Raw genomic sequence first — 57097 nt, forward strand, 5'->3', positions numbered from 1 at the left:
AAGACGGCGGGCGTTATTCGCTGTGACCAGCCCAGAACCATTGATATGGCAGCCCGAAGCGGTAAGCGGCTGGAACGTATACCCGACGCTGTTGTGAATGAAGTGCTGGCCCGACTGGAAGCTATTCTGAGCTGATGATTTTTATCTGGCCTGAATGTGGGCGCTGTTACATATAGCGCTCTCATGTTGTATATCGACGGAGGTTCGGGATTCTTTTCGATTGAAGCGATAGTTGAGGTAGCAAAGGCATAACCACCCTGATTGACAGGCAGATATATAGCTTCGGAAGCGGTTAGTTTACAGGGGTCATACAAGGCTGGTTGCTGTGGAATTCTGCGTTAGAGAGGGGTGGGGTGGTCACTCTGTTATCGAACAGAAATGATTGTAAATCAGACCACCCATGATGCGCAGAGAAAATCAGATACGCGTCGGTAGAGAGTTTCAGGCTGTCTTATTAAATCCGACTGAACAGGGAGATATAAGGACGCATGAAAACAAGAATATGGCTCCTCTGACTGGACTCGAACCAGTGACATACGGATTAACAGTCCGCCGTTCTACCGACTGAACTACAGAGGAATTGTTTCAACGGGGCGCATAGTAACGGCGGCATGACGGGCTGTCAACATTAAAAAAAAGCCTTCACTTTCAGTTGGCTGTGTTTAAATCAATCCGGTCGGATAGTAAACAAATGGTGGCGTCAGCTCAGCTATCGCATTACTTTTTTAGCAATACATACTGAATACCCTGTGTCGGGCTGCGGCAAAATCTTAATAAAACGGTGTTACTGAAAATGACAGCTTATGGCGTTGGGTGTGTAACAGAGAGCCAGATATAAGGGAACAGGTTGGTTTCATCCTTTGCTGCCACAGCAACAAAGGATAAAGTGGCCATCCGCGGGAATGCCACGGTCGGCGACGCGTTTTCTCAAGCCTGAACGATGTTAGCGGCAGTTGATTCCGGGTTCTGCAATTACACGCGGATAAATTCTATTACCCACACCCAGGGGTTCACTTCCCAACTGGTGCCGCCATATTGCTCTGCCCAGTGCTTACGATAAGCATCTCGGGAGGAGAGAACTTCATTGTGAATGGTGAAAAAATTATTCAGGAAGTGCGAGTCAGCCTGAATACCTTCCGCCATAACATCTTCACTGCTGATGTCCTGAATTTTCTCCACGCGAACATGGCTGATTTGCAGATTAATGCGGCTCGCCCAGCGAGGCATATGAATACCCGCCTGCCAGCCAACGTGTTCATTTTCATCCTCGTAAGATGAAAACTGGCTGGTGTCTGCGCGATACTGGCAATAGCTGGAGGATTTGAAGCGGGAGGGCGTAAGCTCATAGTCAGGCATATCATGCTGACTGATTACCGGGCCGCGCCAGGTTTCCCGCACCCATAAACGATCGCCTGGCTGGCCGTAAGGACAGTGATAACTGATGTTATCCATGCCCATTACGCGCTTACCCTGTAACTGATTGTTCAGCACGTCAATACCATAGCACCCCTCGTGATTATCCTGCCCTGGACCGAGTAGCTGTGACTTCATGATGCGCCGGGTTTGGCTCTGTTGCCCTGAGAGCAGCGCTTGCACCCGTTGACTGTTAAATAAAATCGGGCGTTCTTTCATGTTCAGACCTCTGTTACTTACTGATAAAAATGCTGATTACAGCCTCGCCAAAAAACAATATAAGTGACCGGAGAGTTCGCACCTGTAAAGAGCTTCAAAAAATATGATAAAAATTAATCATATTTATGTATGTTTTTACACTCTTCGCCCGGCACGCGGCTACGCAACGTCAGGGACTAAGCCAGCCCGATTATTACTTATAAAACTGGTAATACCCAACAGAAACGCGAGGCAACAGATTTGATTTATGTTGCATTTACAATACATTACATTAATTTCAAACAACTTTTCTGTACTGATATATCGATAAGTAACGTCATGATGACGTCTGAGCCATCGTTAATTCTATCTTATGGTGTAACAAAATGCCGACAACTTGTTGTGATAGGTTGTTTATTACTTTTTAAGGATTATCGGGCGGTTTAATCAAAAAATTTTTTGATAGTAAAATGCTGAAAGAAAGAAATATGTTGTGAGTTCGTTAAAATTAACGCTATAAGTTTGATGTGGATCTCGTTTTGACCAGTTGGTCAATCTTTTCCCGCATGGTGGACAGGTCTGTTACCCACTGACATCTCTGGCCGTTCTGATAATAAGGAGAAGTCTATGACACTCATTCACTGGCAAACCCGTTTTGAAAACTGGCTACACGAGACCTGGCCTCAGGATGATAAAGCCCATGATGTGGCACATCTGCGGCGTGTCTGGCAGACCGCCCGGAACATCCTGCAAACCACCCCGGCAGATGAGCTGGTGGTGCTGACGGGCTGTTATTTCCATGACATTGTCAATCTGCCAAAAAACCATCCTGAGCGGCATCTGGCTTCGGCCAAAGCGGCAGTAGAAACGCGCCCCATTCTGTCAGAGGTATTCCCTGATTTCCCAAAGCAAAAGGTTGAGGCGGTGGCCCATGCCGTTCATGTACACAGTTTCAGCGCGGGAGTTCCCGCTGAAACGACGGAGGCCAGAATTGTCCAGGATGCTGACAGACTCGAGTCGCTGGGGGCTATTGGCCTTGCACGGGTGTTTTATGTTTCGGGTGCCCTTGGGCGTTCACTGTTTGACACCAACGACCCGCTGGGCAAGCAGCGTACGCTGAATGATGCAGAGTGGGCGTTGGACCATTTCCAGAAAAAATTGCTGAAATTGCCAAAAACCATGCAGACCGCAGAAGGGCGCAGGCTGGCGGAATATAATGCCCACTTTCTGGTGACCTATATGGCCAAGCTGTGCGCCGAGTTAAAGGGCGATCACTGTGCGCTGGATGAGGGTGTATTAACGGAGTTCGCCTCTGCTACGGGGAAATATTAAATTTTTGTGAACATATAGTTAAGCAAGGGCGTTTGGGCTACGGTGTTGGCAATAACACTCAGGAGAACGTGGTATGACCGACACCGTCAGCTTAACAATAAAAATCGATCCCGCCTTGAAAGAAACACTGAAGACATTTGCTCTTGAAAATCAGATATCACTCAGCCAGGAAGTGACTCAACGTTTACAGGCCAGCCTCGATCAGGATTCGGCACAGCCCGTGGATAATCTTAACCTTACTGAAGAAGCGGCCGATGACCAGCTTACTGCCAGCGAACTGAAACAGATCCGCGTATTACTGAAAAAGTCTAAAAAGAAAAAATAGTCCTGCGAGACCGCCCCCCTTTCGCCCGGCGTAGGGGGACGGTCTGTCACAGGACGAACTGACTGACGCTGTGTGACAGACGTTGCGCATGTTCCACCAGTGTGGCTGAGGCCTGGGCATTTTCACCGGTCAGCGCCTCACTGATTTTTACCTGTTGATTAAGATCGTCAATTTCAGTTGCAATCGTATTAACCCGCCGACTTTGTGCGTCGGCATTTTGCAGCAACTCCTGCAATAATGTGACCACGCTGGTGACGGCTACGGTAATGTCACCGTACAGGCTTTCCAGCGCCACAACGCTACTGAAACCCTTGTCAATGTGCTGGTGTGTACGGCTAATCAGTCGATCAATATTGCGGGTAGAAGTCCCGCTCTGCTCCGCCAGCATGCCAATCTCCTTCGCCACAATCGAGAAGCTACGGCCATAGATCCCAGCATGGGCAGATTCGATAGACGCGTTCAGCGACAGGAGTCGGGTCTGGAGTGACATTCCATCAAGCAGAGAAACGATGCCGGAAATTTCGCTGGCGGCATCCACGATCTGCCGCATTCGCGCGTCCACTTCCGCGACCACATCGCCACATCGCCGGGTCAGCGTATCGGCTTCCTGTACCTGTTGGTTAGCATGGCTGGCGAATCCAACACTGTTTTCCACTTCTTCGGCCACGCGGTTCAGCCGTCCACTGAGATGTTCAAAAACGCTGCTCTGCTGCTGATTATGGTGGCTGAACTCACTGTTTTGCTGTGCTATCTGTCTGGCGCTGTCCATGACCGCCTGCGACACCGCGTTAATCTCCCTGACGATGTGCTGCAATCCCTGTCGCATTTCTTCAGTTGCCTGAATCAGCTGGCGAATTTCACGTGCCTGCGGGCCAGACGTCAGCACCGGCTGTGAAAGTTCACCTAGAGCGTATCGGCTCAGTTGCCGGGAGAGTCTGTCCAGTGGCAGGATCACGCCGCGTAGCAGCAGCATCCCGCTGGTCAGTAACAGCAGCAACAGCAGAGCAAAGATCGCCAGCGAGAGATTACGATTATCGGTCAGCGCACTGAGGCTGGACTGGTTGAGCTGCGCGGCGCGGGCGTTGGCGCTGTTAATTGACTGGTAATAAGCATCATTAAACTGCTGCTGGTAAGCCTGCATCGGCACCATAAAAACAGCATCGATATCCCTGGCATTTAGCCCTTTTAACTGTTCATCAAGTCCATCGGCCAGCAAATCGAAATTCTGTTTGAGCGGGCTGCCACTGTCCGCCTGCCAGGCGGTAAACAGGGTTCGCGCTTTATCCAGCGAGGCCCGGGCTGTTTCTGCCAGGCTTTTCCAGCTGTCCACTGAGCCGGTCTGATTGTCCTGCATCAACCAGATGACGGCACGATTGCTGTTGTCGCTGGCCGTCAGCAGCTCCATCCTGGCTTCATCCAGCAGAGCCTGCCGCTGGTTCAACTGGTGTGACAGCTGCACATTATGTTGCGTGCTGCCTACCAGGCGGGTGAGCAGCAGAGCGCTGCTACACTGCAACAGGCAGAACAACACCAGCAACAGCACGAAAGCCCCACGCAGGCTTTGCAGCCAGGCGGGACAGTGCAGAGTAAAACGGCGTGGGCGAAACCGCCAACGGAGGGGCAGGGTGGTGAGCAATGACATGGCGAACTCCGGAAAAATAAAATGGAGTATTCATGGCATTGATGTCAGTTATTTTACAGGCGGCGGGCAGCTGCCATAAACAGCGGTCAATCTGTTAATAAGCCAAATTACCTGTGGAAATTCTGCCGGTTATGGCTGCTCATCACCATAATAAAGCTTACCCAGCTTGATTAACGGACGGCCCTGACTTTTACGATGCAGGTTGGTATCTCGCAGGGAATAGACGCAACCACAATACTCCTGCTGATAGAACCGTTCGCGTTTGCTGATCTCCACCATGCGTGCCGATCCGCCACCTTTACGCCAGTTATAATCCCAGTAGGTCAGTTGCGGATAGGGGGCGGTAGCGCGCATACCACAGTCATTAATCTGCTGCATGTTTTTCCAGCGAGAGATGCCAAGGCAGCTGGTCATCACCGGAAAACCATGTTCATGAGCATAAAGTGCGGTGCGCTCAAAGCGCATGTCGAAACACATGGTGCAACGCACGCCGCGTTCGGGCTCCCACTCCATGCCTTTGGCGCGTTCAAACCAGTTATCGGTATCGTAATCCGCATCAACAAAAGGCACCCCGTGCTTCTCAGCAAAGCGGATGTTTTCTTCTTTACGCAGCAGATACTCTTTCTGCGGATGAATATTCGGATTGTAGAAAAAGATGGTGTAGTCGATACCGGCAGCCTGAATAGCTTCCATCACTTCGCCGGAACAGGGCGCACAGCAGGAGTGCAGCAGTAATTTATCCGCGCCGCCGGGCAGGGTCAGCTGGGGACGTGAGATCTCGCTCATGGCGTCAGACTCCATTAATCAGTAAAAAAACTGCGACAGTTTAGGTGGGCGGCGGGCAGATGTCACGGCAAGCCTTAGCGGAACCTTATAGATGTCTGATAGCAAAGCCTGCTGGCGGCCAGGCGTTCGGCCCCGTATAGCGGAACGCCTGGCACAGCGAGGATGACATGGTAGACTGTGCGCTCTGTTACTTTTAACCGGATGAATATGAGCGAGTTTAACCGTCCTGATGCGCCGTCTGCGGGACAGACAGATCAACAGCAGTCATGCCCTGACTCTCAGCGAAAGTTGATGGCTCAGGTTCTGGATATCTATGATGCTAAAACGGTTATCGCCAGTCTGGATGCAGTCAGCCCGAAAAGATGGACGCGTGACACACTGAAGCGCTGGCTTAAGGATCATCCGACGGCGAGACGCCTGAATGAGGACGAGGTTGGCGTACTGGCGGGTTTGCTTCCTTCTCCCCCGGCACATCATCCGCACTATGGCTTTCGTTTTATCGACCTGTTTGCCGGAATTGGCGGTATTCGCAGCGGCTTTGAGGCAATCGGCGGGCAGTGCGTGTTTACCAGCGAATGGAATAAATATTCAGTCAAAACCTACCGGGCTAACTGGTATTGCTGTCCGCAGTCGCACACCTTTAATCAGGATATCCGTGACGTGACGCTCAGTGGCGATCCCGCAGCGACAGAGCAGCAGGCCTGTCAGCATATTGCGCAGTCGGTACCCGATCATGACGTACTGTTGGCCGGTTTTCCCTGCCAGCCATTTTCCCTTGCGGGGGTCTCGAAGAAGAATGCCCTTGGCCGCGCCCACGGTTTCGCATGTGAAGCGCAGGGAACGCTGTTTTTCGACGTGGCACGGATTATTGCAGCTAAAAAGCCGGCCATTTTTGTGCTGGAAAATGTCAAGAATCTCAAGAGCCACGATAAAGGCAAAACGTTTCGCATCATTATGGATACGCTCGATGAACTGGGGTATGACGTGGCAGATGCTGATGTGACCGGCACGCCCGATCCCAAAATCGTTGATGGTAAACACTTTCTGCCCCAGCACCGGGAGCGTATTGTGCTGGTGGGCTTTCGCCGATACCTGCGGCTGCCGACCTTCAGCCTGCGTGCGCTGTCGACGCTCTATCCACCGCAACGCACGCCACTGAGGGCGCTACTTGAGCAGAATGTGGCGGAGAAATATATCCTCACGCCAACGTTGTGGAAGTATCTCTATCACTATGCAAAGAAGCATCAGGCCAAAGGCAACGGCTTTGGTTACGGTCTGGTCGATCCGCAGAGGGAAAATGGTGTGGTGCGCACCCTGTCGGCGCGTTACTACAAGGACGGTTCCGAAATCCTGATTGACCGGGGATGGGATCACGCACAGGGTGAGCGCGACTTTGATAACGCGCAGAACCAACAGCGACGTCCCCGGCGGCTGACGCCCGGGGAATGCGCAAGGTTGATGGGGTTCGAGACACCGGATGGCGAACGCTTTCGCATCCCGGTTTCTGATACTCAGGCGTACCGGCAGTTTGGTAATTCGGTGGTGGTTCCTGCCTTTGCGGCGGTGGCGAAACTGCTGCTACCCTGGATTGAACTGGCGGTGCAGGCGCGCGCAGCGGGCACTACTTCCGGATGATGGCGGGGTAATCAGAAAAAGGATAACGCGATGGCTGACGTTCACTCTTCTGCAATCCGGAGTAAAAATATGCGGGCGATCCGTACCCGTGATACGGCCATTGAAAATCGCCTGGCGGAACTGTTAGCAGAGCTGGGCTTCAGCTATAGCGTACAGGAGAAATCGTTGCCAGGACGGCCAGATTTTGTGCTGACGCAGCACCAGGCCATCATCTTTGTTCACGGTTGCTTCTGGCATCATCATCACTGTCACCTGTTCAAAGTGCCTGCTACCCGTACCGCTTTCTGGATGGGGAAAATTGACAGCAATGTGCTGCGCGACCAGCGTGATATAGCCGCATTGTCCGCCGCTGGCTGGAGGGTGCTGGTGGTATGGGAATGTGCCCTGCGCGGAAAAATGCGTCTGGAGCCGTCGGCAGTCGCTGCCAGGCTGGAAGAGTGGCTATGTGCCGGAGAGGGAAATGCCGAAATTGACTTTGCGGGCATTCGCCAGCGAACGGTGTAACTGAAATCCCCTCGCATTCTTATTCCCATCCGCTCTGTTGCCTTCCGCCAGCGCCCCCCTCTCTGTCAGCAATATATCTGGCGCTGTTTTTCACATAATTTGCATATTCAGTACATAATTGCTTAGATCACTTTTTCTTACATCTCTCCCCCGGTGAACGATGGCCAGTATCAAACTGACGGTAAAGCGACTGTACAAAATCAGCGGAGAACGCATGGTGAGCACTGACGCCACCGCGCGGATTTATGTTGGCGATAAGCTGGTGGCAACCGAGGAGATTTCGGGCATGACCGAAAGCCCGGTCAGTAAGTATCTGCATCATCATGAAGCCGAAGGGCAGCCGGTAAGGGTGGAGTGGCAGTGCGAAGGCATTGCCGATATGGCGGTGACAGAAATGCAGATTTGTCCCTGCTGTCAGCATGACTAATTAAAAGGAAGACGATTTTGGCAGGAAGTAGTTTACTGACGTTACTGGATGATATTGCCACGCTACTGGATGATATTTCAGTAATGGGAAAAGTGGCCGCGAAGAAAACCGCCGGTGTACTGGGCGATGATCTTTCACTGAATGCGCAGCAGGTCAGCGGCGTAAAAGCCAACCGCGAACTGCCCGTTGTCTGGGCGGTGGCGAAAGGATCTTTTATTAACAAGCTGATTCTGGTGCCACTGGCGCTGGTGATCAGCGCGTTTGCTGACTGGGCCATCACGCCACTGCTGATGGTTGGCGGCGCTTATCTCTGCTATGAAGGCGTGGAGAAAGTGGCAGAGAGTCTGCATAAAGATAAGAGCGAAAAAAGCGACAGGGCCAGAGAGCAGCGTCTGCGCAATCTCGGCAGTGAGCAGGCGGCGGAGTATGAAAAGAAGAAAGTGAAGGGCGCGGTACGTACCGATTTTATTCTTTCGGCGGAAATCGTGGCGATAACCCTTGGCATTGTTTCTGAAGCGCCGTTGCTTAATCAGGTGCTGATCCTTTCCGGCATTGCCATTCTGGTGACGGCAGGCGTTTACGGCATTGTTGCCTGCATCGTGAAAATTGACGATCTTGGCCTGTGGTTGCAGCAGAAATCGTCTGCTTTGGCTCAATCAGTCGGGGGGTTTTTGCTGGCTGCGGCACCGGTGCTGATGAAAATTTTATCGGTAGTCGGCACGCTGGCAATGTTTCTGGTGGGTGGGGGGATTATCGTTCACGGTATTGCCCCGCTGCATCATGCTGTCACTCATTTCACCGCTGATTACAACGGACTGCTGGCCTCACTGCTGAGTAATCTGGCCAGCCTGGTACTTGGTCTGATTGTGGGGTCGATTGTGCTGTTGCTGGTAAATGTGATTGCCAGGGCACGCGGAAAATCAGTATAAAGGCGGCTCAAGTCAGCTATGGAGCAATTAATGAAAGACGATATTTTTGAATTCGACATCGATGCCGAACTGGAACAGGCTGAAGCTAACGCAGAGAAAAAAGCCAGCGAAGTGCCGGATGATTTGGGCGATGAAGCCGACTGCGAAGGCTGTAAAATCTGACCTGGCTGGTTTCAGCTGAACGACGAAACACTTGCCTCTGAGCCTGAGCGTCGTGAGGGGACCTCCAGACCGTTATTACCCTCTCAGCTGTCAACCTGTTCATTTAAAAGCCGCTGCCCGATGCTGAATGGGCAGCGGCTTTTAATTTTCTTAATTTTGCGAATGGAGTCGGCTGACTAAAAGCTTACCCAGCGCCATCGCAGAGGCAGGATTCTGTCCGGTAATCAGTTCACGATCGGTTATTACATGGCTCTGCCATTTTTCATCTGCCGCACTGAATTCAGCACCTGCCGCCGTCAGCGCGGTTTGCGGTGTGAATTTCATTTTGCCGCCATTAAAAATACCCTCACTGGCAACTTCTTCCGGGTTAGTGAATGAGGTCATTTTATAACCTGCATAAATCCAGTTATGCGCAGTCGTTTGCGGATTTTTCTCAAGTTGATGGATGAACGTTGCCACGTCCGGCAACGCGGAAATTAAGGCAATCGGGCCATGGCAGACCAGCGCGGTGGTTTTACCTGCCTGATGAAATGCCCTCAGCAGACTGCCCATTTGCGGGCTGACCACCAAATCCTGCATCGGGGCGTGGCCGCCAGGCACAAAGACGGCATCGAAATGGTCATAGCCAATTTGTTCTACTCTGGAGAGGCTGATGACCGGGGAGTGTTGTTTATCAGTGATTTTCAACTGATTAAGCAGCTCAAGATGCGTATCCAGCGCGTGCTGATCGCCGCCAAAATCTTTCTTATTCACCGAAGCCTGGTCCAGCGTGGGGACTTTACCCAGCGGCGTGGCAAATGTCACCGTGTCGCCGTTATCAATCAGCAGTTTAACGGGCTGCATTAATTCATTGAGATAAAAACCCGTAGGATGATTTTTGCCATCCTGAAGAGTCAGCTGGTTGCTGTCTGACAGCACCACCAGAACGTTGGCAGCGTACGATAGCTGGCTGGTGGCAATTAATGCCACGGCGAGCATAGTCTTTTTCATTAATTACTTCTCCCTCTTCAGATAATGATTTTTAAATGGTACTTCCGCTGTTTATTCAGCGGGTTGTGATCTGTTGCGCAGCGATTAATTTACCGCAGGCGACTGCGTTGAGATATTTTCATTACTGATGAGAGTTATAAATAATTTCAATAACATAAGCTGAATGGATGCTTGAAATTAAGTGACAGAAAGACCGCGTTTTCCTTATATTCAACCCGTTGAACAAAAACCGATTAATGCGAAATGGCGAGAAATGCCCAGTGCTATTTTCCTGATACGTCGACTATCACGGACTGAAATCAGCTTTGATTTAACGTTTCTTTATTAGCAATTGCTTATTACGCAATAACAAATATTTTACTTATTGTTAAAGGAATAATTCGACAAGCGCTGCTATACCTAAAATTCACCGATTTAATTGTCTGGTCAATCCGTAACGGGAGAGAAGGTATGATTGTGGTCAGTGAAGAAGTACAGCTCAGAGAGGGCGGTCCGGCAATGATTGTTACCGGAACCGCCAGTGGTATGGTCGAATGTCGTTGGTATGATGGTTACAGTGTCAGACGGGAAGCTTTCAGAGAAGATGAGCTCTACCCGTTAAACAGCCCGGCGGAGCGGGTTAGTCGGTCTGCCTGAAAGGCGCTCGGCTTCAGTCCATTCATGCTGATAATTGCCGGATAAGCGTTAAATCTTACCGGCATTATCTTCTTCCACCGCCTGATAAATACGTTGCAGAATATCCGGAAATGCTGACTGCACCCGGCTCCAGCTGGGAATAAACGGTTTATCATTGGGGCGCTCGGTAAACGCCTGACCTGCTTCCAGAATGGATTGCGTGAACATTTCTACCGCCGCTTCTTCCGCATGTTGGTCAAATTTAAGACCATTCATGGTGGCTTCATGATTGTAAATTTCCATCATATCTAATGCATTGCGGTAGTAAGTCGCCTTCAGTACCCGAAATGAATCGCTGGTGATATTCACCCCCATGGTGGCCATCTTACGCAACAGCGACTGCACAATATCATTACTCATCCGACGCAGGCCGCCAGTGCCGTCTTCTTCAGACAGCGGTTGGTGTTTGTGGTCGTAATTGTCAGCGATTTCCACCTGGCAACTCTGACGGGTGGTGTAGTTGCGATAAATTTCTGAAAGTACGCCAATTTCCAGCCCCCAGTCGCCGGGAATTTTGATGCCGTTCAGCACATGGGTGCGCATGGCAAATTCACCTGACAACGGATAGCGAAAGCTACTGAGATAATCAAGGTACTCCGAATGGCCATAAACCTTCTGCAATGAACGCAACAGCGGGCCAACCAGCAGACGCCCGACACGGCCGTTAAGTTTATTGTCGGCTACCCTGGCATAAAATCCTTTACAGAACTCATACTGAAACGCGGGGTTGGCAAGTGGATAGAGCAGCCGGGCCAGCATTCCACGTTCATAGGTCACAATGTCGCAGTCATGAAGCGCCACGCAGGCTGAGCGGTCCGACGCCAGGGTATAACCGGTACAAAACCAGACGTTGCGACCTTTACCCGGTTGAGAAGGAGAGAGTCCTTCTTTATCAAGCTCTGCATCAATGCTCTTCAGCCTTGGGCCATCGTTCCATAAAATGCGGTGGCGCTGCGGCAGGCGGGAAAAAAACTCCCGCGCGTAGAGAAACTGATCGCGGTCGGCACGATCCAGTCCGATGACAATCTCCTCAAGGTAGGGAACCTTTGCCAGTTCATCGACAATATGACTGAGTGCCGGACCTTCCAGCTCGGAAAAAAGCGACGGCAGGATCAGCCCCATTTTGCGTTTGTCAGAAAACTGCACCAGATCCTTTTCCAGGTTTTCAACGCTGCGATCGGTCAGATTATGAAAATTAGTGATCACGCCATTTTGAAAAAAATCACTCATCGTTTTTCCCTCAAAAATTGCACCCTCAGGGCAGATTCAGTTAACCACTGATAAAATGTGTCAGGCCTTCACTCCAGCCCTCCGGGCCATAGCTGCTGCTGTAATAAATGTTATCCCGATCCTCGCGCGTCAGCTCCACGCGGTTCTTACTGTAACCTTTAATCACCACGGCGTAATCGACCCCATCAAGCATCGGAGCATCGTTTGGGCCATCGCCCAGGCCAATTGTCTGGCGGGTCAGCCCCTGCGGGTGTGGAAATTGGCGCAGTAATGCACTCAGCGCGGTGCCTTTACCCCGTCCCTGCTCCATGACATGCCAGAAACGTCCACCCTGAACCAGCGTCAGCTCTGCCGCGCTGAGTAACTGCTGAAAAGTAGTAAAATTTTCGCTGCTGTCGCGCCAGATAATGCTTTCTGAACCTTCGCGCATCCGGGCCAGGGTGGCATCGGCGGGGGTGAGACCGGTCCATTCCGCCACTTCGTGTGCGGTGACATCGGCAAATCCGGTAAATTTAAACCCATGCTGCTGACGCAATTTGTGCAACGCCTGGCAAAGCTGTGCATAGCTCCGATTTGCTTCTGGCGTCCGGTCGGCGAAGGGGAATTTCACCACTGCGCCGTTTTCAGCGATAAAAGGCGCGCCCTCGATACCCAGTGATTGTTGTAGTGGCAGGATCTCCGCTGACGTTTTACTTGAGCAGATAACAATTGGAATATTTGCGGCAGTAAGCCGTTCAACCCAGGGGCTGGCGGCTTCCCAGCTGTAGGTGTGATGATCCAGAAGTGAGCCATCAAGGTCAGTGACAATCATTAACGGGTCTGCAAGCGTCGGCATCCTCGTTCTCCTGTTTATGGGGCAAAAAAGTCTGGATAGTCTTCAGTATAGCGCTGCTGACAGGATCTGGATGATTGCTGAAAGCAGCGCCAGTGGTAGAAAATGAGGCTCCGGTTTCCAGGAATAGTCTTAAAGTTGTAGTGCCTGCAAATAAAGAATAACGGGTGATAAAAGACGCATTGCGCGGCGTAAAAGGCTTCGGGAGCCATCAGGCTGTAAAAAAACGCATTTTTGTGTAAATCCGCACAATTTCTCAAATTTGCCTCTGGCGGAAAACAGAGTACTCTCATCTGGCAAGCGAATTTCCTGTGTAACGAATTTTTTTGAACGTTTTCAACCCGGCCAGTGGTCGGGTTTTTTTATTGCTGTCTGAGAGGGCTTTCTGGCTCTGCCGCAATCTTTCCATTTAATCCGGGCGCCTGGCTCACTGCGGTATTTTAGTTCTGCTAATCCACTCAACCCCTTCTGTAATAAATGCTGAATTCCGACCTGTCCGCTGAGCCGCCGGTTTCTTTCTGGGGCAGTTATGGCAAAACAGTCAGGTGAGTCTGACAGACTTTCAACGATTGCTGTGGGGCAGATAAATGTATATGACCAGGTTGTCAGGGGAAAAGGGCAGGTAGTGCGGCAGAAAACTGATGGCAAAAAAAAAGCCCGCGCTGCGCGGGCAAAAATCCTTGTTACTTTTTAGGTTGACTGCGCCTTTGGGGTTGGTGCAGTGGAGACAGTGTATGTTGCAACCCTGTCAGAAGTCTTTCCGGGAAGTGTTAAAAAATTGAAAAGAATGTAGTGCGGAACCTCTTACGCATTTTTACACGCCAGCAGAAGCGACTTTTTCGGGTTACAGCTATACTAATCAATCGATTACAAATCGGTTTTGCAATCATATCCTGGAGGAAACATGGATTTTATTCGCATCATTATTGCGATTATATTGCCACCACTTGGCGTTTTTATGCAGGTGGGTTTTGGCGGCGCTTTCTGGCTTAATATCTTATTAACCCTTTGTGGTTATATTCCGGGTATTGTGCATGCGGTATGGGTGATTGCGAGACGCTGATCCTGACAAAAAACTTACCGTAACTACACAGAGGAGCTGAGAGGATGCAAGTGAACGACAGGGTCACGGTCAAAACTGACGGTGGACCCCGCAGACAGGGAACGGTACTGGCGGCAGAAGATTTCAGTGAGGGCACCATGTTTCTGGTGTCGCTGGATGATTATCCGTCCGGGATCTGGTTCTTTAATGAGACGGGCAATGAAGATGGCCTGTTCGTCGAGCCACTTTCAGAAGCCTGATTGCTGCTGTGATTAGCGGTCAGCAGTACATATACCACTGCTGACCGCCACTCCTCGCCAGCCTCAGCCGGTGAACTTATTATCTCAGGATATATTCAGAGGCCCACCCCTGACACCGCTTCAGGACGCGTTTGTCCCTGTTGAGGCCAACGCGTTCCTAAAACGTTTCCCAGTTATCACTGTTGGCCAGAGCGGGCCGTGGCGGCGCAGCCAGTACCGCGACTTTTGGCGGAGCAGTCTCCTGGCGGGCCAGGGGGCGCGACACGCTGTCGCTCAGGTGGAAGGCGGCAACCGCCTGAGTCAGTCGCGAAGCCTGCTCTTCCAGCGATGCCGCAGCGGCGGTCGCCTGCTCTACCAGCGCGGCATTCTGCTGAGTCACGTTATCCATTTCAGTGACGGCAAGGCTGACCTGCGAAATGCCCCGGCTCTGCTCGTCTGAGGCAGCGGCGATTTCAGCCATGATATCGGTTACCCGACGCACCGCCTCAACAATATCGGTCATGGTTTCACCTGCATGGCCCACCTCCGATGAGCCCTGGCCAATCAGGCTCACCGACTCAGCAATCAGTCCTTCAATCTCTTTTGCCGCTCCGGCGCTGCGCTGCGCAAGATTACGTACCTCGCTGGCGACAACGGCGAAGCCACGGCCCTGTTCTCCGGCGCGGGCGGCTTCAACTGCGGCATTTAACGCGAGAATATTGGTCTGAAAAGCAATGCTGTTGATTACCGTCGTTATCTCAGCAATCTTCTTCGAACTACTGGAAATATTATTCATGGTGTTAATCACCCCGTTGACAATATCTCCACCTTCGCGTGCTTTACCGGATGCATCCGCAGCCAGCTGGCTGGCGTGATGGGCATTTTCGGCGTTCTGTTTTACCGTGGCGGTCAGCTGTTCCATGCTGGCTGCGGTCTGTTCCAGCGCCGAAGCCTGCTGCTCTGTACGGGAAGAGAGATCGGTATTACCGGCGGAAATTTCACCGGATCCCTGATAAATTGCGACGGCCCCTTCACGTACCGCACTGACGGTTTTTATCAGCGACTGTTGCATCGTCTGAAGGTTACTGCCGAGTGTGCCGATTTCACCTCGTCCCCAGGGCTGTTCCGCAGCGGTCAGATCTCCACGCGCAATATGCCCGATGCGATCCACGGCCCGGTGCAGCGGGGCAATCACCACCCGGCGGAGAAAAATGAAGGTTGCTCCGGTCAGTAGCAGCGCGGCAGCAAAGGCACTGGCCATCATGATAAAACTGTGGCGGTTCTGCTGCCGGGCGGCGTCGTTAATGGCATCTGCCCGTTGTACGCGGATAGCAATGGCTTTCAGCAGGATATCGTTATAGGCATCATCCAGTTTTCGCGTAACGTCAGTTTCCTGAGAAATCACCCCTTCAAAGCTGCCGTCTTTGGCGCTTTTCACCATCGGCAACAAACCCTGCGTGATACAGGCTTCAAAGCGGGTTTTCAGTTCACCATCCAGTGCTTCATCGTCCGCAGTTTTAACCCGTCGATTCAGGTAAGCATTAAAGTTGTCTCTGGCAGACTGAATACGTTCCCCGGTCTGCTTCAGATTGTCATCAAAGGTGTCCATCTCACCGATGCGCGCCGCAGCGGCGGCATGAATGATGTTAAGGCGGGCGGTGCGCAGGTGGTTAGAACTGTTTGAGATAGCCATGCGAACCTGAATTTCTTCAGTAACATCTTTCAGGGACTGGTTACTCTGGACAAGAAAATAGCTGGCGAGGGCAATACTCAGGGCAAACAGCAATAAAATCGTCCCCAGGATCGTACCGAACAGCGGTACCAGCCGCAGGTTTTGCCAGAAACTTATCCGGGATGAACCGGCATTGGGGTGTGATGGTTTCATGTCCTTTTGCTCTCAGTCAGGGTAAATGATGCGAAGTCAGGTCTGATAAGAGAGCATCGGCACACTACGGGAAAGAATTAACATGAAATTGCGATCTGGTTAACAAAACCAGTAAAGAAAAACGCAGATGGAAAGGGCAGGTTGGGGGCAAAAGATAACAGCCGGAGAGAACCGGCTGCTATCGTGGTTAAAAACGTTATCTCACATTGACATAAATACCGCTGGTAACGTTATCCGTAAGACGAACGACATGATAAATAACCTGTTTGTTGTGTGTTTTAATTTTACGTTTAATATTTCCCTTGTGGGAAGAAACGGTTTTGGCCTTAATTTTCATTTTATCCGATATCTGAATGGTATCGTGGCCTGACATCCACATTTTCAGCATGTTAGATTCAGTCTGGCTCAAGGTCAGTGGATTAACATCGAACCCGGTGGAAAAACGTGGAGATATATTGACTCTCTTCTGAAAATAACTATAAAGCAGATTATCGAGCGTGGCCGGCTTTATTGATTTTGAGGTTATAATCAGGTTCTTACGAACATAAAGATACTCCTCAAAATGAATATTTGATATTGCCATAAAAATAAAAAACAGCGTGTCAGGATTGTGCATAATGATGGATCTTATGCGTTGACTGGCATCTGCTTCGTGGATAAAACAATTCTCGTTAATAAAAACCACGCCAGGCTGGACCTGCTGGCATCTGGTTTGTAGCTGATCGATATCAGTAACGGAGGTGATATTTTTCTTCTTTACCCCCTTCATGCTTAAATAATCTGTCAGCCCCAGTCGTGTATAGCTACATGTGTCCATTATAATTGTTGGCATTATTACGACCCTCACCAAATTGTTATCCGTTTGAATTAACGATGAATTACGCGATTGTTGTGTGACTAAAGTAAACATTCTTATTTCATATAGTTATAGGCATTGCAGCATTAAGCAAAACTGAAGCTTAACGCCTCACCATCCTGATCGTGCACAACAAGGCATTGGAATATACGCAGGATGACAAACAAACAACGCGCTGAAAAATAAAATTTTCCTCGCAAGATTGTCGGATTATTTGCCTTACAACAGCATTCGGCACTTTTTGTGAGTCATGCCACTATCCCGCAAAATACAGAGAAATCTGATAGGACGATTCCTAAAAAACATTCAGCGGATGAATGTTTAGTGCGACATGAATGTTGACAATGCCGGAAAAATTGTTCTGGCACAAGAAAAACCATGTGAAATAAAATTCCCATTGAAAACATACTGTTGTAATTCATGCCGCTGTTAACCTTCCTGCAACATTCCGAGCCTTTCCATAATCAAAATACGCTAATCAGCTTTTAATAAGAATGATTTTCATAGTGAAGAATCATTTATCAGATTTTCCTTAAGATGATTCTGATAAAAGTGGTTCGATAAATGCTAACAAACATTTTATTTGCTTAACTATGGTTATTTTCACGTAGGGCGATTCATTAATTTATCTGGCAGGAAGTTCACTAAGAATACTGGCGAGTAAATCAAATACTTCGCTAAAGAGATGCTCACAGAAAGGAGCCAACAGCGGCATCATCAGGCTCATAAATACCAGGCCTAAGGATAAGGTGACAGGGAAGCCAATAGCAAAAACCGAAAGCTGTGGTGTAACACGGTTTAACAAACCCAGGGCCAGGTTCAGCGTGAGGAGCAGAGTTATCAGTGGTAACGCTAATCGCAGTCCGTTAAGGAAAATCATGCCTGCCGCTTTAGTTAGCGCCAGATAAGCATTGCCATTAACCGGATCGCCACCAATCGGCAGCGTATGAAAACTGTCCGCCACCATTGAGATTAGCCACAGGTGCCCGTTAAAAGTCAGGAACAGCAGCATGGCGAGAATATCAAGGAATCTCGCCAGCACCGGCATGTTCAGACGACTGGCAGGATCAAAGAAGGTGGCAAACGACAGGCCCATCTGTAAACCAATCACTTCCCCGGCGGTGCGCACCGCCGCGAAGGCAAATTGCATGGTAAAACCTATCGCCACGCCGATAAGAATCTGCTGAAGCAGCAGCCAGAAGCCACTGACGGAGAACAGCGTCACATTGACCGGTGGCAGTGACGGAAGCAGGACATAGGTGATCATCAGCCCCAGCCCGACTTTAACCTTTCTGCTAATCGATTTCTCGCTGAGCAGCGGAGCGGTCATAATCAGCGCCAGAATGCGGGCGAGGGGCCAGAATAACTGTCCCACCCACATCAGCAGTTGATTGCTGTCGAAATGTAACATCAGCCAATCATATTCGGCAGGTTACTGAACAGCGTACGCATATAGTCCAGCACCAGATTGAGCATCCATGGACCGGCGACCACAATGGTTGCCACCACAGCAAGAATCTTCGGAATAAATGACAGCGTCTGCTCATTAATCTGCGTAGCTGCCTGCAACAGACTGATCAGCAGACCGCTTATCAATGCGGCCAGCAGCAATGGTGCCGCCAGCGCAAGCGCAACCTGCATCGCATCGTGACCAATAACCATAACCGATTCGGGTGTCATAAGAGACTCCGGATAAAATATTAACGTTTGCGACGGGGCGAAATGCGCCGTTGCCGCAATACTGCCGTTTTCCCGCCAGCGCGCTGAGCCGACAGCGGCCAGCGCTTAGTGCGGCACGCTTTTATGAATAAAAACTTTGAGCCAGCGATCCTATCAGCAACTGCCAGCCGTCAACCAAAACGAACAGCATCAGTTTGAAAGGTAAAGAGATGGTGGCGGGTGGCACCATCATCATTCCGAGCGCCATCAATACGCTGGCGACCACCAGGTCAATAATCAGAAAAGGAATAAATACGGTGAAACCGATCTGAAATGCGGTTTTCAGTTCGCTGGTGACATAAGCCGGCAACAAAATGCGCATCGGTACGGCTTCCGGCCCCTGAAGCGGTGGGGTATTTGCCAGCCGGGCAAACAGCGCCAGATCGGCTTCGCGTGTCTGGCGCAGCATAAATTCCCGCAGAGGCTGCGCGCCTTTATCAATCGCGACTTCCATACTGATCTTATCTTCACTGAACGGCAGATAAGCATCCTGATAAATTTTGTCGAACACCGGACCCATGATGAAAAAAGTCAGGAACAGGGCGAGGCCAAGCAGCACCTGGTTCGGCGGCGCGGAGGGCGTGCCAAGGGCATTGCGTAACAAGCCAAACACGATGATGATGCGGGTAAAGCTGGTCATCATCAGCAGAATCGCCGGCAGGAAGGTCAGCGAAGTGATAAACACCAGCGTCTGCACCGGCAGTGACCAGCTCTGACCGCCATTGGCCATCGGATGACTGACCAGGCCCGGCAGCTGGGCCTGCACGGCGGGCGTCAGGAGTAACAGCAGCGCTGGCAGGATAAAGGCGCGTTTCATTCTGACTTTCCGGGACGTTTAAGTAACTGCTGAAAAGCCTGGCGGAAATCTGCCGGGCTTTTCGGCGCAGAGACATTATCTTCTGGCGGCCTGGGCGGCAGGACATGCAGTAGTGAGATATTCTGTGCGGTAACGCCCAGCACCAGCCGGGCATCTTCCACATCAACGATCACCACGCGTTCACGCTGACCAACCTGGCAGCTGGCGCTGACGGACAGACTCTGTCCGGCGACGCCGCGTTTGGGAGCAAAGCCCAGTCGTCTGGCGAGCCAGGCGCAGGCCAGAATTAACAAAATAATAACCGCCAGTACGCTGCTGACCTGGGTCAGCGTGGATGCGGTGGAGATGGCGGGCTGACCGACCGTTGCGGGTTGTTGTGTCTGGCTGCTGCTGTTGTTCATATTAACGGCTCAGGCGACGCATACGTTCTGAAGGCGTAATAATGTCGGTAATACGCACACCATATTTATCGGCGACCACCACCACTTCACCCTGCGCAATCAGATAGCCGTTGATCAGAATATCCAGCGGTTCACCGGCCAGACCGTCAAGCGCCACCACTGAACCCTGCGTCAGACGCAGCAGCTCTTTGATGGTCATTTTGGTGCGGCCCAGCTCGACGGTCAGCTTGACCGGAATATCCATAATCAGGTCAATATCCTGCAACGATCCGGCAATATCATTGCTTTCGAGAGATTTAAACACCCCTTCGGTTGGTGCGCTGTTCGACTGCTCATTCAGCGCGTCAGCCCACAGGTCGTCCGCGGAGATGTCGTCTTCGGACGGCTTCTTGGTGTCACTCATCGGGCTGTTCCTCATTCATCGAATTCAAAATCGGGTTAATCAGATGTTCCACCCGCAATGCATACTGATTGTTCAGCGTGCCGTACTGGCTGGTTAATACCGGTACGCCATCAACATGGGCGATAATGCGATCCGGCTTATCAATCGGTAATATATCCCCTGGCTTCAGGGCCAGCAGGCGTGAAATACGCATCGACACATCGGCAAAATTAGCAATCAACTCCAGCTCAGAGTGCTGAACCTGTTTCACCAGCGTCTCGCGCCAGAAATGATCTTCCTGACGCGAGTTTTCCAGCGGTGGATTGACCAGCGTTTCACGCAGCGGCTCAATCATGCTGAAAGGAATACAGATATTGAATTCACCAATCAGGTTACCAATCTCCACCTGGAATGGCGTGGTGATGACGATATCGTTCGGTGAGGTGGTGATATTGGTAAATTTAACCTGCATTTCAGAGCGAACATATTCCACGTCCAGTGGATAAATCGGCTTCCAGGCTTCGCTGTAGCCTTCCAGCGCCAGCTTCAGCATTCTGCGGATCACTCGCTGTTCGGTGGCGGTGAATTCGCGTCCTTCCACCTTGGTCGGAAAACGGCCATCTCCGCCAAACAGGTTATCGACGGCAATAAACACCAGGCTCGGTGAAAAGACCACCAGCGCCGTGCCGCGCAGCGGCTTCAGATGGATCAGGTTCAGGTTGGTGGGCACCGGCAGGTTGCGGGCAAATTCATGGTAAGGCTGAATTTTGATCGCGCCGACGGTGATATCCGGGCTGCGGCGCAGCAGGTTAAACAGCGCCATCCGGTATGAGCGTGCAAAACGTTCGTTAATGATCTCCAGCGCCTGCAGGCGTTCACGCACCATACGACGCTGCGTATTGGGATCATAAGGACGAATGTTGTCGTCGCCCGCTTTGCTGGTGTTATCTTCAGCCGCGCTGTCGCTGTCACCGTTAAGCAGTGCGTCAATTTCTGCCTGAGAAAGAATACTGTCGCCCATTTTTCTTACCTCAGGATAAAAGCAGTGAACAGCACATCATTCACCTTCTGCTGAGGTTCACCTGGGACCAGCGGCGGTGCCAGAACGGCTTTAATCTGATTGATCAGGTCCTGCTTGCCCTGCTCATTACCCAGCGTAGCGGCATTCTGCCTGGACAGCAGCAGTAACAGGCGGCTGCGCACTTCCGGCAGATAATCGCTCATCCGGCGACGGGTATCTTCGTCGGGCAGACGCAGGGTAAAACCGACATACAATACGCGATCTGGATCGTTATCCGGATTGATCAGGTTAACGGTAAAGGTGTCCAGAGCGAAAAAGACCGGCGCTGGCGGTGGCTCAGGCTTGGCAGCCTGCGCCGTATCAGCGGGAGCCTTCATCATGCGCCAGACGAAATAGCCTCCCACGCTGCCTGCTATCACTAATACCAGCAGTATCAACGGGATCAGAAGCTTACGTTTGCCGCTTTTGGCTTTCTTATCGGTCATATGAGCTATAACTTCCTGTGAGTATTTTGGGGAGGGCGGCACCACGTAATCCGCTCCCCCGCAGCGTTATGGGCAGATTATCCCGCGTCCTGCATGAAACAATTGGCAGAAAAAGCGCGGGTTTTGCCGTCAGCTTTTGCGTTTGTAGTCATCAGGCGAAAATATCTACAGCACCGGTTCCGCTTGCCCGCGCCTGTAAGCTGGCGGGTACGGCAATCGCCGTGACGTCACTGTCATTCTCTGCACTAAGGCTGAAAGTGTTGCCGCCGCTGTTATTACGCTGCTGCTCCTGCTGACCACTGAAGCTTTGTCCCTGCTGGAAGGCATCGCTGCTGACGTTACTTTGTCCCAGGTTGATACCACTTTCCGCCAGTGCGCTACGTAATTGCGGCAGAGCGGCTTCCAGTGCGGCACGCACCTCACTGTGACCTGACACCATATTCAGCTGTGCCTGGTCGTTATCCAGTTTCAGGCTGATCTGAATACTGCCCAGATCCTGCGGATGAAGATGCAGCTCTGCGGTCTGTTGACCGTTGCGACTGAACATTACAATCTGCTGTCCCAGCGCCTGTTGCCATTCCGGACTGCCTAACTGCGAACTCAGTTGCGACGTCGCGGGTGCCGTTACCGTGGTGGTTGTGGCTGGCGTCAGTGCGGCAGAGGCGGCGCTGACGACATTACTGGTTATCGTCGTGGACGTGGAGGAACTTGAATTTTCTTTGTCAGTCTCTTTAGTTACGTGGCTCAGTACCTGCTGAAACGCGGTATTCAGCTGGCTGCTGTCAGCACTGTTTTTAGCCGCGCTGTTGCCGTTATTAGCGTTCAGTGACAGCGCAGCAGAAGACCTGTCGCTGGCTTTGGTGTTGGTGTTGCTCTCATCTTCGGTGCTGACGCCGTTATTGCCGGAGAGCAGTGACGCCAGCGTGGACTGTTTATCACCTTTAATGCTGTCATTCTCACTCTGAGCGTCAGTGCTGCCCGCCTTCAGGGCGGCCTGCGGCTGTTGCGCCGGTGGTAACATCGCAAACAGGGCCTGCATCGCCTGCATATCACTGTTGCTCAGCGTGGTGCTGGCGGCAGTGGTGTCCGTATTGCTGTCGGTGCTGGTCTGTTCGGTTTTACTGTCGGCGGCGGCTTTTACTGAGCTTAACAGCGAAGTCGTGGTTTCTGGCTGGTTGAGTGACGCCAGCAGTTTATTCAGCTTCGTTCTGGCCGACTGGCTGCCTTCAGCCACATCGGTGGTGCTGGTTTCGCTGGCCGGCGTGGTTACCGTGCCTTTCGCCACCGTTTGTCCCTGTAGTGCCTGCTTCAGTAATTTATTGCCCAGCAGGCTGAGAAATCCCTGGCTACCGGTATCCTGGGGATTATCACCCAGGCTTACGTCGGTGGTGGCGTCGCCCGTCGTCGCGGCGGAGCCGGACGAGGCCGTGGTGGTGCTGACTTTGGTGGCATTGACAACAATGGGCAACGTGTTCATTCGCCTTTCCTCAATGATGCCCGTTGGGCAAATTCATCCATCCGTTTCTGATCGAGACGGTTTTCCTGTAGTAATTCGTTCGCCAGCGCACGAGCCTGAAGGGTTTCGTAGGCGTGCAGCCGTTTCTGTTTATCGCGCCAGTAGCTGAGTGCTTTCTCCAGGCGACTGTCCCAGTGCGCCAGCTGCTGGCGATGCTGTTCAATGGCACTTTCCAGCGTGGCGATAAACTGATGATAGTTGTACCAGCGGGTGCTGTTGATGCCCTCTGACATATTATTGTTGAGCGTTTTACGGTACTCATCCTGGTAGTTAAGCAGCATCGACAGCTGTTCGTCAGCCTGCTTCTGCGCCCGCCGCACTTCGCCCAGCTGAATCGCGGCTTTATCGAGGTCTTTCTGCGCCAGATCGCACAGTGTGTCTATCGGTGAGGCTTGCTTGCTCATGCTCATCTCCACCCGTTAGCCAAAAATTGCCTGTAAATGCAGGCAGGCATCGTCATAAGTACTGCGTTCAAACATTCCCTGTTGCAGAAAAGTTTCCAGCTCAGGATAAAGTTTAATCGCTTTGTCCAGCATTGGATCGCTGCCTGCGGCATAGGCACCCACGCTGACCAGGTCGCGGTTACGCTGATAGCTCGACAGCAGCTGTTTGAACTGGCGTACCCGTGCGTAATGATTTTCATCGATCAGATGCGCCATTACGCGGCTGATCGAGGCCTCAATATCGATGGCCGGATAATGCCCCGATTCCGCCAGACGACGTGAAAGCACAATGTGACCATCGAGGATGGCACGCGCCGAGTCGGCAATCGGGTCCTGCTGGTCATCCCCTTCGGTCAGCACGGTATAAAAAGCGGTAATTGAGCCGCCACCATCAATACCGTTACCGGCGCGTTCGACCAGTGCGGGCAGTTTGGCAAAGACCGACGGCGGATAACCTTTGGTGGCCGGTGGCTCGCCGATAGCCAGCGCAATCTCACGCTGGGCCATGGCATAGCGGGTCAGGGAATCCATAATCAGCAGCACATGCTGACCACGGTCACGGAAATCTTCGGCGATACGGGTGGCGTAAGCGGCACCCTGCATCCGCAGCAACGGCGACACGTCCGCCGGGGCGGCGATAACCACGGCACGGGCGCGGCCCTCGCTGCCAAGAATGTTTTCAATAAAGTCTTTTACTTCACGACCACGTTCGCCGATTAATCCCACCACAATCACATCGGCTTTGGTGTAACGGGCCATCATGCCCAGCAACACGCTTTTGCCGACGCCGGAACCGGCAAACAGCCCCATACGCTGGCCGCGTCCGACGGTGAGCAGGGCGTTGATCGCCCGCACACCGGTATCCAGCACGTCGGTAATCGGCGTACGTTGCAGCGGGTTAAAGGGTGGGGTGATCAACGGTGCGCGATAACCGGTTTCCGGTGAAGGCAGGCCGTCCAGCGGCCGACCGCTTCCATCCAGCACCCGGCCTAACAGTTCCGGGCCCAGCATCAGCTGCTTACCGCTTTGCTGATTGTCCCCGGCCACGCGGGCATAAACCCGCGCGCCGGGCAAAATGCCTTCCACTTCTTCCAGCGGCATCAGAAACAGTTTCTGCCCGTTAAAGCCCACCACTTCGCTTTCCACCTCAGCGATACCGTTGGCGTCGGCACGTTCGATAACGCAGGTGGCACCCAGCGGCAGTTGCAGACCGGTGGCTTCAAGCACCAGACCGGTGGCGCGGGTCAGGCGGCCATAGCGGCGCACGTCGGGTAACTGCGTCAGACGGTGTTCGAAGGCGTCAAGTGCGCCCAGCCAGCGTGACAGGCGGGTACTCATCAGAGTTCCCCCGGTGCGGCAAGGCGGCAAAGTTCATGCCAGCGGGTGGCGATACTGGCATCCAGATCGCCATCTTCAGCGCTGACTTTACAGCCACCCGGATGGATAGTGCTGTCGGCAACCAGCCGCCAGTTATGCAGGCTGAGCGTCGCCCCCAGATTCTGCTCAATACGCGGCAGATCGTCCGGATGCACGCGCAGGGTGGGTTTGCCACTGAACATCGGTTCCTGCTGAATCATGCCCTGGATTTGCCGCAGCAGGGCGGTGCCGTCAACGTGCGGTGCCTGGCCGATCACCTGGCGGGCTGCTTCAAGCGCCATCTGCATCAGGCGGGCGGCAATCACGCTGTCAAGGGCCTCCAGCGTCTGGTGGAATTCTGAAACCAGCTGCTGCATCCGCGCCTGCAAAGGGGCCTGCTGCTGCTGCGCATCCATCAGCCCCTGCTGAAAACCGGCTTCGTAACCGGCTCGTTGCCCTTCGCTGTAGCCTTTCTGCTGGCCTTCGGCGTAACCCAGACCCTGTGCTTCATTGCGCACCTGCGTCTGCAACTGTTCCAGCTCAAACTGCTGCTGGTTGAAGGACTCTTCCGGTTGCGGGACCGGCTCGTCCAGCGGTTCGCTTAGCGGCTTGTTCAGCTGGCCCAGGTCGTTGGGCTGCCAGCGTTGCCAGGGCAGGGATGCGTTATCAGACATACTGTTCCTCGCCACCGCCGATTACCATCTCGCCGCTCTCTGCCAGACGACGAACAATAAGCAGGATCGCTTTCTGTTCGTTCTCGACCGCAGACATACGCATCGGTCCCCGGTTTGCCAGGTCGTCGCGCAGGATATCGGCGGCGCGCTGGGACATGTTGCGCAGGAATTTCTCGCGCAGTGGTTGGTCGGAGCCTTTCAGCGCGATCAGCAGCGATTCGGATTCCACTTCCTGCAACAGACGCTGGATACTGCGGTCGTCGACTTCCACCAGGTTTTCGAACAGGAACATCTCGTCGATGATTTTCTGTGCCAGTTCGCCATCGAATTCGCGCACCGCTTCGATAACGGCTTCTTCCTGCTGCGTCTTCATCAGGTTGATGATTTCCGCTGCGGTTCTCACGCCGCCCATCTTCGCACGTTTGAGGTTCTGACCGTCGAGCAGGCCATTGAGCACTTCGGTCAGCTCGGCCAGCGCGGCAGGCTGCACCCCACCAAAGGTGGCAATACGCAGCATCACATCGTGACGCAGACGCTCGTCGAACTGCGCCAGAATATCGGCCGCCTGCGCGCGTTTCAGATGGACCAGAATGGTGGCGATGATCTGCGGATGTTCGTCGCGGATCAGATCGGCAGCCGCCTGTGGTTCCATAAAGTTAAGCGTTTCCATACCGCTGGTGGTTTCGCGGGTTTCCAGAATGTCTTCCAGCAGGCTGGAAGCACGCTCTTCGCCCAGCGCTTTCACCAGCACGGTACGCAGATAGTCATTGGAGTTGACGCTCAGCGCGGCGAACTGTTCCGCATCCACTTCAAATTCACGCAGCACTTCGGTCAGCTGCTTATGCGACACCTGACGCATATTAGAGATAGCGGCACTCAGGTGCTGCACTTCGCGGGTGCCGAGGTGTTTGAACACCTCCGCCGCGCGGTCTTCGCCAATGGTCATCATCAGGATGGCGCTTTTTTCGGTACCGTTAAGACTCATAGTTCGTCCTTCATCCACTGGCGAATGACCAGAGCCACCACGCGTGGGTCATTTTCTGACATTTCACGAATGCGTTGGCTCATTACCTCAGCGCTCATGCGGTGCTGAGACTTACGTTCCTGGTCAAGTTCATCTTTCGACAGCTTGACGGAGACAGCATCTTCATCCTGAGAGCGATTCTGCTGGGCGATAGCCACGGCTTCGGCGGCGACTCTGTCCTGTTCCGCTTTACGACGCAGCTGTGGGCGAACCAGCTTGCGATACAGGATCCAGGCCACAATCAGCACCAGCAACCAGCGACCGGCTTCCATAATCTGGTCGATAAACGACTGCTGCTGCCAGAATGGCAGGTCGCCACCGGTTTCTGCGGTTTCATTAAACTGCGAGTTGACCACGTTGAGGCTGTCGCCGCGTTTATCTGAATAGCCCATCGCTTCGCGGGTCAGATTTTCAATCTGCTTAATCTGTGCATCGCTCAGTGCAATCGGTTTACCCGCCGCGTCGGCCTTGTAATTGACCACTACTGCTACTGACAGACGCTGTACTTCACCCACATTCATTTTGGTGTGAAGAATGGTGCGATCCACCTCATAGTTGGTGGTATTCGCGTTGCTGGTATTAGATGGAACGGTACTCTTACTGCTGTTGTTCTGATTCGCGTTGTTATTCGCCGTATTGCCATTCGCATTGTTGCCATTTGCGTTGTTGCCATTCGCCTGATTGTTATTGTTGTTGGGCGTGGTAACAGGGGCACTGTTGGCAGGAGCAGGCTGATTGGACAGGGCACCGGGGACACCACCCGGATACTGGCCACCAATCTGCTCGCTACTGTTGGTCTGACGTGAACGAATAGCCTGGTTAGCCGTGTCGCTGTTCGGCTGGTATTTTTCGTCAGTCTGTTCACGGCTGTTAAAGTCAATTTGCGCGGTGACCTGCGCGTGGACGTTACCGTTGCCCACAATGGGGTTAAGGATAGCTTCGATACGCTGCTGGTAACGGTTCTCCACATCGGTGGCATATTTCAGTTGCGCATCATTCAGGTCGCGACCGGCATTGTCAGACTGGGTCAGCAAATGGCCTGCCTGGTCAACAACGGTCACGTTGCCCGGTGGCAGCCCGGCTACGCTGCTGGAAACCATGTGCACGATGGCGCTGACCTGGCCCGGATCGAGTGCGCGGCCAGGTTGCAGGTTGAGGGTGACGGAGGCGGTCGGCGATTTCTGCTCACGGACAAACAGGGTCGGTTTTGGCATGGCGAGATGGACACGAACATTTTTCACCGGGCCTAAGGTTTCAATCGTGCGTGACAGTTCACCTTCCAGCGCACGCTGGTAATTGACCTGTTCGCTGAACTGGCTGATACCGAATTTTTCCTGGTCCAGCAGCTCAAAGCCTACCGCGCCGCCTTTCGGCAGCCCCTGCTGGGCAAGACGCAGGCGCAGTTCGTAAACTTTTTCAGCGGGTACGGTGATCGCGCCGCTTTTGTCATCGAACTGATAGGGGATGTTCATCTGGGTCAGCTGAGTGATGATCGCGCCACCGTCCTCATCGCTGAGGTTGTTATAAAGCACACGGTAGTCGGGCTGTCTGGCCCACAATACCATGGCGATAACAATGGCGATGGCCGCCGCCGCTGCAATGATCATCGGGATGCGAGGATTAGCGCGTAGGCGAGCGAAAAGGTCGTTCAGGCCTTTCTTCTCTGGTTGATCCTGCGTGACAGTTGCATTCATGACTCTTTCCTGCCTGACAGTTGACCGGACTGATTCGTGTAGTGTCGTAACAAAACTGACTCCCTGAGCGACTTACAAAAAATTTTCACTTCTGATACCTGCCATTATTTTCTTAAACCGGAAATTCGATGGGTGGATAAGCCATCTTTTTTGCTCTCATTTAGCGGCTTTGTCCGTTTGACACTGTGTTAAGTTTTGCAGCAGTGAAATTACCGCTGTGCAACAACCGGAGATCAGAATGGCAATTCAGGGTATTGAGAGTGTGATTCAACAGCTGCAAACCGCAGCGGTGAAAGCGAGTGGCGGCACGACCGAAGCAACGAACCAGGCTGATTTTGCCGGTGAGCTGAAGGCGGCGCTGGATAAAATCAGTGACACACAGAATACGGCGCGCACGCAGGCGCAGGATTTCGAGCTGGGCAAGCCGGGTGTCAATCTGAACGATGTGATGGTGGATATGCAGAAGTCATCGGTATCGATGCAGATGGGCATTCAGGTACGTAACAAGCTGGTCAGTGCTTATACCGATATTATGAATATGCAGGTGTAGTGGGCTGATTGACGGCCATAAATTCGTCAGGTTCTTTTAACCGGGGCACCATACGGCGCTGTGGCATTCGACGTGAGTTATGCAACCCGCGAAGGTGGGATGTCGGTTCCGGCATCCTGCTGTCATTTGTGCTGCCCGTCATTTACCCGCAGGGCAGCAGCGGTGCACCTGTTTACCGGCCGAAGAGGTTGCGTTTAAAAATGGTGATGAGTTGTCTGGCGAACAATGGGGTGATTCAGGCGGCTAAAGCAGGATGCGTCCTGCGTTAGCCGTTTGTCGGTTAAATATAGCCGTGTTTGAACGCCAGCTTTTTGAAACCAAAGTGGAAATTTTTTCCGGCGAGACGGGCAGCGATCATTTTTTTGAATTCTTCTGCTTCCTGCGGATCGGTAATCGATTCGGTGATCCTGATAATGTCATACATGCTGTAGGCGCAGCGGTACAGCAAATCAAGTTTGATTATCGGTAACCCAAGTTTCTTGAAAATCAGGCCATTGAGGTGGATCTGTGAACCCTGAGTTAACAGCTCGATACAGACGCTTTTTAACGCATTCAACAGCTCTTTTGTTGGCTCTGAGCCTGGCATTTTCAGGTAGTCGAGCCACTGCATAAAGCTGAGAAAATGGGCTCCGGTTTCTATCTCATCCTGATAATATTCTTCGTTGTGGTAGTAATCCTTGTTCTTCAGGATCAATATACCTTTCATATATTTCCTGAAGTAAGAGTCAATGACAACATTCTGGCAAAAGCGTTTATTCAGGCTGACAGCCGAGCCTGAAAAATCGTCACCGTCTCGCATCGACCTGATTAACTCGACCAGTCGGGGGGTGTCTGATGCCCATTTATCAATATACTGTGCGTTATATAAAGCAACACAGTCGTCATCGCCCAGACTGATTGACTTAAGTACTTTCGACAGACCCAACTCACCGGTTTTTATTATTTTCGGGCGAATATTGGTTTTCTTATAATCAGACCAGTACTGGATGAATTTTTTATTATTGATTATCGCACTGGAAAGACTGATGAAGAATGAGCCGAGATGTCTCTCGATGTCGTGATTCTCCGTAGCACCCAGCACATTTTTTTTTGTGGAAACCATTTCATCAATAAATTCATCCAGCCCATCGGTGCAGTAATAGACGCTGTCATTGCACATAATCAGGCGCTGGCACTGCTGGTGGAGATTTTCTTTATACAGGTAATTAAAACAGTCTTTATAACTGCCAAAATCGCGGCCAAGGTTATCTCTTTCGATATAAACATCAATAAGCTGGGATATTCTTTCTGCTTCTTCACGCACCAGCGATGAGGTGTTGGCAGCAATCACCATCGCCCCTTTTTTCTTCAGTGCGGAGAGAAATCTTTCAACGTCTTTTCTTAACAGTCCCTTTTCATACAGCGCCATAACCACGATCAGCTCTGAGGGGTGACTGTTTTCATTTACCACCACTAACTTGCTTTTAGTTCGGTAAGTTTCAGAAAGCGATCTGACGGTGAAGTGCGTATCCAGATAAAGTTTTACAGCCAGGTTTTTGGAAAGTGTTCTGACTCTTGGCATGTCCATGAATCCTTTTTAAGCAATGGCGCTTTATAGCATTTTTTTTATGTACCAGGCAAACGTTAACAGAGGAACAAATGCATATTGTAGCAAGCTTGTGAGAATTTCATCTAAAATTCGTTGTGCTTTTTTTTACCAGTGGATACAGACCTCTGCGGAAATTAAGAATTGCGATAAATAACTGGCACTGAACGCTCAGGGTGAGCATTGTGGATAATGATGACGACCCGCTGTTATTACTGCCCAGGAAATTCCAGCTTAGTACCGGATATTTCCATGAAGCCGTTGAGCTTTTTCTGATTAGCAGAAGAACTAACATGTTCACTAATGCCGACAGAGGATACAGAATAAAATCGGCCGGTCGATTTTATTCTGTAGTTCTGGTTGAAAAATGAACAAAATGTATGCGATGTCAGCGAGGCCCGCCGGGCACAGAACTTAACCGCACACTTAAAACTACTGCCCTACTAATTCTGCCACGAGGTATCATTTTACTCCTCAACGCTGTACCGGCTCACATTGTATTTCCCTTGTGTAATAATCACATTCAGTCAATGTAATCAACAGGACTATCCTGCGGGGCTGTTAGTCGTGGGGTAAGGCAGGGTGATTGCGGAAAGAATGAGTACATGTTGTCTTACCGCGGAAAAAAGTAGCAGACTACTATGGATGCGGGTGACCAGAGTAACCCTGCAACAAACCGTAGCTGCAGTTAGCGCTGAAAAAAATAAAATTATCAGTACCGGAGCAGATTTCACCTTGCAGCGTGATATCTCACAACAGCAAAGTCGGTAAGAAAATATATTCAGTTATTATATTGCTATAGCCAGCTGCCATTACAGGCTGCTGAAAAGTGATAAAAATATAATAGTATTAAATTACGCTGAGCCTGAGCTCAGTTCATACTTATCATCCCGAATGCCGTTTTCCTGTCAGGTGTAATTTTTTACAGAAACATCTGTAGCTAATTATTTGCAGGATGTCTTTCTCCGGGCAATTTTTTAAGGGAATGCTTCTGACTAAAATGTTATTAATGAAAAGCTCAGGGCTGACCAGAAAAACCCTGAAAACAAAAACACCGCCAGCCATGCACGGCGTTTGATATTAACCCGACATATTTTTTTAAAAAAATGAGAGTGAGTCTGATGGGCAGATAAGTTGATATTCATATTTATTTCGCCTCTTAACAGCTGAGAACAGGGAACAGGTGTTTTGCCGCTAAGGATAAATATAATCAGCCTCAGATAAATGAAGAATAAACGCGCTTTTTATTCGGGAAATTATCTGGTTATTTTTGACTCAAAACAAATATAGCGGCTGAATGTTTCTCATCAGTGTCTGATTGCTTTCTCTGCTGGCGTGAACCAGGCCGGGCGACCTGAGCGCTGACCGGCCATGCAGACGAAGCTGCCCCCCGCATTCCGGGGCTGAATCTGTAAGCGAGGGGTGATTTACAGCACAAACTGTGGGCTGACGCGATTTCTGCCGCTGCTTTTAGCAATGTAAAGCTGTTCATCTGCGGCGTTGATCGACTCATCCAGACTGCTGGCGTTGACGTTGTTCAGCATACTGATGCCGATACTGACCGTCACGCTCAGATCCTCACCGTTAAGTGTCAGTGAATGCTGGGCGATACTTTGCCGCAGGCGCTCCGCCAGCAGACAGGCGCGCGGTTGAGAAATCCCCTCGACCAGCACCAGAAACTCTTCACCGCCCATCCTGCTGATAATCGCGCTCTGTTGCAGGGACTGACGGATGCGTTCCACCGTTTTTGCCAACACATAATCCCCGGCGGCGTGACCCCAGCTGTCGTTGATTTTTTTAAAGTGGTCAATATCGATGATAAATATCGCGCCGTAAAATACGTCCGGACGGTCCCGACGAGCCATCATGGTGTCAAGCCGCGATGACAACCCGCTGCGGGTCAGCGCGCCGGTCAGAAAGTCATAATCAGCCCGCCGGGTAATGCGGGCGACCAGCTTCTTATTCGCCGTGGTGCTCAGCGCGACAATGAGCGGACTGATCGCCATCGCAGCCACCCCCAGACGAGCAGAGGCAATGCTGTCGAGACGGAATAGGTGGTCAGGGCCCTGAATCTCCAGCACATTGCCCGCCACCATCGCAATTTCGGTAATACCGGTCAGCATGGTCAACAGACAGGTCAGAAAGATGGGATAGCTGATAGCACACCACATTAATGCCGGGAGCGGAAACATCAGGCTGCCACCGCCGCCGATATGGATACCGGTCACGGTGGAGAGCGTCAGCATGACCACCGGCAGCAGCGGAGACGCTTTCAGTTCTGAGAGCAGCGGCCTGAGTTCATTGCGACGCGGCAGGGTAATGATCAGCGGCAGCAGCAGGATAGCCGTGGAAAACTGTTCGCAGAACCAGGCCAGCCACACGCTGAAAAAATCGTCATGAAAAGCAGGCTGGCGGGTATTACTGCTCAGACCGGCACAGACGGCGGCAGCAATCACGGTGGCCGGGAAAATGCGAATCAGCGCCCGCAGGCGGCGCGGATAGTGCTGCGTGAGATGCTTTGACAGCAGCAGCATCCATGCCGTGATAATAAACGCCATACTGGCGATATCAGATTGCAAAGCGGTCATTAAAGGTGAACCGCCCAGCACATCGCCCAGTACCAGACCAGGATAAATCGCTGGCAGAACAAAGCGGTAATTAAGCTGCGGAAAACGTACCAGTAATCCGGTGAGAATGGCATTGGCTGGCCAGAAAAGCGTGGGGGCAATATAAGCCTTGCTGTAATGACTGAAAGCAGTTAACGCGCAGGAGAGAAAAAAGAATAACAGGACCTGATCAAATTTATATTTATTTGGTTGCATGTTTTGCTCAAGGCTATTTTCGGGCAATAAGACACAGGCAGTCAGCGACAGGGCAGCGTTCTGAAGTGGTCCGACTGAACGCACAAATTTTGAGCGTTAAATAGTGATGGCATAACATACGTGAGCCGCACGAATAAAGCAATCGCCTGACTTTTTATCTTAAGTTGGCGGGGTCCGTCATTCAGGCTGTTGTTTTTTATCAAAAAAATCGCAGGGATTAATGATGGCCGCTGAACGGAAGAGCGCAGGTTCAGAGCGTCATCATCGACGAGGCAAAAAGTTTTTATTAGTACACGATAATCTGCTGCCGTTTTGTTGCAAAAGCGGGGTAGCGTTAACCATCGTGGCACGTCAGCATCAGGTATCCGGCGCTGATACCAGGCCTTTGCTCCTTACCGGGCGCAAGCTGGCCGTGTGGTTTTACAGATCGTTTTTAATACAAAACTCTTCCCAGCTCATGCCCAGTGCGGCTGCATGCTGATGCAGATAGGTTTCAATTGCCTCGGCAGCCACCGCTTTATCCGGCTCGGCCAGCTGGATGGCGAACAACATCCCGTCCAGTTTTTTCTCACGAACCCAGGCCGCCCAGGCGCGATCCTTCTGGAGCGCCTGCAACTGCGGCAGGCTCATACCCATCTGCTCCGCATCTGCCTCGCTGAGGCTGGCGATAGCTGCTTTAATCTCCGGACAGGCTTCAAGAAACAGGTCGGTGGCGATGGCGTAATACTCTTCGATGGTTTTCATAACAGGTCCGGCGATAAAAAAGAGGTGTCAGTTTACACGTAGCCCGATTGCGGTGAAATCACTTTGGCACACGGTGCAGCTTGCGATGGTGCAAAAGACATTATAAGTTAGCGCCTGGTCGATGAGTCAGGAACGGAATATGAAAAAGTGGATGTTAGCCGCTGCCGTAGCGGTGGTGCTGTCTGGCTGTGCCCGGATACCCAACTATCAGAGTGCAGTAAAGACCCCACCGCCGGTTGATCTGGTAGGTAACTGGCAAAGCATGGGGCCACAAAAGGGGTTGGTGAGTAAGGAAGCGACGGCCAGTTTGTTTATCAGTGCGTCGGGGGATACGCTGGATTGCCGCCAGTGGCAGCGCGTCATCGCCAAGCCCGGTAAGGTGACTCAGTTCAGCGGCGACTGGGTAAACGTAAACAATGAGGGAAGGGTGATGACGCTGGCGCTGAGCGGCCGTGAGCTGCACTACGACAAGCTGGTGCTGCAAAGGGTCAGTCAGCTTACGCCGGCGTGTCAGGATGCGCTGAAACAGCTGAGCAGCGAACCTGCGGCCCAGCCCGCAAAAAAAGCCGCCAGCAGTGGAAAATCACATCACAAATCCTCATACCGGGGCGGCAAGTTCTGACTTCCGCGTGAACTCCGTGCAGGGCAGTGACCTGCACGGGTGAATGCTTAATCCTCCAGTACCCAGACGCTGACGCTACCGGCATTACAGCGGAACAGCGCATTTCCCTCGTCATCAGAACTGACGCTCTCCTCGCGGTGTTGCAGATAATCGCGCCACTGCTTACCTGCAAAGTCCGCCCCCAGCGCCAGGGTCTTTTCCCCCTCATCGCCGTTGGACATGATAACCACACAGCCGGGATGCTCCTGCGTACCGCTGCGGGCAAAGGCAACGCAGTTAGCATGATCAAACCACTCTGTCTGCACGCCGTGAGCATAAAGCTGGCGGGCGCGAATCAGCGCTTCCAGTTCCGGAATCACGGGCATCTCAATACTGTATTTCTCGCCGTCGCCGCCTTCATCTTCGTAGCTGGCACCAAACAGATCCGGATAAAATATCGCCGGCACACCCTGTTCACGCAGCAGGATCAGCGCATAGGCCAGCGGTTTGAACCAGGGTTCGACCGGGGCTTCCAGCGACTGTAACGGCTGAGTGTCATGATTCGCCACGATAGTCACTGCATGCCAGGGGTCGTGCCCGACCAGCGTATCGTTGAAAATGGTGCTGAGGTCATAATCCGCACCCTCGCGGGAGGCGTTATGAAATTTCATCTGCAGGGGGGCATCAAACAGCATGGTTTTACCGTCCACCTGGTCAATATACTGTTGCAGTTTGTCAACTTCATGGGACCAGTACTCAGCAACAATAAACAATGGCTGTTCTGCTACCTGCTGAACATGGTCTATCCACTCTTTATAAAACCAGGCGGGAATGTGTTTTACCGCATCAAGGCGAAAGCCGGTGCAGGGGAGTTGCTCCATCATCCAGCGCGCCCAGTATTTCAGCTCTTCGGTTACCGCGTGATTGCGGAAGTCGATATTGGCACCCATCAGATAATCGAAGTTGCCCAGCTCATCGTCCACCTGGTCGTTCCATCCTTCGCCCGTGTAGTCATTGACGATTTTGAATACGCCGTTTTCATCAGGGTTTTCGATATGATCGACGCCGCTGAAGCATTTGAAGTCCCAGACAAACTGTGAATACTTGCCTTCACGCACCGGAAAGGTAAAACGGGTCCAGGCTTCGGCCTCCATCACCTCCGGGTCAATCTCCTCACGGTTGTCAGGATTAACCCGGTTCACCTGCACCGGCTCTTTTTCGTCTGCGCCCATTTTATGGTTCAGCACCACATCCATCACCACGCCCACCCCCGCTTCGCGCAGGGCATTGGCCGCAGCCAGCAACTGCTCTTTATCACCATATTTGGTGGCGCGGGAGCCTTTCTGATCGAACTCACCCAGATCAAACAGATCGTAGGTGTCATAACCCACCGAATAGCCGCCGGACTCGCCTTTATACGCCGGTGGCAGCCAGACATCGGTTATGCCGATTTCCGCCAGCCAGGCGGCACGTTCTGCGGCTTCCGGCCACAGTTTACTGCCATCGGGGTAATACCAGTGGAAGAATTGCAACAGCGTGGGGTTTTGCATCTCCGTGCTCCAGTTTTCAGCGGGTGAATCTGAAGTATGGAGCAGGCCGGGGAAAAAGCGCGGGCCGGCACAGATATTTTATACCGTGTGGGCCCGCCGGTGTTGATGGGTAACATTCATTCCACAGTGTCTGTCAGATACCGCCCGGTTCTTGTGGAAACAGCACCACTCCCTGTCCCCGGGTATAGGCTTTGTTAACGGACTTTTGCCGACTCGCCTGACCGATCAGTGATGAAAGTTCGGTCATCCTTGCTTGCAGCAGGCTTTTCACTTCAGCTTCATTATCCAGAATATGGCGCAGAACAGGACGTAACTGATCCTGAACGTGTGCCGGAACGGGGGTTTGCTTTGTGCTTTCCGCCAGTTTCTCTACCGCACTGACATAAACGACTTCCATTTCAATCAACTCTTCCCAGCTTCCCTCACTGGCAAGACGCAGCATCGTCTGACTGAGCACTAACAATTGTTGGTAAATGGTGAGCATGTGCGGCGCAATATTCATTTAAACGGCATCCTGAAGTGCAGTGGTTCCGGAAACTTCTTTCCAGGCGTCGGCAATGTTGCGCAGCAACGTTTCGACTTCCTGAATCGCTTCGCTGTCGTTGTGCAGATTAGCCTGTAACAGGCGATGCACCATATAGCGATATAAAGAGGCAAGATTATCAGCCAGTGCATCACCGCTGTTTTCATCCAGGCCTTTTCTCAGTCCATTTTCAATAATATTGATGGCTTTGGAGAGCGACTCTCCTTTACCGGCGATGTTGCCATCGAGCAAAAATAACCGGGCACGAACCAGGGCGCTGAGCGCCCCGTCAAACAGCAGTGTGACCAGTTGATCGGGGCTGGCGCTCATCACTGCGCTCTCCACCCCAATTTTTGCATAGGCTTTGGTCCCGCTTGCGCTATACATGTTGTCTCCTTATGACGATGATGAACTGCTTGATGAACTGGATGTACTGAACTGGGTGGTCAGATAGCTGCTGGTAGTATTAAGTTTGTTCATCAGCACATCTAACTGAGTAAACTGAGTTTTATAACGTGCCACCATGTCATCAATGCGCGTACTCTGCTTGTTATACTGCTCGGTCAGATTGTTTAGTGTCTTACTGACGCCATCAGTCGCAGCTTGCACAATGCCGGTCTTCGAAAGCCAGCTGGTGAGGTTGCTGGCAACAGTGGTGGCCACACCGGTTGTTTTACCATCACCGATGATCATCGCTTTCACACCATCCGCATCCTTACTCAGCGCACTGTCCAGCGTGGTGGAATCCACGGAAAGTTCGCCGCTGGTCGGGTCGGTTGTGATACCAATCTGCGACAGTGATTTGTAAGTGGAAGAGCTGGCGGCATTAGTCAGCAGGCCTTTCAGCTGTGACTGAATAGCACGCAGCGTACCATCACCGACCAGCGCACCATTGCTGGAGTCCTGAGCATCAGAACCTGCATCCACCGAGGTGTATTTGGTCAGGCTGGCAAACTGATCCTGTAAGGTATTGTAGGCTTTCACCCAGTCAGTGATAGCTGAAGAGGCACCGGAGGTATCTTTGGTAATGGTCAGTGTCTGATTACCTGAAGTCACGTCACTCAGGTTCAGGGTGATTCCTTCCAGCGCATCGCTGATGGTATTACTGCTGTTCTCGATGGCAACGTTATTCACCGTGAGCTTGGCGTTTTGTGCCGCGACGCTCTGGGTCATATTGCTGCTGGAGCTGCCATCGTAGGCCATGAAACTTTGCAGCGTGCTGTCACCGGTGACCGCAATGGTCATCGCATTATCCGAACCCGTGTCGTTGGAGGTCATTGACAGGCGATAGCTGCCGTCACCAGCTTTAATAATACTGGCGGTGATACCGGCATCGGCTTTGTTAATAGCATCGCGAATGCCGGTTAGCGAAGAGTTTGCCGCAGTCAGCGAAATATTGACCGCCGCTGAGCCATCCGCTTTCTTAATACTGATGGTGCTGTCAGAACTGGCGATGGCGGTGGAGTTAGTGGTCTGAACGCCAGAGGTCAGCGTTTGCGCGGTCGCCAGCTGAGTCACGCTGATGCTGTATTTACCGGCAATGGCACCGCTGGTAGTAGTGGCAGTAACTGAGCTGGTACTGCTGGTAGCTTTAGTAGAGGAAAACAGGTCAGCATTATTCAGCGTAGTGTTAGCCGTCTGAAAAGTAGTCAGTGCACTTTTCAGCGTTCCGTAAGCACTCAGCTTGGCAGTATAAGAAGACTGCTGGGTGGTAATCGGTTTTAAAGTGAGTTTCTCAGACGACTCGAGGTTGTCCAGGATAGTACTTAAATCAAGGCCCGAGCCGATTCCCAAGGTAGATATAGTCGTCATAAAGTTTCCTTCTGTAGTCAACACGGAGAGTGAACTACGTGGTTATCGGCCAGACACAGGGAAAGTTTACGAGTATTTGCGTAAGGGCAATGGCAAGAATAGCGATAAAGGAAAGGCGTATTTCGACGGGTAGGGGATGAAGAAAAAAAATTCGTCTGGCGCTAAAAAAATTCTAAAGGTTCCCAGGGGGCAGACGATAACTACATTGACGGCGATGAAGCCGGGGGGCAAACAAGCCCGACCAACTTAAACCCGATTCGATTTAACAGGAAACTTTATCATGGCACAAGTTATTAATACCAACAGCCTCTCGCTGATCACACAGAACAACATCAACAAAAACCAGTCTGCTCTGTCTACTTCTATTGAGCGTCTGTCATCTGGTCTGCGTATCAACAGCGCTAAAGATGACGCGGCTGGCGAAGCGATTGTTAACCGCTTCACTTCTAACATCAACGGCTTGACTCAGGCATCTCGTAACGCCAACGACGGCATCTCTGCTGCGCAGACCACTGAAGGCGCACTGTCTGAAATCAACAACAACTTACAGCGTGTTCGTGAACTGACCGTACAGGCACAGAACGGCACCAACTCTGATTCCGACCTGACTTCAATCCAGGACGAAATCAAATCCCGTCTGGACGAAATTGACCGTGTATCTGGTCAGACTCAGTTCAACGGCGTGAACGTGCTGGCTAAAGACGGCACCATGAAAATCCAGGTTGGTTCTAACGATGGCGAATCTATCTCTATCGACCTGCAGAAAATTGACTCTTCTACTCTGGGCCTGAAAGGCTTCTCTGTAGACAAAAATGCTCTGAGCCTGGGCGACTCTATCACTCAGGTAGGTTCTGCGGCTTCCGGCACCATGTCTACCGTTGACCTGAGCGATGTTGCTTCTGGTCTGGGTGTGGCAGCGTCTGGCCTGTCTCTGCACAACGTGCTGGACAAAAATGGTAACGCAACCAGCACCTACGTGGTTTCTTCTGGTAGCGACAACTACTCAGTGTCTGTGGGTTCAAGCGGTAAAGTTGAACTGAACAAAACTGAAGTTGACTACAGCGACAGCACCAACGGCGTCTCTTCTGGTGTGATGACCGGTCAGGCGATTAAAGTTGGCGCAGATGCCAGCGGTAACGCAGTCGGCTTCGTAACCGTACAGGGCAAAGACTACTCTGTAGCAGCAAGCGGCATTGCTAACGGCGGTGACACTGCGACTTCAGGCTCCAGCAACATTAACGATATCTCTAACACCGGTAACACCAGCCTGTACACTGGTACTTCAACCTCTGACCCGCTGGCGCTGCTGGACAAAGCGATTGCACAGGTTGATAAGTTCCGTTCAAGCCTGGGTGCGGTACAAAACCGGTTGGATTCCGCTATCACCAACCTGAGCAACACCACGACTAACCTGTCAGAAGCACAGTCTCGTATCCAGGATGCGGACTACGCGACGGAAGTGTCGAATCTGTCTAAAGCACAGATTATTCAGCAGGCAGGTAACTCCGTGTTGGCGAAAGCTAACCAGGTTCCACAGCAGGTTCTGTCTCTGCTGCAAGGCTAATAACCTTCCGCAAATACCCGCCTGATGACCGGCGGGTAATGCTGGCGACAGGCCCGGAAAACCATCGGCTGAATCTGTTCAGATCGACTGGCTCCGGGCCTTTTTTATTGTCCCGGTCAGACCGGCTTTTATCCCGCTGCGGCAGCAGTCTGAACAGAGGGATTAAACCGCTTTTACCCCCTTCCTCTGGCGATTGAATTTGGCTTTTGTCGCTAAGATTAACCCTATCATTGACTCCCAAACCCTTATCTTTACTGGGATTGCAGATTCCCCGGAGCAGACCAGCCATGTCCAGGCCAGCCTTAGTCAGCATCATTATTATCGCGCGTATTCCCACCTTTTTTGAACAGGCGTTGCAAAGCGCGCTGGCTCAGGATTATGCGCAGTGTGAAATTCTCATTGCTGACTGTAGCAGTGAGAATTTCATCGAAAAAATTGCCGAACCTTACCTTAATCAGCCCGGCCATCTGGTGCGAATGTATAAGCATCCGAAAGAGCAGGAAGGGGTGTTCGAATACGCCGTGCAGCAGGCGCAGGGGGAGTACATAAAGTTCCTCGCCGACGCTGACTGGCTGGCCGCCGATGCCCTGAGCAAACTGCTTGCCACCATGCACAATAACCCCCAGGTATCGGTGGCGGCGTCCCGCCGGGTGCGCAGTGACTGCCTGAATGTACTTCAGCCGGATATTCTTTCCAATTCTTCGCTGGTCCATACTGACTGCCTGATTAACGGTGAAGATCTGCTACGTTTCCAGTGCACACTGAGATTTAATGTGATGGGTGAAATGAGCGTGGCGCTGTTCCGGCGCGAAGATTTACTCTCACTGATTGACCAGCACGGCTCACTCTTTGCCATCAATAACGAGAATATGCTGGAAGTGGAAGCGCTGGTGCTCTATGGCCGGTTACTGCCTGGCAAACTGTTGGGCTGGGTGAATTCACCCCTGTGCACGATTCGCATCTCCAATGTTTATCAGCAGCCGGGGCAGCGCGACAACGAAGACACCGTGGTGGCCAACCGGGAGAAAGTCTTTCACTTTCTTCGCCACCAGAGCTGGTTCGGTCATTATCAGAAAGCCGAAAATATGGTGCGCGTTGCGCCACTCAACGCCCCGGACACCTTCGAATACCAGAACTTCAGCCAGCAGCATTACAACAACTTCATTCAGTCGGAGCTGAACGGCTGGCTGGCACAGCGTCAACTGCGGCCTTTCGAGCAGGCGTATATCGCCGGGCTTGCGGCAGAACGGGGCGGCCCGGTCAGCGTTGGCGTGGTGATCACCGCCATTGGGATCTCTGCCGACAGGTTGACGCTGACGCTGGCAAGCCTGACGGCGGCGGATAACCGTATCATCCGCCTTACGCCAGTGGTTATCGGCAACAGTGACAGCGTGCCTGACGGCGTCAGTGCCCATCCGGCCACGGCAGACAATCGTTTGCAGGTGATTAATCAGATGCTCACCGGCCGCGATGAAGAGTGGTACATTTTTGTTGATGCCGGCAGCACCTTTCTGCCTTCCGGAATGAGCGCACTGGCTACCTCTCTGCCGCAGGCGGGAAATGCTCTTGCGCTGTATGCCGATGAATTTTTCGCTATCGACGGCGATCCTGGCGGCGTGGCATTCCGGCCCGATTTCAATCTGGATCTGTTCCTCAGCGCGCCGAAAACCATGGCTCAGCACTGGTTGTACCGGCGTGAACTGCTGGCGGCCGCAGAAGGTTTTGACCTTGCTTATCCTTCCTCCTGTGAGTTTGACCTGGTAACCAAACTGATTGAAAGCCAGGGGTTCGGGGTGATTGGACATCTGGCTGAACCGCTGCTGATGACCACCCTTAACCGGCGTGAAGTGGCGGAAGATGCAGAAATTTTACGACGCCATCTGACCAATCGCGGTTATCCGCAGGGTGAGGTGGCAATGGATAAATTCGGTAATTATCGTCTGCGCTATCAACACGGCCACCAGCCGCTGGTTTCTCTGGTTATCCTCGCCAACTGGCACCTGCCGTCGCTGATTGCCTGCGTCACCACCCTGCTGGAAAAGACCACCTATCTGAATTATGAAATGATCATCGTGGCGGATAATCAGCAAAGTCCTGAGCGGGAGAACTGGTTAAGCAGCATCGCCAGCGTCGATCCGAACAGGATCAAAGTGATGCATTATCCGGGCAACTGGCAACATGCCGGGATGGTCAATCTGGCCGCCACTCTGGCACGGGGGGAATATCTGGCCCTGTTGCACTGCGAGCTGGCGGTGATGGATGGCGAATGGCTGGACAATATGCTGAACCATGCGCAACGTCCGGAGGTGGGCGTCGTTGGCGGCAAGCAGCTCAATACACAAAATCGCGTGCGTCATGCCGGTTATCTGCTGGGGATGAACGGCGCGGTGGGCGATGCGTTTCGTGGTATGCCTGACGACCAGGCCAGCTATCTGGGACGACTGCATATCGATCAAAATTACAGTGCGGTATCCGGCGATTTTATGCTGCTGCGCCGCGAGGTTTATGATGCCATCGGTGGCTTCGACACCGGCAGCCAGCTGTATGATGACGTGGATTTCTGCCTGCGCGCCCGTGAACAGGGCTACCTGACGGTGTGGACGCCTTATGCCCGCATCCTGCGTCCGGCGGCTCGTCAGCAACCCTTCCAGGGCGAAGACAGCCAGACGGTAAAAACGCTCAGGCAGGATGAGGAAACCTGGCTTTACCGGCGCTGGTTGCCGGTAATCGCCAACGATCCGGCGTTTAATGCCAACCTGTCGCTGAAGAGCCGCCAGTTCGATGTTAACAGCGACAGTGCGCTGTGCTGGTCACCGGTGACGCGCCCCGGACTGCCGGTGATAATGGCGAATCATGCGGATTCCGCCGGCTGTGGACACTATCGCATTATCGGGCCATTCAGGGCGATGGAAGAGGAGGGCATTGCCGGAGGTAAGCTGCACAATCGCCTGCTTACCATCGCGGAAATTGCTCAGCACAAACCGGACAGCCTGATCATCCAGCGGCGTTACTCCGATATTTTCCAGAACTGGATGGCACCGGTAGTGGCGGCAACCGATCTCTTCCGGGTCTACGAGCTGGATGACTATATTCTGAATGTGCCGTTGAAAAATCATCACCACAAAGATTTCAAACAGGACATGTGGAAAAAAATGCGTAAAAGCCTCGGCTTCTTCGACCGCTTTGTGGTGTCCACCGAACCGCTGGCCGAAGCCTTTAAAGGGATGCATGACAATATTGTGGTAGTGAATAACCGCCTGCCGGTGCACTGGTGGGGAAATCTGCAAAGTCAGCGTGGCACGGGCAGGAAACCTCGCGTGGGCTGGGCGGGCGGCTCCAGTCATACCGGCGATCTGGAGATGATTGCTGACGTGGTTAAAGAGTTTGCTAATGAGGTGGAATGGGTATTTATGGGGATGTGTCCGCACAAGCTGCGTCCTTATATCCATGAACTGCATTATGGCGTGGATATTGAAATTTATCCGGCCACGCTGGCCGCGCTCAATCTGGATTTAGCCCTGGCACCGGTGGAAGACAACATTTTTAACGCCTGCAAAAGTAACCTGCGGCTGATGGAATACGGTGCCTGCGGCGTGCCGGTGATCTGTAGTGACGTGGCCTGTTATCGCGGCGATCTGCCGGTTACCCGCGTGCGTAACCGCTTCAAAGACTGGTGTGACGCCATCCGTAAACATCTGAACGATGCGGACGCCAGCGCCAGAATGGGCGACGAGCTTCAGGCAAGATTGCGCCGTGACTGGATGCTGAACGGCGACAATGTTGCGCAGTGGCTGAAGGCGTGGACCGCAGACTGAGTTGATACAATTCTGTCATCAGCATAGGGGCGTTGCTACATGCTGCCTCTAAGCAGACCACCTTTGGCCTGCTTAGAGGCGCCGGTCTGGTTACTCAGTTTCGCCACAGGGGAAAAGGCTGTTAATCTGACGCGTTCTTCGTTGTGGAAACGACGACCAGCCGGAAAAATCGACTTTGCGTTATCGTTATTTACTCCGTCATCAAACGATAAAACGGTTCCTCGCGTAAAGCCTGGCTCTGCATTTCACTACCCTCACGCCCGCTTCGTAACTCATTACGATAACTGAGATATTTCCATTTTTCAGGCTGAACGTCTGACTCAGGATGCTGTCCGGGAATAACCCTATTTTCGGATAGTATGGATTCCACACGCTCTGTAAATTGCCGTGTAATGTGGAGCAAAGATGCACTGTAATGCGAATTTTTCTGATCTGGTTTTACATACAATGTGAACTCAGCCCCCACGCTCACTCGGCATTGTTGATCGGCCCGTTCCATATCTGTCACCTTCCACTTATCTATCGGACTGTCCTTTGAAAACAGCAGTTCGGAAAGAGCCTGATATGCTTGCGGCACCTGCTCCCCGAGCACACTGATGTGGAACTTGTCCCCGGAAAACTCGCCTTTACAATGAGGCGTTTCTCGACGTGCATGGATGAAAACATCGTCAGCGTGGTTATTTAGCTGAAAACCCTCGCTCAAAGTAAAGAAGCCACACTTACGCAGCCCTGAGTAGTCTGGCGCATCCAGTGCCGCGCTGAACTGAGGTATCGGCATCTGCTGCATTTGGTTGTGCAGTCTGTAAAAGTTGTTTTTCAGGTCGTCATACGTGGAGGGTACCAGTGGCCCTTCATTAATTGGCCTGTCATTCACAAGAGGGAAGTTTAGCTTAAGACTGAGTTTATTAATGGGCATGGGAAAACTCTTTTGCAATATGGGAAAACCCGATTGTCAGGTATTAATCCTCAGCTTGCTGTCGTAAAACGATTATTTATGCGAAAAAGCTGTCTTTTTATCGGGCGACAAAACGCTGATCTGTTTTGAATTTTATATGATTTATCTACCCGGCAAGCGGTGGCGGTCAACGGCATTGCAGGCATTTCGTTCCGTTGCGGTCAGATAATTAAAGGACGCTAATGGCAAAAGTGTTGATGCACGACCTGGCGTGCCTCAGGTACAGGATGAAGGATAAATCTGATGTCAGGGCGCAGAATCGCCGTCAGGGCTACCCAATAAAACAATCCATCTGTATCGCAGATGGATTGTCAGAGAGGCAGCAGGGAGAAGAGCCGCGATCAGTCAAGGGTAATATAATTAAACCGATGCCCGGTCATCTGTTTTATCTCGGCCAGATAGCCCGAATTCATCACGTAAATATTGTCATTATCCGCAAGCTCAGGCAGCACCTCATCGGGGGATTGCACCTGGATGCCGGTTGCGGCTAAAAAACGATGTTGTTTTTGTGGATTGATATCAATGACGTGGTCAACGCGCAATCCCATCCAGGCAAGGTTCATGGCAAAAATAACCCCTTTGGATGCGCCACCCCACAGGACAATCTTCTTACTGCGGTCAACTTTGTCACTGATCAACTGCTCAACCGGGAAGCGGATGGCCGCATCACTGTTTTCCTGCTCCGGGCTGTCCCGCAGATCGGAGAGATTAGCAATCAGATAAATATACTGGTCGTTAAAAACATAGCCGCCATCGATAATTTTACTGAACAGCCGTTTAAAATCATTCAGGCGAAAATAGTTAACGTGCTCGTAAAAAATATCGTACCAGGCATTGTTGGCCATAATCCATTCAAACGCCGGGACTTCGATATATATTTTACAGTGCTCAGGGGCGGCCTTTTTCAGAAAATGCAGGAAGTCAGCCGGATCTTTAATATGCTCCAGCACATGACGCAGAATAATGCCATCACAGGAAACCGGCGTGTCACGGGTGAAATACTCCGGGCGGATTTTAGGGTTGTCGCCACTGTAAGTGGGATCAAAACCGGTTATCTCCACGCCTTTCTCGCTGAGCATATCGAGGAACAACCCTTTACCACAGCCGATCTCGACGATATTTTTCTTTCCCATCGCGGCAATAATCCGTCCGGCAACATCATGTAAATGCTGCGAGAAGGCCTGACTCAGCCCCTGCTCATTGTGATAGTCCTTATCGTACTGCACTCTCGATTCATCAAACTGCCGGTTAAAAATAATCCCGGTACGGGGATCGGTAGCCAGATCGATATCACCTTTCGGGCAGTTCACCGCCTCATGATGAGAGTTGTACATCTTGTTCTGAAATATCGGATAGTTTTCACGATAAAAGAGTGATTCAGCTGAGCTCATGATGGTTCTCTCATAAATTGCACACGCCCACTATTTTCAGGGGGGTGCTGGCGGAAGGCGTGACTTCACCCAGTTGCAGCAGGTGAGTGGCGTTATAACGGGCGGCAATCTTCAGCGCGAGATCTTTTAACGTGGTGTTATCACCGGAACAGACGTTAAATACACCGGCATGTAATGCCATAACATTATTAATAATTTTCTCTGCCGCAATATCGACATCCAGATAATCCCGTACCAGGTTAGCCTGCTTTAAAACGGCGGGCTGATGACTGCTTAGCATCGATGTCAGATAAGGCACCAGCCGCGCTGCTTTTTCACCCGCACCGTACAGATAGAACAGGCGATACCAGCCGAATGCCGTCGGGCTGTTTCTGAACAGTTCGCTCAGCAGATGAAAAGTGGCGACTTTGCAGGCGGCATACAGCGAACGGGGAGCAAGAGGCGTCTCCACGCTAAGATAATCATTGCCGTGCTGATATTCAAAGCAGGTGCCAATTCCGGCGAAATAGCCTACCCCGGCGGCCACGCAGGCCTGTGCCAGCACCACCGTTCCGTTCAGGCAGGCAATATTTTGCTCAGACGTCAGATAATCCTGCGGATCGACATACCAGGCGCTGTGAATCACTGTATCAATGCCGTTAAGGCGCGCTTGCCACCACGACTGATCCTTGTCAAAGATGGAGTCGGTGACTACCACCTGATGCAAATTTTGCTGTGCAGGCAGGGTGTTGCGGCTCTCTTCGCGGCAGATAACGGTGATGGAAAGATCATCATTATTTGCCAGCTGCCGCAACAGCGCCTGTCCGACAAAACCGCTGGCACCGGTAAGGAGAATATTCTGCATCTTCAGCGCGCCTGATTAAGCTGAAAGTCAGCGTTAGCACGATCTTTATCGCTGATGATGTCAGGCTGAAGCGGCCAGTCGATGGCAAACGCCGGATCGTCCCAGCGGTAACCCCGTTCATGGCCGGGTGCATATTCGTGCGACACCTGGTAGAGCAAATCGCTGTTCTCTTCGAGAGTGATAAAGCCATGGGCGCAGCCACGCGGAATATAAAACGCATTCTGCTGCCCGGCGCTCAGTTCAATGCCGTGCCAGCGCAGAAAAGAGGGCGAGTCAGGACGCAAATCCACCGCCACATCGAAAATACGACCGCTCACCGCCCTGACCAGTTTCACCTCGCTCTGTTCGCCAGTTTGCAGATGCAGGCCGCGCAACGTGGCTTTGTGTCGGTTTCTCGACAGGTTGCACTGCACGAAGGTGGTTTCCAGACCATGAGCGGCAAAGGTCCGCTGACAGAAAGTGCGGGTGAACGAACCGCGCGGGTCAACAAAGGGCGTTGCTTCAATATGCCATGCACCGATAATCGGCGTTTCAGTCATTTTCATTGCGCTGTCTCCTGTTGTTCCCTCACCTGGCTTTCATAATCGGCAATTTGTTGCAGACTGAACGCGGCCATATCGGTGGCGGTGCGACTGGCCTGATACCACTCGCTGGTTAATCGCAGGGTCTGGCTGATATCCAGTGCCGGAAACCAGTGCAGGGTTTCACGCGCCCGTGAGGAGTTGAGCGAAAGGTGCAGAGCCTCTCTGTTTTGCGGCGCAACCGCCAGTGACGCGGGTGCCCGATCGTTTTCCGCAAAAGCCGATAAGCGCCGCAGCAGTTCCCGGACGGTAATGGTGTTGTGGCTGTCCGGGCCAAAATTCAGTGCGGTCACAGAGGACTGGCTTTCCCGGCAGAGATATTCAGCATAAAGAAGATAGCCGCGCAGCGACTCCAGCACATGCTGCCAGGGACGAACCGCATCCGGATAACGCACGTTAAAAGGCTGACCGCTGTTAACGGCGCGAAAATAGTCCGGCACCAGACAATCGTCAGACCAGTCTCCGCCGCCGATAACATTCCCGGCACGCGCGGTGGCCAGCACAATGCCCTGTTTACGGAAATAGCTTTCGCGGTAAGAGGTGCACAGCAGTTCGGTCATCGCTTTGGAGGCGCTGTAAGGATCGTTGCCGCCGAGCGCATCCGTCTCCGCAAAGGCATTATCGGGCGCATCGCTGTTGGCATAGACCTTATCCGTGGTGATGACGACCACCGTTTTAATACTTTGCGACTGACGAATGGCCTGAAGCAGATTCAGGGTGCCGTTGACGTTGCTGGTGAAGGTGTTGAGCGGATCAACATAGGAGGCATTCACCAGCGGCTGGGCTGCGAGGTGAAAAACAATCTCTGCGGCGCTGTGCAGGATAATTGTCTCCAGCGCCTGCCCGTCGCGAATATCAACCAGATGCTCTTTGATGGCACTGCGGAAATCCACGGCATGATAGTGCGAACCAGGCCGGTCGTCTGGCAGGGAAACCCCCTCGACAACCGCGCCCATTTTTAACAGCCACAGCGTCAGCCATGACCCTTTAAAGCCGGTGTGGCCGGTAATCAGAACTTTTTTTCCGTGCCAGAAAGCTGGGGTTACCATATTTTCCATGGTGCCTCACCGCTCTGCCACAGGTCTTCCAGCAGCATTTTTTCCCGCAGGGTGTCCATCGGCTGCCAGAAGCCATCGTGCATAAATCCGGCCAGCTGGCCGCTTCGCGCCAGTTGTTCAAGCGGGCCGGTTTCCCACACGGTGCTGTCATTTTCCACCAGATCCAGTACGGAAGGCTCCAGAATAAAGAAACCGCCGTTGATTCTGGCTGAATGATCGACGGGCTTTTCGGCGAAATCGGTAATGCGGTAGCCATCGGAATGAATGGTGCCGAAGCGGGCGGGCGGCACCACAGTACACATGGTGGCCTGAAGACCATGAGAACGATGAAAATCAAGTTCTTCGGTAATGTTAATATCGCCGAGGCCGTCACCGTAGGTCATCATAAACGGCTCATTGGGATCGAGATATTCTTTGATCCGTTTGAGTCTGCCGCCGGTCATCGAGCTATTACCGGTATCAACCAGCGTCACTTTCCAGTCCGGTGCGGAGCCGTGATGGTATTCAACGTGGTTATTTAACAAATCAACGGTAATATCATTATGATGCAGCACGATATTGGCAAAATACTCTTTCAGTAAATAGCCCTTATAGCCGACGCAAACAATAAAATCTTTAAAGCCGTGATGCGCATAGATACTCATGATGTGCCAGATAATCGGCTTATCACCAATTTCAACCAGCGGTTTTGGACGTATTACCGTTTCTTCCGAAAGACGGGAACCCAGACCACCCGCTAAAATAACAACTTTCATCGTATTATCCTTGTGAGCAGGAATTAAGTACCACGGGCGTACATACCATTTTGCGTGACGGTGTGTACGGTGCCAAACAGGCCCATTGGCAGATTATTGTTGTGCGCGGCGCTCAGCTCTTTTAATAACAGATAGCTGCCGAGTCTCTCCTGACAGAAAGCCACCGCTCGCTTCTGGTACGGGTCGGTCTGATCGTAAGGTGTGAAGTTTTCAACAAAAGCCAGTGAGACAGATTGCAGACGTTCAAATGCCGACTGCCACCAGACCGCAGGATAGGTGCCCAGCTCGATGCCGCCAATAATCAGGTGGGCACAGTTCAGGAACAGGAAGCTGTCCTGTTCAGATATCACCCCCAAATCCACGGCCAGCGCGGTATATTTCAGCAGGTCGCTGACATGGTGAAAGGCAATATATTGCTGGAATAAATTACCCAACTGCATGGGCCTGGAAACGATATATTGATGGCCTTCCGCAAGATGGGGAATAATCGGCTTCTCAGAGGCCTCTTTAATCCCCACGTCATGGGTTCCGCCGTAATCAATCGAGGGTGCGCCGTAATTTTCACGGGTCACGAATTTGCGGTATTGCCAGATAGTCAGACTGCCTTCATTCAACTTCATTTCAGCGGCAATATTGCGGATCACCATCGGACCAATCGCACCGGAAAGCTGTTTATGCAACTCGACAGCATTATCGATAAATTCATAACCGGGAATAATATGCAGACCCTGAGTGTTTTCAGGCATCACAGCATTAAGCCAGACGATACTGGCATCAGCAGGAAGGTGATAGCAGGGCAAATCCTGATGACAGATAATAAAAGTTTTCATGAAATGTTCCGAAGGGGAATGCCTGGAGCAATGCTAGCGCAGGGCTTATCTTTCAATTAAAAGAATAAACGCATTTTTATACTGTTTATCGGCGTCAGGGCGCAGCTTCAGGATGCGTTTTTCATAAAAAACAAATTCTTCGCCCGCTTCGCTGTAAAGCTTTACAGAAACCTTACGGATTGCCGATAACAGCTGATGTAGCCGCCGTTGAGTGTTCAGAGCCTGATGGCACGGGCTGTTAATTCACGCCATGCCGTGCATGGCATGAAACCTTTACCTTCCGGAGTGTCGTACGATGCGCTTCAATTATGATTTGTTACCCGGAGAACTGCTGTCGTTTGATGAAATCAGCGAACGCTACAGTCAGCGCTACCCTGACGATAAGTCGTTAACCAGTCGCGGCCTGCTCAGTCCGTCCACGTCCAGTAAAAACCGGACTATCCGCGCCGTTTTTGCCAGCAAAGACAGCCAGATCCCGATGGAGGATCTGCTGTTTATTGCCAACGATAATGAAAGAAAAAATTATCTGTCACGCTTTGAGCACTACTTACTGCATCAGGAAAGTTTTCTCTATTTTCGTCGTCCGGCAGAACCGGCCCCGTGGAATACCTGGAAAGTGATGGGTGAGAGCAAAGTACTGGCGATGCTCGATCCGGCGTCGATTATGGCGCAAAGCCTGATGCAGCAGCGCGGCTATACGCTGGCGTTGTTGCGCACCGAGGAAGAGGAGGAGTACTGGCAACTGTATGACCGCCAGTCAAAACCCTGCTTTGAATACTCGCGCCAATTGCAGTTTATCGTGGTACTGACTTCGCCGCTGTTACCGCCTGCGGGCGGGGTAATACAAGGCACGCAGGTGGGGCGGCGGGTGAAGGCCAGGCTGTGGCAAAAGGCCAGTCAGCAGGAGTTCAGCAGTTCGGTGCGCGAGCGCTACGGGGCCTGCGTCATCACCGGCACGCTGCTCGGTGAGGAAAACAACTGGCCGTGGGTGGAAGCCTGCCATATCGACATGCGCGAGAATGAGCAGGGTTTCCTGCTGGATAACCATACTGATAACGGCCTGTTTTTGCGCAGTGACTTACAGCGACTGTTTATCAGCCGCCGGTTAACCATTGATGCAGAGAGCGGGGTGGTGCGATTTCGTACTGCGTTGCCGGAAGATCAGGCGCTGGCTGCCTTTTATCAGGCGCTGGAAGGAAAAGTCTGTGCGCTATGGTCACAGGTGCCGCAGGCCACGCGCGCGCGGTTGCATCAATTCCGCTAAACGGTCAGCGGGCGACGAATAACGGCCTGCCCGCTGGCACAAAATTGAAATAACCTGCCTTTTTTACCGTTATTCCGCCAATCAATCTTCTCTACAGAAACCGATAATCGTGCCGATAACTTAACTAACGCAGGATAGTCAGAGTGAACGATCTATATACCGCCGGTGGCGTGATGGATAAAAACTCGCTGTGGCAGAGATATGTGCCACTGGTGCGCCATGAAGCGCTGCGCTTACAGGTCAGGTTGCCTGCCAGCGTCGAACTTGATGACCTGTTACAGGCAGGGGGCATTGGCTTGTTGAACGCCGTGGAGCGCTACGATGCGCTTCAGGGAACGGCGTTTACCACCTATGCCGTGCAACGTATCCGTGGCGCCATGCTTGATGAATTGCGCAGCCGCGACTGGGCACCACGTAGCGTAAGGCGTAATGCGCGTGAAGTGGCTGCTGCAATGCATCAGGTCGAGCAGGCGTTAGGACGTTCTGCCACCGAACAGGAAGTGGCGGCGCAGCTGGACGTATCTCTGGAAGAGTACCGGCAGATCCTGCTGGATACCAACAACAGCCAGCTGTTTTCTTACGATGAATTTCGTGAGGAACACGGTGACAGCGCGGAGCTGGTGACGGAAGGGCATGAAGAGGCCAATCCGCTGCATCAGCTGATGGAAGGGAATCTGCGTGAACGCGTCATTGAAGCGATCGAGGCTCTGCCCGAACGCGAGAAAATGGTGCTGACACTTTATTACCAGGAGGAGCTGAACCTGAAAGAGATTGGCGCAGTGCTGGAGGTCGGGGAATCCCGTGTCAGCCAGCTGCACAGTCAGGCGATAAAACGCCTGCGCACCCGATTAACGGCAGCGCGCTAAAGGAGTCAGTTTTGCATTTTTAACAGCAATCGGGGACTCCATAATGGGATCCAAAACCAAACTCAGGCCGTTGAGCCGCTATTTAAAAGACTATAAACACAGCCAGAGTAACTGCTCGCATTGCAGCAAAGTGCTGGACCGCATGGCGCTGGTCTTTCGCGGACAAATCATTAATAAAGAAGCCATTGCCCGGATGGACCAGCTCATAGACGATCAGGTCTGGTTAAAACTTCAGAATGAACTGACAGCCCTGTGCCGGTTTTGCAGCGATATTTATTGCAACACCCACCCGAATTATTTCGACATTATGGCGTTTAAGCAGTATCTGTTTGAGCAAACAGAAATGAGTCACAGCACCATTCGCGAATATGTTGTTCGCCTGCGTCGTCTCGACGATATGCTCTCGGCTCGAAATTTCCCGGCGGAAAAACTACAAGGCACCAGCTGGCACGCCTGTCTGGAAAATGATCTGCCGGATGCCGGTAATAACAATTACCGTATTGCGCTGCGTAAATATGACCAGTTTTTAGGCTGGCAGCGAAATTAGTTGCTGGCTTCAGACCTTTTCAGGTTACCTGCCTGTCTTATTCTGTAAAACTGTAAGGACAACTGACTGCGCCTGTTCAGGAGGCTATCTTGTCCTTACATCTTCTTAATGCTTTTCCCCGTCTGGAACTGCTGGGTTCACCCACGCCGCTGGAACATCTGCCCCGTCTTTCTGACTACATGGGGCGGGATATTTTTATTAAACGTGACGATTTCACCCCGCTAGGCTTGGGCGGTAATAAGCTGCGCAAGCTGGAGTTTCTGGCGGCAGATGCCCTGCGACAGGGCGCGGACCTGCTACTGACGGCCGGCGCAATTCAGTCGAACCATGTGCGACAGACCGCCGCCGTGGCGGCTAAGCTGGGACTGAAATGTGTGGCGTTGCTGGAAAATCCCACGGGCACCAGTGCCGAAAACTACCTGTCGAATGGCAATCGTCTGCTGCTTGAGCTGATGGACGCTGAAGTGGTGATGGTCGATGCGCTGGAGCATCCCACCGAACAGCTGGAAGAGCAGGCCGAACGACTGGAGGCGCAGGGTTTTCGTCCTTACATCGTTCCGGTTGGCGGCTCCAGTGCGCCTGGGGCGCTGGGCTATGTTGAATGTGCGCAGGAGATAGCACACCAGAGCGAGGGCGTCGTGGATTTTGCGGCGGTGGTGGTCGCCTCCGGCAGTGCCGGAACCCATGCCGGACTGGCGGTGGGACTGGAACAGTTACTGCCGGGGACCGAACTGGTGGGCGTCACCGTCTCCCGCAAGGTGGAGGAACAGCGGCCTAAGGTGGTGGATATCCGCGACAGGCTCGCTTCGTTGCTGGAACTGACCGCCACGGCACCGGTGGTGCTGTGGGATGACTATTTCGCGCCAGGTTATGGTCAGCCCAATCCCGAGGCGAACGAGGCGATTCGTTTGCTGGCGAGGCTGGAAGGGATCTTTCTTGACCCGGTCTATACTGGTAAAGCAATGGCCGGTTTACTGGACGGTATCAGTCAGAATCGCTTTCGCCGTCAGGGGCCGATTGTTTTTGTCCACACCGGCGGTACGCCTGCGCTGTTTGCTTATCACCCTTTGTTCTGAATTAGTTCAGATTGTTCTTAACACACAGCTGGTATTAATCAGACTGGCCGCATAGATTCTGTCAGCATCTGATTAGCGAAATGGAGTTGTTTATGAAGCTTTCTCTCATCCGTCGTCAACTGATTATGGGGCTGATGTCCCTTTCTCTGCTGGCCGGGCTCTCTTCCGGCGCGCTCGCCGCTGATGAAAATCTGCTGAATAAAGTCAAACAGCGCGGTTCGCTGCTGGTGGGTCTGGAAGGCACCTATCCGCCATTCAGTTTCCAGGACAGCAATGGCAAGCTGGCCGGATTTGAGGTGGATTTCGCCCAGGCACTGGCACAGCATCTTGGAGTGAAGGCCAGCCTGAAACCTACCAAATGGGACGGAATGCTGGCCTCGCTGGATTCCGGTCGCATTGATGTGGTGATCAATCAGGTCACTATTTCCGATGAGCGGCAGAAAAAATATGACTTCTCAACGCCTTATACCGTTTCCGGTATCCAGGCGCTGACGCTGAAGAAAAACGCTGCGACCATCAATAAACCGGACGATCTGAGCGGCAAAAAAGTCGGTGTCGGGCTTGGCACCAATTATGAGCAGTGGCTGCGTGGCAACGTGAAGGGCGTCGATATCCGTACTTACGACGACGATCCCACCAAATATCAGGATCTGCGCGTGGGCCGTCTTGATGCCATTCTGGTGGACCGTCTCGCCGCCCTCGACCTGGTGAAAAAAACCGGTGACAGCCTCGCGGTGGCCGGTCCTGCTTTCTCCCGCCAGGCATCCGGCGTTGCGCTGCGTAAAAACAATCCTCAGCTGTTACAGGCTATTGACGCAGCCATTGCAGAGATGCAGAAGGATGGCACCATGACCAGGCTGTCAGAGAAATGGTTTGGCGTGGATGTGACGAAATAATGCAGGAAAGTGTTCAACTGGTGCTGGATTCAGCACCATTTTTATTGAAAGGGGCGCTGTTTACCCTGCAACTCAGCATTGGCGGGATGTTTTTCGGTCTGCTGCTGGGTTTTATGCTGGCGATAATGCGGCTTTCGTCGTTCTGGCCGCTGTCATGGGCTTCCCGCTTTTATGTCTCGATATTTCGGGGTACGCCGCTGATTGCCCAGCTGTTTATGATTTACTACGGCCTGCCGCAGTTTGGTATTGAGCTGGACCCGGTTCCCTCTGCAATGATCGGTCTTTCCCTTAACACCGCCGCCTATGCCTCTGAATCACTGCGTGGTGCCATTGCCGCCATCGAACGCGGCCAGTGGGAGGCGGCGGCCAGCATCGGCATGACCCGCTGGCAGACCCTGCGTCGGGTTGTTCTGCCGCAGGCTGCCCGCACGGCGCTGCCGCCCCTCGGCAACAGTTTTATCAGTCTGGTTAAAGACACTTCGCTGGCGGCGACCATCCAGGTGCCGGAGTTGTTCCGTCAGGCGCAGCTGATCACCTCGCGCACCCTTGAGGTATTCACCATGTATCTGGCTGCATCGCTGATTTACTGGGTGATGGCAACGCTGCTGTCGGTGTTACAGAGCCGGCTGGAAGAGCGGGTGAACCGCCAGGATCGGGAGGAAAAATGAGCGCGATAAGCGTCAGTCAACTGACAAAACAGTTCAACGGTCAGACCGTGCTGCACGGCATTGATATGGCGGTGGCGGCGGGGGAAGTGGTGGCGATTATCGGGCCAAGCGGCTCCGGCAAAACCACCTTATTGCGCAGTATTAACCTGCTTGAATCTCCCGACAGCGGGATTATCCAGGTGGGCGATATTCGCATTGATGCGGCAACGGCTGGCAGAGAGCGTGAGCGGGTACGCCAGCTGCGACAGCAGGTAGGATTTGTCTTTCAGAATTTCAATCTGTTTCCCCATCGCACGGTGCTGGAGAACATTATTGAAGGGCCCACCATCGTCAGAGGCGAGCCAAAAGAGCAGGCTGTGGCCCATGCGCGTCAGCTGCTGGCGAAAGTGGGCCTGCAAGGGCGGGATGCGAGTTTTCCGCGTCGTCTCTCCGGCGGGCAACAGCAGCGGGTGGCTATCGCCCGTGCGCTGGCAATGCGTCCGCAGGTCATTCTGTTTGATGAACCCACATCGGCGCTGGACCCGGAGCTGGTAGGCGAGGTACTGAATACCATCCGCGCCCTGGCTGAGGAGAAGCGCACGATGGTGATTGTCACCCACGAGATGAGCTTTGCCCGCGACGTGGCGGACAGGGTGATTTTTATGGACCAGGGGCGAATAGTAGAGCAGGGCGCGGCTGAAGCGCTGTTTACCACGCCGCAACAGCCACGCACCCGGCAATTCCTCGATAAATTCCTCAATTCATAACGACGATCGCCGGTTATCCGGCGGTCCTGTCCACCATTACCTGACTTCTGCTGCGATTACTCCCAAATATCTTTGAATGAAGGTGCAGAATATGGCACATAGCCTTTTTTTATTTGCAATACGCTCTTATTACTGCTGGTCACCGCTCAGTCTTTAAGAGTAACCTCATGGCCTTTTTCTCTGTAAAGGTAAATAATCTTAAAAATTGAGTTGGTATATTTAACCCGGCATTTTATCTGGTGCGATCTGTTAACTATCCGGGCCATGTAATTTTATCTGCTGCCGCTAACGTCAGCTGTTCCACATTTTATTATTTATCTGACTGAGGTGGTGGAGGGATAAAATGCATACTGCTGAGAGAGAAGAAATAGCCTGGATTAACAGCCTCAAAGGTGGCTGTATTTTGCTGGTGGTGCTCTG

At 52.3% G+C, this 57097-nt stretch carries 59 protein-coding genes and 1 tRNA gene (2 of these 60 only partly in view); 23 read left to right on the plus strand and 37 right to left on the minus strand.

Annotated elements, in window-relative coordinates; genetic code table 11:
• Window positions 1–135: the 3' end of a type II toxin-antitoxin system PemK/MazF family toxin gene (locus tag BG55_RS06115; protein WP_034935522.1), read on the plus strand. 198 nt of this gene lie to the left of the window's left edge; only the last 135 of its 333 coding nucleotides appear in the window; the start codon falls outside the window, past its left edge; its stop codon occupies window positions 133–135.
• A 368-nt stretch (window positions 136–503) separates the two neighbouring features.
• Here BG55_RS06115 and BG55_RS06120 read toward each other — a convergent pair.
• Both BG55_RS06120 and BG55_RS06125 read right to left on the minus strand, forming a co-directional pair.
• A tRNA-Asn gene (locus BG55_RS06120) sits at window positions 504–579 on the minus strand.
• A gap of 393 nt (window positions 580–972) precedes the next feature.
• A complete protein-coding gene (locus BG55_RS06125; protein WP_034935524.1) occupies window positions 973–1632 on the minus strand; it encodes a hypothetical protein in 660 nt (219 codons plus the stop codon).
• 606 nt (window positions 1633–2238) lie between these two features.
• Between BG55_RS06125 and BG55_RS06130 the strand changes: the two genes are divergently transcribed.
• Together BG55_RS06130 and BG55_RS06135 are read left to right on the plus strand one after the other, a co-directional pair.
• Complete coding sequence (locus BG55_RS06130; RefSeq protein WP_034935526.1) at window positions 2239–2943, plus strand: phosphohydrolase; 705 nt, start codon at window positions 2239–2241, stop codon at window positions 2941–2943.
• Window positions 2944–3016: 73 nt separating this feature from the next.
• Entirely contained in the window at window positions 3017–3268 is a 252-nt protein-coding gene (locus BG55_RS06135; RefSeq protein ID WP_034935529.1) for a hypothetical protein, read from the plus strand.
• A gap of 46 nt (window positions 3269–3314) precedes the next feature.
• On the opposite strand, the gene BG55_RS06140 is transcribed toward BG55_RS06135, so the two are convergent.
• Window positions 3315–4910, minus strand: a complete 1596-nt coding sequence (locus BG55_RS06140) for a methyl-accepting chemotaxis protein (protein WP_034935532.1) — start codon at window positions 4908–4910, stop codon at window positions 3315–3317.
• 129 nt (window positions 4911–5039) lie between these two features.
• A complete protein-coding gene (locus tag BG55_RS06145) occupies window positions 5040–5696 on the minus strand; it encodes an epoxyqueuosine reductase QueH (protein ID WP_034935535.1) in 657 nt (218 codons plus the stop codon).
• Between the two features lie 207 nt (window positions 5697–5903).
• Here BG55_RS06145 and BG55_RS06150 point away from each other — a divergent pair, with 207 nt between their 5' ends.
• The 5 genes from BG55_RS06150 to BG55_RS23395 all read left to right on the plus strand — a co-directional run bounded on the left by BG55_RS06150 (window position 5904) and on the right by BG55_RS23395 (window position 9353).
• A complete protein-coding gene (locus BG55_RS06150) occupies window positions 5904–7331 on the plus strand; it encodes a DNA cytosine methyltransferase (protein WP_034935537.1) in 1428 nt (475 codons plus the stop codon).
• Window positions 7332–7361: 30 nt separating this feature from the next.
• A complete protein-coding gene (locus BG55_RS06155; RefSeq protein WP_034935539.1) occupies window positions 7362–7835 on the plus strand; it encodes a very short patch repair endonuclease in 474 nt (157 codons plus the stop codon).
• 160 nt (window positions 7836–7995) lie between these two features.
• The gene (locus tag BG55_RS06160) at window positions 7996–8262 is read left to right on the plus strand and encodes a hypothetical protein (protein WP_034935541.1); all 267 of its coding nucleotides are present in this window, start codon (window positions 7996–7998) and stop codon (window positions 8260–8262) included.
• 17 nt (window positions 8263–8279) lie between these two features.
• The gene (locus tag BG55_RS06165; protein ID WP_034935543.1) at window positions 8280–9191 is read left to right on the plus strand and encodes a DUF808 family protein; all 912 of its coding nucleotides are present in this window, start codon (window positions 8280–8282) and stop codon (window positions 9189–9191) included.
• Window positions 9192–9221: 30 nt separating this feature from the next.
• On the plus strand, window positions 9222–9353 hold the full coding sequence (locus BG55_RS23395; RefSeq protein WP_261640351.1) for a hypothetical protein: 132 nt from the start codon (window positions 9222–9224) through the stop codon (window positions 9351–9353).
• Between the two features lie 150 nt (window positions 9354–9503).
• On the opposite strand, the gene BG55_RS06170 is transcribed toward BG55_RS23395, so the two are convergent.
• Window positions 9504–10343 (minus strand): type 1 glutamine amidotransferase domain-containing protein, encoded by an 840-nt coding sequence (locus BG55_RS06170; protein ID WP_034935545.1) that lies wholly within the window; start codon window positions 10341–10343, stop codon window positions 9504–9506.
• Between the two features lie 450 nt (window positions 10344–10793).
• Between BG55_RS06170 and BG55_RS06175 the strand changes: the two genes are divergently transcribed.
• The gene (locus BG55_RS06175; RefSeq protein WP_034935547.1) at window positions 10794–10979 is read left to right on the plus strand and encodes a YodC family protein; all 186 of its coding nucleotides are present in this window, start codon (window positions 10794–10796) and stop codon (window positions 10977–10979) included.
• A gap of 48 nt (window positions 10980–11027) precedes the next feature.
• On the opposite strand, the gene BG55_RS06180 is transcribed toward BG55_RS06175, so the two are convergent.
• Window positions 11028–12248 carry a glycosyltransferase family protein gene (locus BG55_RS06180; RefSeq protein WP_034935549.1) on the minus strand — a complete coding sequence of 407 codons (1221 nt, stop codon included), beginning with the start codon at window positions 12246–12248 and terminating at the stop codon, window positions 11028–11030.
• A gap of 40 nt (window positions 12249–12288) precedes the next feature.
• Window positions 12289–13083 (minus strand): mannosyl-3-phosphoglycerate phosphatase-related protein, encoded by a 795-nt coding sequence (locus BG55_RS06185; RefSeq protein ID WP_034935552.1) that lies wholly within the window; start codon window positions 13081–13083, stop codon window positions 12289–12291.
• Window positions 13084–13984: 901 nt separating this feature from the next.
• On the opposite strand from BG55_RS06185, the gene BG55_RS21775 reads away from it, so the two are divergent.
• The gene (locus BG55_RS21775; protein ID WP_034935554.1) at window positions 13985–14143 is read left to right on the plus strand and encodes a YqaE/Pmp3 family membrane protein; all 159 of its coding nucleotides are present in this window, start codon (window positions 13985–13987) and stop codon (window positions 14141–14143) included.
• 44 nt (window positions 14144–14187) lie between these two features.
• Complete coding sequence (gene dsrB, locus BG55_RS06195; protein WP_034935556.1) at window positions 14188–14382, plus strand: protein DsrB; 195 nt, start codon at window positions 14188–14190, stop codon at window positions 14380–14382.
• Window positions 14383–14539: 157 nt separating this feature from the next.
• Here the strand turns inward: dsrB and BG55_RS06200 are convergent, their stop codons facing one another.
• The 15 genes from BG55_RS06200 to fliF all read right to left on the minus strand — a co-directional run bounded on the left by BG55_RS06200 (window position 14540) and on the right by fliF (window position 28634).
• A complete protein-coding gene (locus BG55_RS06200) occupies window positions 14540–16246 on the minus strand; it encodes a methyl-accepting chemotaxis protein (RefSeq protein ID WP_034935557.1) in 1707 nt (568 codons plus the stop codon).
• Window positions 16247–16442: 196 nt separating this feature from the next.
• Window positions 16443–17078, minus strand: coding sequence for a transcriptional regulator RcsA (gene rcsA / locus BG55_RS06205; protein ID WP_034935559.1), 636 nt, complete (start codon window positions 17076–17078; stop codon window positions 16443–16445).
• Between the two features lie 649 nt (window positions 17079–17727).
• Window positions 17728–18513, minus strand: a complete 786-nt coding sequence (gene fliR, locus BG55_RS06210) for a flagellar biosynthetic protein FliR (protein WP_034935561.1) — start codon at window positions 18511–18513, stop codon at window positions 17728–17730.
• The gene (fliQ, locus tag BG55_RS06215) at window positions 18513–18782 is read right to left on the minus strand and encodes a flagellar biosynthesis protein FliQ (RefSeq protein ID WP_034935564.1); all 270 of its coding nucleotides are present in this window, start codon (window positions 18780–18782) and stop codon (window positions 18513–18515) included. The genes fliR and fliQ overlap by 1 nt, the downstream gene beginning before the upstream one ends.
• Before the next feature lie 121 nt (window positions 18783–18903).
• Window positions 18904–19638 (minus strand): flagellar type III secretion system pore protein FliP, encoded by a 735-nt coding sequence (fliP, locus tag BG55_RS06220; protein ID WP_034935565.1) that lies wholly within the window; start codon window positions 19636–19638, stop codon window positions 18904–18906.
• On the minus strand, window positions 19635–20039 hold the full coding sequence (gene fliO, locus BG55_RS06225) for a flagellar biosynthetic protein FliO (RefSeq protein WP_034935567.1): 405 nt from the start codon (window positions 20037–20039) through the stop codon (window positions 19635–19637). Before fliO ends, fliP begins: the two co-directional genes overlap by 4 nt.
• A gap of 1 nt (window position 20040) precedes the next feature.
• Complete coding sequence (gene fliN / locus BG55_RS06230) at window positions 20041–20442, minus strand: flagellar motor switch protein FliN (RefSeq protein WP_034935570.1); 402 nt, start codon at window positions 20440–20442, stop codon at window positions 20041–20043.
• Window positions 20435–21442 carry a flagellar motor switch protein FliM gene (gene fliM / locus BG55_RS06235; protein ID WP_034935573.1) on the minus strand — a complete coding sequence of 336 codons (1008 nt, stop codon included), beginning with the start codon at window positions 21440–21442 and terminating at the stop codon, window positions 20435–20437. The genes fliN and fliM overlap by 8 nt, the downstream gene beginning before the upstream one ends.
• 5 nt (window positions 21443–21447) lie before the next feature.
• Window positions 21448–21927: a flagellar basal body-associated protein FliL gene (gene fliL, locus BG55_RS06240; protein WP_034935575.1), complete on the minus strand. Its 480-nt coding sequence runs from the start codon at window positions 21925–21927 to the stop codon at window positions 21448–21450.
• A 151-nt stretch (window positions 21928–22078) separates the two neighbouring features.
• Window positions 22079–23404 (minus strand): flagellar hook-length control protein FliK, encoded by a 1326-nt coding sequence (locus BG55_RS06245; RefSeq protein ID WP_034935577.1) that lies wholly within the window; start codon window positions 23402–23404, stop codon window positions 22079–22081.
• Complete coding sequence (gene fliJ / locus BG55_RS06250; RefSeq protein WP_034935579.1) at window positions 23401–23847, minus strand: flagellar export protein FliJ; 447 nt, start codon at window positions 23845–23847, stop codon at window positions 23401–23403. Before fliJ ends, BG55_RS06245 begins: the two co-directional genes overlap by 4 nt.
• A 15-nt stretch (window positions 23848–23862) precedes the next feature.
• Complete coding sequence (fliI, locus tag BG55_RS06255; RefSeq protein WP_034935582.1) at window positions 23863–25224, minus strand: flagellar protein export ATPase FliI; 1362 nt, start codon at window positions 25222–25224, stop codon at window positions 23863–23865.
• Window positions 25224–25916: a flagellar assembly protein FliH gene (gene fliH / locus BG55_RS06260; protein ID WP_034935585.1), complete on the minus strand. Its 693-nt coding sequence runs from the start codon at window positions 25914–25916 to the stop codon at window positions 25224–25226. The genes fliI and fliH overlap by 1 nt, the downstream gene beginning before the upstream one ends.
• A complete protein-coding gene (gene fliG, locus BG55_RS06265) occupies window positions 25909–26901 on the minus strand; it encodes a flagellar motor switch protein FliG (RefSeq protein ID WP_034935588.1) in 993 nt (330 codons plus the stop codon). The genes fliH and fliG overlap by 8 nt, the downstream gene beginning before the upstream one ends.
• Window positions 26898–28634: a flagellar basal-body MS-ring/collar protein FliF gene (gene fliF / locus BG55_RS06270; protein ID WP_034935591.1), complete on the minus strand. Its 1737-nt coding sequence runs from the start codon at window positions 28632–28634 to the stop codon at window positions 26898–26900. Before fliF ends, fliG begins: the two co-directional genes overlap by 4 nt.
• Window positions 28635–28872: 238 nt before the next feature.
• Between fliF and fliE the strand changes: the two genes are divergently transcribed.
• Window positions 28873–29184 carry a flagellar hook-basal body complex protein FliE gene (gene fliE / locus BG55_RS06275; protein ID WP_034935593.1) on the plus strand — a complete coding sequence of 104 codons (312 nt, stop codon included), beginning with the start codon at window positions 28873–28875 and terminating at the stop codon, window positions 29182–29184.
• A gap of 280 nt (window positions 29185–29464) precedes the next feature.
• Here fliE and BG55_RS06280 read toward each other — a convergent pair whose 3' ends face one another.
• The 4 genes from BG55_RS06280 to BG55_RS06290 all read right to left on the minus strand — a co-directional run bounded on the left by BG55_RS06280 (window position 29465) and on the right by BG55_RS06290 (window position 34335).
• Complete coding sequence (locus BG55_RS06280) at window positions 29465–30745, minus strand: rhamnan synthesis F family protein (protein ID WP_034935595.1); 1281 nt, start codon at window positions 30743–30745, stop codon at window positions 29465–29467.
• Window positions 30746–31764: 1019 nt separating this feature from the next.
• Window positions 31765–31914, minus strand: coding sequence for a YmiA family putative membrane protein (locus BG55_RS23575; protein WP_152542663.1), 150 nt, complete (start codon window positions 31912–31914; stop codon window positions 31765–31767).
• A gap of 282 nt (window positions 31915–32196) precedes the next feature.
• Entirely contained in the window at window positions 32197–33591 is a 1395-nt protein-coding gene (locus BG55_RS06285; protein ID WP_034935597.1) for a GGDEF domain-containing protein, read from the minus strand.
• Between the two features lie 420 nt (window positions 33592–34011).
• A complete protein-coding gene (locus tag BG55_RS06290; protein ID WP_034935599.1) occupies window positions 34012–34335 on the minus strand; it encodes a DUF6388 family protein in 324 nt (107 codons plus the stop codon).
• A 139-nt stretch (window positions 34336–34474) separates the two neighbouring features.
• On the opposite strand from BG55_RS06290, the gene yedD reads away from it, so the two are divergent.
• Window positions 34475–34957, plus strand: coding sequence for a lipoprotein YedD (gene yedD / locus BG55_RS06295; RefSeq protein ID WP_034935601.1), 483 nt, complete (start codon window positions 34475–34477; stop codon window positions 34955–34957).
• Between the two features lie 47 nt (window positions 34958–35004).
• Here the strand turns inward: yedD and amyA are convergent, their stop codons facing one another.
• The 4 genes from amyA to fliD all read right to left on the minus strand — a co-directional run bounded on the left by amyA (window position 35005) and on the right by fliD (window position 38821).
• Entirely contained in the window at window positions 35005–36486 is a 1482-nt protein-coding gene (gene amyA / locus BG55_RS06300; RefSeq protein WP_034935604.1) for an alpha-amylase, read from the minus strand.
• A gap of 133 nt (window positions 36487–36619) precedes the next feature.
• Window positions 36620–36988, minus strand: a complete 369-nt coding sequence (gene fliT / locus BG55_RS06305) for a flagella biosynthesis regulatory protein FliT (protein WP_034935607.1) — start codon at window positions 36986–36988, stop codon at window positions 36620–36622.
• Window positions 36989–37396: a flagellar export chaperone FliS gene (gene fliS, locus BG55_RS06310; RefSeq protein ID WP_034935608.1), complete on the minus strand. Its 408-nt coding sequence runs from the start codon at window positions 37394–37396 to the stop codon at window positions 36989–36991. It lies immediately after the preceding gene.
• A 9-nt stretch (window positions 37397–37405) separates the two neighbouring features.
• Window positions 37406–38821 carry a flagellar filament capping protein FliD gene (gene fliD, locus BG55_RS06315; RefSeq protein WP_034935612.1) on the minus strand — a complete coding sequence of 472 codons (1416 nt, stop codon included), beginning with the start codon at window positions 38819–38821 and terminating at the stop codon, window positions 37406–37408.
• A gap of 280 nt (window positions 38822–39101) precedes the next feature.
• On the opposite strand from fliD, the gene BG55_RS06320 reads away from it, so the two are divergent.
• Together BG55_RS06320 and BG55_RS06325 are read left to right on the plus strand one after the other, a co-directional pair.
• On the plus strand, window positions 39102–40385 hold the full coding sequence (locus BG55_RS06320) for a FliC/FljB family flagellin (protein ID WP_034935614.1): 1284 nt from the start codon (window positions 39102–39104) through the stop codon (window positions 40383–40385).
• A 287-nt stretch (window positions 40386–40672) separates the two neighbouring features.
• Window positions 40673–44200: a glycosyltransferase gene (locus BG55_RS06325; protein WP_034935615.1), complete on the plus strand. Its 3528-nt coding sequence runs from the start codon at window positions 40673–40675 to the stop codon at window positions 44198–44200.
• A 190-nt stretch (window positions 44201–44390) separates the two neighbouring features.
• Here BG55_RS06325 and BG55_RS06330 read toward each other — a convergent pair whose 3' ends face one another.
• From BG55_RS06330 to BG55_RS06360, 7 genes are all read right to left on the minus strand, one after another.
• Window positions 44391–45116, minus strand: a complete 726-nt coding sequence (locus BG55_RS06330; RefSeq protein ID WP_034935617.1) for a type III secretion system effector phosphothreonine lyase — start codon at window positions 45114–45116, stop codon at window positions 44391–44393.
• Between the two features lie 380 nt (window positions 45117–45496).
• The gene (locus BG55_RS06335; RefSeq protein WP_034935618.1) at window positions 45497–46546 is read right to left on the minus strand and encodes a class I SAM-dependent methyltransferase; all 1050 of its coding nucleotides are present in this window, start codon (window positions 46544–46546) and stop codon (window positions 45497–45499) included.
• 10 nt (window positions 46547–46556) lie between these two features.
• Entirely contained in the window at window positions 46557–47390 is an 834-nt protein-coding gene (locus BG55_RS06340) for an NAD-dependent epimerase/dehydratase family protein (protein ID WP_034935620.1), read from the minus strand.
• A 2-nt stretch (window positions 47391–47392) separates the two neighbouring features.
• On the minus strand, window positions 47393–47935 hold the full coding sequence (gene rfbC / locus BG55_RS06345; protein ID WP_034935621.1) for a dTDP-4-dehydrorhamnose 3,5-epimerase: 543 nt from the start codon (window positions 47933–47935) through the stop codon (window positions 47393–47395).
• Window positions 47932–49029, minus strand: coding sequence for a CDP-glucose 4,6-dehydratase (rfbG, locus tag BG55_RS06350; RefSeq protein WP_152542665.1), 1098 nt, complete (start codon window positions 49027–49029; stop codon window positions 47932–47934). Before rfbG ends, rfbC begins: the two co-directional genes overlap by 4 nt.
• The gene (gene rfbF / locus BG55_RS06355; RefSeq protein WP_034935624.1) at window positions 49014–49784 is read right to left on the minus strand and encodes a glucose-1-phosphate cytidylyltransferase; all 771 of its coding nucleotides are present in this window, start codon (window positions 49782–49784) and stop codon (window positions 49014–49016) included. Before rfbF ends, rfbG begins: the two co-directional genes overlap by 16 nt.
• Window positions 49785–49807: 23 nt before the next feature.
• Entirely contained in the window at window positions 49808–50614 is an 807-nt protein-coding gene (locus tag BG55_RS06360) for a hypothetical protein (RefSeq protein ID WP_034935627.1), read from the minus strand.
• 295 nt (window positions 50615–50909) lie between these two features.
• On the opposite strand from BG55_RS06360, the gene BG55_RS06365 reads away from it, so the two are divergent.
• The 8 genes from BG55_RS06365 to BG55_RS06400 all read left to right on the plus strand — a co-directional run.
• On the plus strand, window positions 50910–51878 hold the full coding sequence (locus tag BG55_RS06365) for an HNH endonuclease signature motif containing protein (RefSeq protein ID WP_034935629.1): 969 nt from the start codon (window positions 50910–50912) through the stop codon (window positions 51876–51878).
• Window positions 51879–52021: 143 nt separating this feature from the next.
• On the plus strand, window positions 52022–52744 hold the full coding sequence (locus BG55_RS06370) for an RNA polymerase sigma factor FliA (protein ID WP_034935630.1): 723 nt from the start codon (window positions 52022–52024) through the stop codon (window positions 52742–52744).
• A gap of 43 nt (window positions 52745–52787) precedes the next feature.
• Entirely contained in the window at window positions 52788–53291 is a 504-nt protein-coding gene (fliZ, locus tag BG55_RS06375) for a flagella biosynthesis regulatory protein FliZ (protein ID WP_034935632.1), read from the plus strand.
• Window positions 53292–53380: 89 nt separating this feature from the next.
• On the plus strand, window positions 53381–54367 hold the full coding sequence (locus BG55_RS06380; RefSeq protein WP_034935633.1) for a D-cysteine desulfhydrase: 987 nt from the start codon (window positions 53381–53383) through the stop codon (window positions 54365–54367).
• A gap of 92 nt (window positions 54368–54459) precedes the next feature.
• The gene (gene tcyJ, locus BG55_RS06385; protein ID WP_034935636.1) at window positions 54460–55263 is read left to right on the plus strand and encodes a cystine ABC transporter substrate-binding protein; all 804 of its coding nucleotides are present in this window, start codon (window positions 54460–54462) and stop codon (window positions 55261–55263) included.
• Window positions 55263–55931 (plus strand): cystine ABC transporter permease, encoded by a 669-nt coding sequence (gene tcyL, locus BG55_RS06390; protein ID WP_034935638.1) that lies wholly within the window; start codon window positions 55263–55265, stop codon window positions 55929–55931. The genes tcyJ and tcyL overlap by 1 nt, the downstream gene beginning before the upstream one ends.
• Window positions 55928–56677: an L-cystine ABC transporter ATP-binding protein TcyN gene (tcyN, locus tag BG55_RS06395; RefSeq protein WP_034935641.1), complete on the plus strand. Its 750-nt coding sequence runs from the start codon at window positions 55928–55930 to the stop codon at window positions 56675–56677. Before tcyL ends, tcyN begins: the two co-directional genes overlap by 4 nt.
• Window positions 56678–57020: 343 nt before the next feature.
• On the plus strand, window positions 57021–57097 hold the 5' end (the start) of the coding sequence (locus BG55_RS06400) for an acyltransferase family protein (protein WP_034935643.1). Its footprint extends 997 nt past the window's final position; 77 of the gene's 1074 nt are visible here — the first part of the coding sequence; its start codon is at window positions 57021–57023; its stop codon lies off the right edge, out of view.

The organism is Erwinia mallotivora (assembly GCF_000590885.1).
GTDB lineage: Bacteria > Pseudomonadota > Gammaproteobacteria > Enterobacterales > Enterobacteriaceae > Erwinia > Erwinia mallotivora.

Coding starts and splice junctions, on each gene's coding strand:
- BG55_RS06125 (WP_034935524.1), bottom strand. CDS start 1,632: ATGAAAGAACGCCCGATTTTATTTAACAGTCAACGGGTGCAAGCGCTG.
- BG55_RS06130 (WP_034935526.1), top strand. CDS start 2,239: ATGACACTCATTCACTGGCAAACCCGTTTTGAAAACTGGCTACACGAG.
- BG55_RS06135 (WP_034935529.1), top strand. CDS start 3,017: ATGACCGACACCGTCAGCTTAACAATAAAAATCGATCCCGCCTTGAAA.
- BG55_RS06140 (WP_034935532.1), bottom strand. CDS start 4,910: ATGTCATTGCTCACCACCCTGCCCCTCCGTTGGCGGTTTCGCCCACGC.
- BG55_RS06145 (WP_034935535.1), bottom strand. CDS start 5,696: ATGAGCGAGATCTCACGTCCCCAGCTGACCCTGCCCGGCGGCGCGGAT.
- BG55_RS06150 (WP_034935537.1), top strand. CDS start 5,904: ATGAGCGAGTTTAACCGTCCTGATGCGCCGTCTGCGGGACAGACAGAT.
- BG55_RS06155 (WP_034935539.1), top strand. CDS start 7,362: ATGGCTGACGTTCACTCTTCTGCAATCCGGAGTAAAAATATGCGGGCG.
- BG55_RS06160 (WP_034935541.1), top strand. CDS start 7,996: ATGGCCAGTATCAAACTGACGGTAAAGCGACTGTACAAAATCAGCGGA.
- BG55_RS23395 (WP_261640351.1), top strand. CDS start 9,222: ATGAAAGACGATATTTTTGAATTCGACATCGATGCCGAACTGGAACAG.
- BG55_RS06170 (WP_034935545.1), bottom strand. CDS start 10,343: ATGAAAAAGACTATGCTCGCCGTGGCATTAATTGCCACCAGCCAGCTA.
- BG55_RS06175 (WP_034935547.1), top strand. CDS start 10,794: ATGATTGTGGTCAGTGAAGAAGTACAGCTCAGAGAGGGCGGTCCGGCA.
- BG55_RS06180 (WP_034935549.1), bottom strand. CDS start 12,248: ATGAGTGATTTTTTTCAAAATGGCGTGATCACTAATTTTCATAATCTG.
- BG55_RS06185 (WP_034935552.1), bottom strand. CDS start 13,083: ATGCCGACGCTTGCAGACCCGTTAATGATTGTCACTGACCTTGATGGC.
- BG55_RS21775 (WP_034935554.1), top strand. CDS start 13,985: ATGGATTTTATTCGCATCATTATTGCGATTATATTGCCACCACTTGGC.
- dsrB (WP_034935556.1), top strand. CDS start 14,188: ATGCAAGTGAACGACAGGGTCACGGTCAAAACTGACGGTGGACCCCGC.
- BG55_RS06200 (WP_034935557.1), bottom strand. CDS start 16,246: ATGAAACCATCACACCCCAATGCCGGTTCATCCCGGATAAGTTTCTGG.
- rcsA (WP_034935559.1), bottom strand. CDS start 17,078: ATGCCAACAATTATAATGGACACATGTAGCTATACACGACTGGGGCTG.
- fliR (WP_034935561.1), bottom strand. CDS start 18,513: ATGTTACATTTCGACAGCAATCAACTGCTGATGTGGGTGGGACAGTTA.
- fliQ (WP_034935564.1), bottom strand. CDS start 18,782: ATGACACCCGAATCGGTTATGGTTATTGGTCACGATGCGATGCAGGTT.
- fliP (WP_034935565.1), bottom strand. CDS start 19,638: ATGAAACGCGCCTTTATCCTGCCAGCGCTGCTGTTACTCCTGACGCCC.
- fliO (WP_034935567.1), bottom strand. CDS start 20,039: ATGAACAACAGCAGCAGCCAGACACAACAACCCGCAACGGTCGGTCAG.
- fliN (WP_034935570.1), bottom strand. CDS start 20,442: ATGAGTGACACCAAGAAGCCGTCCGAAGACGACATCTCCGCGGACGAC.
- fliM (WP_034935573.1), bottom strand. CDS start 21,442: ATGGGCGACAGTATTCTTTCTCAGGCAGAAATTGACGCACTGCTTAAC.
- fliL (WP_034935575.1), bottom strand. CDS start 21,927: ATGACCGATAAGAAAGCCAAAAGCGGCAAACGTAAGCTTCTGATCCCG.
- BG55_RS06245 (WP_034935577.1), bottom strand. CDS start 23,404: ATGAACACGTTGCCCATTGTTGTCAATGCCACCAAAGTCAGCACCACC.
- fliJ (WP_034935579.1), bottom strand. CDS start 23,847: ATGAGCAAGCAAGCCTCACCGATAGACACACTGTGCGATCTGGCGCAG.
- fliI (WP_034935582.1), bottom strand. CDS start 25,224: ATGAGTACCCGCCTGTCACGCTGGCTGGGCGCACTTGACGCCTTCGAA.
- fliH (WP_034935585.1), bottom strand. CDS start 25,916: ATGTCTGATAACGCATCCCTGCCCTGGCAACGCTGGCAGCCCAACGAC.
- fliG (WP_034935588.1), bottom strand. CDS start 26,901: ATGAGTCTTAACGGTACCGAAAAAAGCGCCATCCTGATGATGACCATT.
- fliF (WP_034935591.1), bottom strand. CDS start 28,634: ATGAATGCAACTGTCACGCAGGATCAACCAGAGAAGAAAGGCCTGAAC.
- fliE (WP_034935593.1), top strand. CDS start 28,873: ATGGCAATTCAGGGTATTGAGAGTGTGATTCAACAGCTGCAAACCGCA.
- BG55_RS06280 (WP_034935595.1), bottom strand. CDS start 30,745: ATGCCAAGAGTCAGAACACTTTCCAAAAACCTGGCTGTAAAACTTTAT.
- BG55_RS23575 (WP_152542663.1), bottom strand. CDS start 31,914: ATGAATATCAACTTATCTGCCCATCAGACTCACTCTCATTTTTTTAAA.
- BG55_RS06285 (WP_034935597.1), bottom strand. CDS start 33,591: ATGCAACCAAATAAATATAAATTTGATCAGGTCCTGTTATTCTTTTTT.
- BG55_RS06290 (WP_034935599.1), bottom strand. CDS start 34,335: ATGAAAACCATCGAAGAGTATTACGCCATCGCCACCGACCTGTTTCTT.
- yedD (WP_034935601.1), top strand. CDS start 34,475: ATGAAAAAGTGGATGTTAGCCGCTGCCGTAGCGGTGGTGCTGTCTGGC.
- amyA (WP_034935604.1), bottom strand. CDS start 36,486: ATGCAAAACCCCACGCTGTTGCAATTCTTCCACTGGTATTACCCCGAT.
- fliT (WP_034935607.1), bottom strand. CDS start 36,988: ATGAATATTGCGCCGCACATGCTCACCATTTACCAACAATTGTTAGTG.
- fliS (WP_034935608.1), bottom strand. CDS start 37,396: ATGTATAGCGCAAGCGGGACCAAAGCCTATGCAAAAATTGGGGTGGAG.
- fliD (WP_034935612.1), bottom strand. CDS start 38,821: ATGACGACTATATCTACCTTGGGAATCGGCTCGGGCCTTGATTTAAGT.
- BG55_RS06320 (WP_034935614.1), top strand. CDS start 39,102: ATGGCACAAGTTATTAATACCAACAGCCTCTCGCTGATCACACAGAAC.
- BG55_RS06325 (WP_034935615.1), top strand. CDS start 40,673: ATGTCCAGGCCAGCCTTAGTCAGCATCATTATTATCGCGCGTATTCCC.
- BG55_RS06330 (WP_034935617.1), bottom strand. CDS start 45,116: ATGCCCATTAATAAACTCAGTCTTAAGCTAAACTTCCCTCTTGTGAAT.
- BG55_RS06335 (WP_034935618.1), bottom strand. CDS start 46,546: ATGAGCTCAGCTGAATCACTCTTTTATCGTGAAAACTATCCGATATTT.
- BG55_RS06340 (WP_034935620.1), bottom strand. CDS start 47,390: ATGCAGAATATTCTCCTTACCGGTGCCAGCGGTTTTGTCGGACAGGCG.
- rfbC (WP_034935621.1), bottom strand. CDS start 47,935: ATGAAAATGACTGAAACGCCGATTATCGGTGCATGGCATATTGAAGCA.
- rfbG (WP_152542665.1), bottom strand. CDS start 49,029: ATGGAAAATATGGTAACCCCAGCTTTCTGGCACGGAAAAAAAGTTCTG.
- rfbF (WP_034935624.1), bottom strand. CDS start 49,784: ATGAAAGTTGTTATTTTAGCGGGTGGTCTGGGTTCCCGTCTTTCGGAA.
- BG55_RS06360 (WP_034935627.1), bottom strand. CDS start 50,614: ATGAAAACTTTTATTATCTGTCATCAGGATTTGCCCTGCTATCACCTT.
- BG55_RS06365 (WP_034935629.1), top strand. CDS start 50,910: ATGCGCTTCAATTATGATTTGTTACCCGGAGAACTGCTGTCGTTTGAT.
- fliZ (WP_034935632.1), top strand. CDS start 52,788: ATGGGATCCAAAACCAAACTCAGGCCGTTGAGCCGCTATTTAAAAGAC.
- tcyJ (WP_034935636.1), top strand. CDS start 54,460: ATGAAGCTTTCTCTCATCCGTCGTCAACTGATTATGGGGCTGATGTCC.
- tcyL (WP_034935638.1), top strand. CDS start 55,263: ATGCAGGAAAGTGTTCAACTGGTGCTGGATTCAGCACCATTTTTATTG.
- tcyN (WP_034935641.1), top strand. CDS start 55,928: ATGAGCGCGATAAGCGTCAGTCAACTGACAAAACAGTTCAACGGTCAG.